The organism is Acetobacter orleanensis, from assembly GCF_001581005.1.
Lineage (GTDB): Bacteria > Pseudomonadota > Alphaproteobacteria > Acetobacterales > Acetobacteraceae > Acetobacter > Acetobacter orleanensis.
This window is the reverse complement of sequence record NZ_LHZV01000052.1, coordinates 1-57,671: the sequence shown is the minus strand read 5'-3', so window position 1 is coordinate 57,671 and position 57,671 is coordinate 1. Positions and strand designations below refer to the sequence as shown.

Below are 57,671 nucleotides of genomic sequence, written 5' to 3'. Positions count from 1 at the left end.
TTGCGGCAGAACGCCCGTCAGCAACAGCACGACCGACCCGATGGAAGCCACCACCAGAATGGCCGGATAAATCAGCGCGGATTGAATGGAGGTGGTCAGCTTTCGTTCCCGCTCCATCAGTGTGGCCAGACGGTCCAGCGCGTCACCCAGTGCTCCTCCGGCCTCCCCGGCCTTGACCAGATTGATATAAAGCGGCGTGAAACAATCGGCCCGTGTAGAGAGGGCTGAGGCGAACGACCCACCATTCCGCATGGCGTCCCGCAGTTCAGTAAGCACCTTACGAGCGCGACGGCCCGCACTCCCGTTTTCCGGCAGGGTCTCAATCAGAAAACGCAGAGCACGGTCCAGATCCAGCCCTGCGCCCAGCATGAGCGCCAGTTCTCGCGTAATGTCCGTAACCTGTCCTCGCGTCAGCCCGGCTCTCCGCAAAGAGAATGACACCTGCAAGCCACCTACCCTACCGCCTTCGGACTGCGGCACAACCCGCACAGGCGTCAGTCCATTACGCCGCAAATCCGCGACGACACGCGCTTCATCCGCTCCTTGAGCCTGCCCGCGCTGCATCTGCCCATCTGCGGTCAGAGCGGTATAGCGCCATGTTGTGCTCACCCGACTGAGGCTCCAGAGGTCAGCGCTGGCACGGGAGGCGTTTCAGTCTCGGCGCGGATAATCCGCATGACTTCCTCAACCGTTGTCTCTCCGTCACACGCCGCGTCTATTCCAGCCTGAAAAAGAGTTTTCATCCCCTCCTCCGCAGCTTGACGCTCGATAGCTGTATGGTCCGCCCGTGCGAGGATCAGCCTGACAATGGCAGGGGATGGCACCAGATATTCCGCAATGGCGACGCGCCCCCGGTAGCCGGTATGGCGACAGTCCGGACACCCGACCGCCTGCCAGAGAGAGCCTGCCTTATCGGACGGAATACCCAGACGCTGCGCCACGGCCGCATCCAGTTGGAGCGGTGCCCGACACGCCGTGCAGAGCCGCCTTACAAGCCGCTGAGCCAGAACCCCACGCAGCACGGCGGTTTGCAGATAGTCCTCCAATCCCATGTCCCGCAGGCGGGTAATGGCAGCCGCGGCAGAGTTGGTGTGGAGCGTGGACAGCACAAGGTGCCCCGTCAGCGCCGCCTGTGCCGCGATTTGCGCTGTTTCCAGATCACGGATTTCCCCCACCATGATCACATCCGGGTCCTGCCGCAAAATGGCCCGCAGCAGGGTTGCAAATGTCAGGCCAATTTGCGGACGAATTTGAATCTGATTGATACCAGCAAGCTGATATTCAATCGGGTCTTCAATAGTAACCACTTTGCGCTCGGTTACATTCAACTGCGCCAGACCGGTATAAAGCGTGGTGGTTTTACCGCTGCCTGTGGGCCCGGTGACCAGCACAATACCGTTCGGTTCTTCCAGTGCTGCGCGTAATTGCGCCGTTACTGCGGGCGAGAGGCCCAGAAGCCCATATTCGAATTTTACGGACCCTCGATCCAACACACGCATCACCACAGATTCGCCGTGCAACGCGGGAATGGTGGACACACGAAAATCCACCGACCGACCGCGCACAGCCAGCTTGATGCGACCATCCTGCGGTAGACGGCGCTCGGCAATATCCAGCCGCGCCATGATCTTGATGCGGGAAATAACAGCCGCAATCAACCGCGCGGGCTGGCTCTCCATTTCGTGCAGCACCCCGTCATACCGGAACCGCACACCCAACCGGTTTTCAAAAGGCTCAAAATGAATATCAGAGGCATGGGTCTCGACGGCGCGGAAAATAATCTGATTAACCAGCCGAATAACCGGGGCCTCGCTCGCCAGATCCTTCAGTCGGTCCGCATCCTCCTCAAGCGGATCACCCTCCGCGCTCTCCCCCTCCCCTTCCGCCGCATCCCCCTCTCTCGTTTCAGGGTAAAGGCGGTTTAAGGCGGCTTCCAAATCCACAGGGAGCGCTGCCAGTGGGCGCACGGGAAGAGAAACAGCCAGTGAGACCGCCTGTGTAATAAACGCATCCAGCGGGTCCGCCATAGCCAACAGCAACACCCCGCCTTCTAGATGGAGCGGGACAGCAGATACCTGCCGCAGGAACGGTGCCGGAAGACGGTCTGGCAGAACCGGCTCTTCCAAGGCGGCAAGCGTTGCGGCAGACACAACTGGGCCGTCGGTCAGGCTGGCATAGGCCGCGGCCAACGCGACCTCACTCACCAGACCAAGCTGAAGAAGGATGGCGGGTAGCGCCTGCCGGTTTTCCTGCGCGACCCGACGGGCGCGGTCCAGCACAGCGGCATCACACGTCCCAGCCCGCATCAGAGCCTCCGCCAGCCGGGCTTCCCCCAGTGCACGCGCACCCGGGGCCGGAAGAATGGAAAAGCTCACGCAACGCTACCTTTTGCTGATACGCAGCGGATGCCGCACGTCTGGACAGGTTATAAAAGAACCGCTTTCACGCGACCAGATCACCGCTGGGGCCATTCAGAACGTTTCATCAAACTGTCACAACTTCCCCCTCGCCACAGGGAAGAGGGGAATGGTAATGCCCACACACATCCTCTGATGGTCTGACAGACCTGCGGCTCTGCCGACTACACGGTTTTCCCGCTGCTGCGCGCAAGGCATGAGCACGCCATGACGTTCCTGTTCCTCCACCACTCTGACCCGACAGACATAACCCTGTCCGGCAGGCTGACCGCGTGACAGAGGCACGTCTCTCCACGGGCACACGTCTCCCAACGGGCCTGAGTGGGCAGGTTCTTGCCTGTAGTCTGACTTTTGCTGGTCTCGCCGGGATTAGTCTAACCGGGCTTTCCCTGCTTTCGTTCTATAACAACCGCGCAGCAGACCTTGAAGACAAGCGTTTAGTGCTAAGCCACACGGAGCAGCTTGTCAGCCAGATCCCCGAACTCAAGCGGCGCTATCAGGAGCGACGCGCCTCAGCATCCAGCACGCACAGCCTCCTGTCAGGGCAGAGTGATTCTGAAGCCGCCGCCAATCTTGTCCAAACCGTTCAGGCACTGGCCACGCAGCACCAGATTGAAATCTCCAGTCAGGAAACGCTCCCTCCGCACGCCGTGGGACATTTCCGCGCCATTAGCATCCGCATTGCGCTGACAGGAAACTGGCCTGCCTTTGTGGCGCTGCTTGGCGATATTGACCATGCGGAACCACGCCTACTGGTTGAAGATCTGGAAATTCAACGCGCCCGCGCCGTAACCGAGACCACACGCGGACACGGCAGCGCCGTGGATGCAACGCTTTCTATTACGGGCTTCAGAGCCGATCTCGGCACACCCGCCCACACCGCTCCGACACATTGAGGATCATGCCGCATTTTCTCCGTCGCGTCAGCGCCGCCTCCCTCCTGATCTCCGTAGCGGGCTGCGCCCAGAAACAGCCAGAACTGCCGCCCCTTCCTGTGCCAGAGCATGATATCCGCGCAACGGTGCGGGAAGATGGTGCCGTCGCCCCCCTTCCTTCTAACGGGCAGACGTTCGTGCGCATGGGTCGTGGTACGCAAAGTGGTCTGACTGGCAGCCCGGTAAGCGGTGGTGGCGATATTTCCCTCAATTTTGCCAATACCGATATTCGCGCCGTAACAGAGCAAATCCTCGGCGGCATTTTGCATGTCAATTACGTGGTTGACCCCACCGTGCAGGGCACAGCAACCCTCCACACCGCCCAACCCTTGCGGCGTGACCAGCTTATTCCTACGCTGCGTGTGCTGCTGGCGGGTGCTAACGCAACATTGGTGACGCAAAGTGGGCTATATCGCGTTGTGCCTCTCACCGTGGGCAGCGGCGGTCCGGGGTCTGGTGCCGGGTCCGCCAACAGCACCATCGCCATTCCGCTGCGCTATACAAACGCTGCCAGCATTGCAAAGCTCATTCAGCCGGTAGTCCAAGGCGGCAGCCATGTCACAGCAGACCCGGAGAGCAATACCATCATCCTCTCGGGTGATGCCGCGACGCGGGAGAGCCTGACAGAACTGGTCCGCACGTTTGATACCGATGCTCTGGCCGGACAGTCCTACCTGCTCCTGCCCGCCACAACCGGGACAGTCAGCGAACTCAGTCAGGCTCTGAAAACCGCTCTGGGCGTTCGCCGCACCGGCGGCGACGGCACTGGCAATGACGCCATTCGCCTGTTTCCCATGCCGGGGATTGATTCCATTCTGGTTACGGCCCGCCAGCCTCGCCTGATTGAAGATGCCCGGCGGGCTTTTTCCGTCATTGAGGCCGGACGCAAGCAGACCGTACGCAATTGGAGCGCCTTCTACCTTCAAAATGGCCGGGCGAATGACGTCGCCTATGTACTCCAGCAGGCCTTTACGCCAGACCATGTGACAGCCACGCCCACACCTGCACCCAAACAACAGACAGGAATGAGCCTGAACAACGGCAACAGTTCCTCCGGTTTTGGCAACATGTCCAATTCCTCCGGCATGGGCGGCGGACAGTCTGGGTCTTTCACATCAGGCAACAACTCCTCTGATTCCAGCTCCGGCGCTTTTGGCGCAGGCCAGAATAACGGCGGCGGACAGAACCAGAGCAGCAATCAGCAAGACGGTATCAGCAACAATCCCCTTCTGGGCGGATTGGGGAACATGGGCGAAAACAGTGAGAATAGCTCTCACATTCGTATCATCCCTGACTTACAGAACAACTCCGTTCTGGTGTACGGTACGCGCGCGGAAACTGAAACCATCACTGCCATGCTGCATAAAATTGATATTATGCCGCTTCAGGTCATGGTGGATGCCACCGTAGCCGAGGTCACTCTGAATGACTCCCTGCAATACGGCACACAGTTTTTCTTCAAATCCGGCGGGATTAACGGCATTCTGAGTAACGCCACGCAGCCTCTGGGTGCGGCTAATCTGGTCTCTTCCCAACTGTCCTCCGGCTTTCCGGGTTTTGTGTTGGGTGGCCATGGGCAGGGCGGCGCGCCATTTGTGATTAACGCGCTGCAAACTGTAACCAAAGTGCGGGTTCTGTCCTCCCCGCAGATTATGGTGGTGGATAACCAACCAGCCTCGCTCATGGTCGGTAATCTTGTGCCCTATCTTACCGGAGCAACAACAAGCGTTGTCACCTCCAATTCCACCATCACCAATTCCATCAACTACCAGCCGACCGGCGTTATTCTTCAGGTTACGCCCCACGTTAGCAATACGGGCTTGGTAACACTTGATATTTCGCAACAGGTCAGTTCCGTTTCCTCCACCTCAACAGGTACCGGCTCTTCCAGCATTAACAGCCCGACTTTTTCACAGCGGCAGGTTACCTCACGCGTGGCGATTGAAGATGGCCAGACAGTCGGGCTTGCGGGGCTGATTACGGATAACGCATCTCGCGGTAATCAGGGTTTGCCGTGGCTGAAAGATATTCCTGTTCTGGGCATGCTCGCCAGCCAGCAGACCAACCAGCGGGAGCGTACGGAACTCCTCGTCATGATCACACCGCATGTCATTCGCAGCCAGAGCGATGCCCGCGCCATGACGGAAGACCTGCGCAGAAACCTCGCCCAGTCCGCCGCGCTGACACCAGAACTGGCCCACACACCGCAAACTGGCTCCCCAGACCCGCAGCAACGCATTCTGAAAGCTGTTGGCCTGCATGACTAAGTGCGCCTGAAAACGTGCGCCATGCGAAGCGCCCCAAAGCGCGGCACACGGAATGAGCGAGGCTTTGCCCTGCTGCTTGTGCTGTGGACTCTTGTGGTCATCAGCCTGATAGGCACCGCACTTCTGGCGGGAAGCCGCGCCACCACACGGCAGGAAACTACCGAAACCGTGCTGACAACCTTGCGGGCCGAAGCCGATGCGGCCATTCAGACCGCCTTATATCACCTGCTGGCGGAAGGCCATGCGCATTGGCTCCCGGATGGAGCCATACACAGACTCACCGAGCCAGACCTAACGGCTGATGTCACCATTCAGCTTGAAACGGGAAAAATTAATCCCAACATTGCCCCGCCCGGTTTGCTGACAAGTGTTTTCCAGACAGCCGGACTTCAGGCCGCCGCTGCACAGACGCTTGCACGAATGGTCGTGCTCTGGCGTACACCGCCCTCTCTCACCCAGCAGGCAAACAGGCAGGCCACCACAAATCTAATTGCAAATCTCGGGGCCTGTAAGCCCGCAGGCCGCCCCTTGCGGACGTTTGATGATCTGGCCGCTATTCCGGGTATGACACCGTCCCTGCTGCGCACATTGGCGCCCCATCTTTCCTTCACACAAAACGATGTGCCATCCCCCCGCACGCAAGACCCGTTTATCCGTGCTATTTTTGACCACATGCAACCTCAACTCATGGGTTCGGCATCACCGATGCAGGGCACCTCACTTCAGCCGGGTCAGGATACGTCCCTGTCCGACTGGACAGACCGGACGCTGATTGTCTCGGCCCGTGTCAGAAGAGCAGGCGGATATGTCATGGTTCGTCGCGCCGTTGTGGCACCCCAACTGGGCCACACCATGCCTTTTGCCTATCTCTCACTTGAGACGATAGGTGAGAGGCAGACGGAAACACGCTGACCGGGCATCTGTGGGGAGAAAAAAGACAGTTTCATGAAGTCTGTCCCATCCAGCCAGCACCCAGTTGAACGCGCTTGAAGCGTCCATTAGAGCAACGCTGGATACGTCACTCTTTAGGCGGGAACATTGATGCCGCCGTACTGAGCACCTTCTGCCGGTAGGCTGCATTTAATGAAGGCGTGTGGGAATGATAATAGCCGATAGCCTGCATGATATCGCCATGCGCCTCGTTAATATACGTCCGCAAAATCAGCGCAGAAGCCGCCACATTAAAACAGGAATCAGAAACCAGCCGCGCCGCGGTCTGCACCGCAGGCAGATGGCTAATTTCAGCCAGAGGCTGCACCCAGCGTGTGTTGATCTGCATCAGGCCGAGATCGGAACTGCCATCCGTGTTCCGATGCACCATACCCGTAATGCCGCCTTCCACTTTCTGGATAACAGGCAGAACACGGACCGGAATATCATAACGGATTGCACTGGCAACCATACAGGCAAGAAGTGGGATGGGCATAAGGGTCCTGATCGCAACGGGCTTGGTACTGCGCATCCCCTCAATTTTTTTTCCGGGCGGCGCGCCATATTGCGCCCGTCCTTCGCGCAAGTCCTGTGAGGATTTTATGACAAACTCTCGCCGTCCCCAGCCCACTCTCTCTGACGAGACTAATCCTCAATCCGGCTTTACCCTGCTGGAAATTCTGGTCGTTCTGGCCATTCTCGCGCTTCTGATTGGCCTTGTCGCCCCCGCGGCCCTGCGCCAGCTTGGCGGTGCGCGTGTTTCCGTCGCCAAACAATCCATCTCACGGCTGGGCTCGGTGCTGGACCTCTATAAGCTGGATGTCGGCAGTTACCCCACGACGGAAGAAGGGCTGGCCGCACTCATCCGCAAACCGTCCGACGCACAGAACTGGAACGGCCCATATCTGAAAGACTCAGCCGAACCGAAAGATGCGTGGAACCACCCATACAGCTATCAGGCCCCCTCCTCGCGCGAAGGGCATGAATATGACCTGTGCTCCGCCGGCGCACATGGCAATGGTAGCGCGAGCCCCGGCCAGCCCGGAGCGATCTGCAATCCATAAACCAACCGCGCCCGATACCATAAGGTTCGGGCGCTCAGGTTTCAGTGTTTGGTCTGGGTAGCCTGCACGCCATCAGCCTGTGCGGTCTCTCCCGTCCATCCGTCGGTCAGCGTTTTCAGGAAGGCAATAATGGCGTTGCGCTCTGCTTTGGTCAAAGCCGGAGCCTGCCCCGGCTTACGGTCAAACGGCGCATCGGTCTTATCAACATTTCCCTGATAGGCCGCCGGAATATCATTATAAGCCTGCACCTTGCCGTCTGGCCCACGCGGATAGAAGCGTTCAGGCTCAAGATCACGCAAAACATAAAAATCCATTACGTCATCCAATGAATGGAATACGCCGTTATGGAAAAACGTGTTGCGTGTTGCTGTATTGCGCAAGGTAGGCGTTGCAAACATTCCGCAATAAGGCGCGAGGTCTTTCCGACCTCCCGGTTTCTGGTCACACACGCCCAGATCATAATAACCGGCATCATGCGTATGCTGGAGTGCCGGGTTCCGGGGGGCTGCAAGTGCCTCATACTGGTGGTCCGTAAAGAGCGGCGGCAAGCCATCCGCCCGCACCGTATCAACATGACAGGCCGCGCAATTTCCCTTTTTTGGGTCATTGAACAGCATATAGCCTTCGCGCTCTATAGGCGTGAAGCGCGCGTTACCCTGTAGCCATGCATCGAATTTGCTGGAGTACGGATGAAAGGCCTGATTCTCAATCTGGTAGCGCGCCAAAGCAAACAGCCCTTCCGAAAGCAGGAAATCGGAAGATTTCTGGCCACGAATACCCGCCAAAGCTCGCAGGGGGGCGGCATAGTCAGCCGTCTTCAGTCTGGCGCTTACTTTTTCGGGTGATCCAGCCATTTCGTCCGGGTCAAACATCGGGCCGCTGGCCTGCTGATGCAGCGTGTCCGCCCGCCCATCCAGAAATAGCCCCCCCTGCGGCACCAGATTAGTTGCGGAACTTGCCGTGTTGATCGCACTTTTGGCGGCATGTGCGCCCCCCGTTACCGGCACAGCAATTGTTGGCGCAACATCATCCGCCACGGCATCATCCGGACCAATGCTAAACGGCGGCTGACGTTCCAGATATGTCAGGCTGGGGATCTCGCGCCGCCCTTCCCGATCTCCCGCTGCCCCACCCATAAAAACCGCCGTCTTGCCCGCGGGGCCGTAATGCAGCGCAGGCACATGGCAGGAGGCACATGAGAACTTTCCCGAACCCGATAAGGAAGGATCAAAAAACATGGCCTGACCGACGGTTGCCATTGTGGAGAGCGGTTGCTGCGCGTGAATGTGCAATTTACGCGGGCATGGATTACTTCCATCAGTAGCGGGGCTACAGGACGGCCCAGCAGCAGGTTGGGCACTCCCCTGCCCGACCAGCGAGAGAGAGAGCACGGCTGCGCATCCGGTAACGAGAAAAGTTGAGTGAAACAGCTTAAAAGCGCGCACGACTAAACACCTTCTCCTGCCACGTCTGAACCGGGCCTTACGATAGTGGGAGGCTGATTACCATTCCCATCTTCTCCTTAGTATGATCTTTTCATGAAAATCAGTCGCAGCCCGCAAATGAGAAAAGCGTCGCAAAACTGTCACAAGCAGGGCTCTGCCTTAGGCCAAAAGCGAGTGCTAGACTAAGTGGGGAGGTCTCTGCTCAATGGCCAGAGAAACTCAAACAGATTGAGACTTCATTTTTCGTGAGATATTTTTGATTTCATTCTCCCGCAGCACCTTTGCCACATGGTGGGTCGAGCAGAACGCAATCGTGTTGCGCAAAGCCGCCGCCCGCTGGCTCCCCGCCCGCCTGAAAACTGTCTTTAATGGTATCCAGAGCCGGTATGCCACCCCAACTGTGGTCATACACCCTGGCACGCAAAGTCTGACACTTCTCCCGCAGTCTCCTGATACCCCACCCCACGTCGTCCCTGCCACTCCAGACGGCATGGCTCAGCTTGCCACGCTATGCGCAAGCCGCAAGCCCTTGCAGCGCCTCCCGCTCGGGCGGAAACGGTCTCCTCTTGGGGTGCGGGTTATCGTTCCCGGCCTGATTATTTTACAGCGCGTTGTGCGGTTACCAACGTCTGCCGCTGCGGACGCTGACTCTTTTGTCAGATATCAGATGGACCGGATTGTGCCGTTCGCACCGGAAGAAATCCTGTGGGGTCTTTCCCCTCTCTCAACCGATGCCCCGACAGACACCGAATTTTTGCTCGGCATAACGCCGCTGCTCCCCCTCGCCCCATGGCTGGACGCCTTTAAAGCCGCACATCTCAAGCCTGTTGCTCTTGCAAGCCAGACAGACGGCTCCACGCCCTCTCTGCCCCTTTCCGACCACGAGCACAGCACTCGGCCGTCTCGCACACTTGTAACGGTGGCCGCACTTGCGTTGGGGCTCACTCTGGGTGTGCCATTTATCTGGCAGGCAGTCGCGGACTATCGGCTCACAACGCAGCTTGAAAACCTTCAACCTCAGCGCCTCGTGGCAGAAACACTGCGCAGCCGTACGGAGGCTCTGACGAATAGCAATACCCTACTCAACCATGAAGCCCAGCGTGTCGGCTCCCCTCTCACGCTGCTCGCAAAACTGACAAACGCTCTGCCGGATACAACCTTTTTGGACTCTCTTTCTCTCAAGCAGGGGCAGATTACGCTAGAAGGCCAGTCAAAAGAAGCCGCCCGTCTGATCGGCCTGCTTGAAAAAGAGAACGCTATGCGTGACCCCAGATTTGTCGGCCCACTCCTCCGCCTTCCAGAAGGACGCGGCGAAAGCTTTACACTCCACGGCTCCGTTCAAAATTAGGGTCGGCCCCTGAACCGCAATGGGTCAGCACACAGTTTCGTATTCACATCAGGCCGGGCCAAGAGACCCGGCCTTTTGCATCTTCAGCCGTGCGTTGGCATGACAAACTCCGCGCCGGAACGAATGCCCGCAGGCCAACGCTGCGTAACCGCCTTCATCCGTGTGAAGAAGCGCACACCTTCCGGCCCATGCATATGGTGGTCGCCAAAGAGTGAGTCTTTCCATCCACCAAAAGAATGGAAAGCCATCGGCACAGGGATCGGCACGTTTACCCCAACCATTCCGGCTTTTACCGCATGGGCAAAGGTTCTGGCCGCATCGCCATCCCGCGTGAAAATCGCTGTGCCATTCCCAAAGGGGCTATTGTTGATCAGTTCCAATGCTGTGTTAAAATCCGGTGCCCGCATAACGCACAGAACAGGGCCGAAAATCTCTTCCCGGTAGATGTCCATGTCCTTTGTCACGTTGTCAAACAAGGAACCTCCAATGAAAAATCCTTTTTCATGGCCTTTCACTTTTGTGGCACGACCATCCACAACCAGCGTTGCACCCTGACTAACGCCCGTATCAACCAACCCTTTCACGCGGGCCAGATGCTGTGCGGTTACGAGAGGCCCCATCTCGCTGGCGGCGTGTGTGCCATCACCAATCGTAATGGCTTTTACCTTTTTCTCCAGTTCCGCTACCAGCTTATCCGCAACAGGGCCGACCGCTACCGCGACGGAAATGGCCATGCACCGCTCCCCAGCGGAGCCATAGGCCGCGCCGATCAGCGCATCCACGGTTTTATCCAGATCACAATCCGGCATAACAAGCGCGTGGTTTTTTGCCCCACCCAGCGCCTGCACTCTTTTACCGTGCGCGGTGCCTGTTGCATAAACATGCTGGGCAATAGGTGTGGAACCAACAAAGCTGACAGCCGCAATCTCCGGATGTTCCAGAATGGCGTTCACCATATCCTTGTCCCCGTGCACTACCTGAAACACCCCGTCTGGCAGCCCGGCATCTTTAAGAATTTCCGCCAGCATAACAGCCGCGGATGGATCGCGTTCTGACGGTTTCAGAATGAAGCAGTTCCCCGTTGCCAGCGCCATAGGCGCCATCCACAAAGGCACCATAACCGGAAAGTTGAACGGCGTGATTCCGGCGGCAATCCCTACGGGCTGGCGCATGGTCCATGCATCAATCCCGCGCCCAACCTGCTCCGTATAGTCGCCTTTCAGCAGTTCCGGCACACCCGTCGCAAATTCCACAACTTCCAGCCCGCGGGTAACTTCCCCTTTGGCATCGGACAGGATTTTTCCATGTTCGGATGTGATAATGGCCGCCAGTGCATCCACCCGCTGCTCAATCAGATCACGCGCACGGAACAACACCCGTGCCCTTGCGAGAGGTGGCGTTTCAGCCCAGCCCGGAAAAGCGGCTTTTGCGGCCGCAACGGCGGCATTCAGATCATCCTGCGTGCCAAGAATAACCTGCTTGGTCACCTCTCCTGTTGCCGGGTTAAACACATCGCTCGTGCGTGTGCTCACCCCTTTTACAGACTTCCCGCCGATGATGTGATGAACTGTATGCATTGATCTTATCCTTTGACTAAGAGTTCAGCCTTCGCTGACGGCTTCATGTGAGAGGGAGACAATCTGCGTGCGCTCGCCTTTGCGCACGTTCAGGGTTTCAGGAACCCAGAACAGGGTGATAAAAAAGCCAATCAGGCACAGCCCCATCGGGTAGAGCAGTCCGGCGTAGGGGTTGCCCGTTTCCGTCACCAGCCACAGGCTGATGAGTGGCAGGAACCCACCAAAAATGCCGTTTCCAATATGGTAAGGAACAGAAATGGACGTGTACCGTACGTTGGCCGGAAAGCTTTCAACAATGAAGGCCCCATACGGGCCATAAACAGCGGCCGCAATCACAACCAGAGCAAACACGCAGGCGGAAATGGTCAGATAGCTGGTGTTTTCAGGCGTAATGGCATGGCGGATGATGGAGAAAATTGGAATATAAAACACCACGGCCGCAGCCATACCGGCCAGCGAGAGGCGTTTGCGCCCGATTTTATCCGACAAAGCCCCAAACATGACAAAGAAGGGAACACCCAGAAAAGCCCCGACAGCAACAGAAAGTGTTGCGGGCAGGAAAGGCACTTTCATAAATGTCTGGATATAATACAGCGCGTAGAACTGTGCGGTGTAAAAGGTAACAGCCTGCGCACAGGCAACGCCAAACAGAAACATCAGAATACGCCGGGCATTGCCGGGAATACGGAATGTATCCCGCACCGGAGATTTGGACAGCGCGCCCTGTTTGTGCATTTCCACAAATATAGGCGATTCAGAAAGACGCATACGAATACGAAGAGAAACAAGAACCAGAACAAAAGAGACCAGAAACGGCGCGCGCCAACCCCAGACGCCAAAAGCCTCTTCCCCCAGCGACAGGCGGAGCGTGAGCACAATGCCTAATGACAGGACAAACCCGGCGGACGCCATTGCCTGAATATAGCTGGCCCACTTGCCGCGCTCCTGCGGCGGAGAATGTTCGGCCACATAGGTAGCCGCCCCGCCATACTCGCCCCCCAGCGCCAGCCCCTGCACAATCCGCAGCAGGATAAGCAGAACCGGGGCGGCATAACCTGCGGTCGCGAATGTAGGCAGCAGGCCAATGGCAGCGGTGGAGCAGCCCATGATGAGCAGCGTGGTCAGAAAGGTTTTTTTCCGCCCGACGCTATCCCCCATATACCCAAAGAGCAGACTGCCCAGAGGCCGCACGGCAAATCCGGTCGCAAAAGTCGCAACGCTGATAAGGGTTGCGGCCACCTCATCTCCCGGCGGATAAAACAGGCGGGCAAAGAAAATGGCCAGACTGCCGTAAAGAAAGAAGTCATACCATTCAATAACGGTGCCAACGCTGGACGCCAGCACCAGAGAACGCATGGAGCGCTCTCCTTCCGGGTTGGATGTCATTTTTCCATTCTCCTGACAGGAGTTTTTTATTATTTTAGAGGCAAGACCTCACGCCCAGACTTTGCGATACAACGCCACAATTTCCGCATGGGCAGGCACGCGCGGGTTATTGGCGGGGGAGCCAGACGCCAGAGCTTGTTCTGCCATAAGGGGAAGCAGGTCATTCCAGCGGCCTTCCTCCAAGCCGTAGGACTGTGGAGTGGGCACATCCAGTTCCCGGTTGCGTAGACGCAGGGCGATTACAAGAGCCTCACAGGCCGTATGATCATCCGTCTTCTCAGACACAATCCCCATCACACGAGCGCAGGTCGCATATCGAGCCTCTGCGCCCGTCACGGACCACGCTGTGATTTCCGGCAACAACATGGCGTTGGACAACCCATGGGCAACATGGAAATGTGCGCCGATCGGGCGGCTCATCCCATGTACCAGCGCGACGGATGCGTTGGAAAACGCCATTCCGGCTTCAAACGCACCCTGCATGACCTGCGCACGGGCCTCACGGTTTGATGGCTCGGCGCAGACAACGGGCAGTGCGTGCCAGATGCGCCTCATGGCAGCCAGAGCCAGCGCATCCGTAAAGGGAGAGGCCAGTCTAGACACATAGGCTTCCAGCGCGTGGGTCAGCGCGTCCAGTCCGGTATCCGCAGTCAGGCGGCGCGGCATGGTCAGAGTCAATTCGTAATCGACAATTGCGATATGCGGCAGATAGGCATAGCCCGCACACAGCATTTTTTCGTCGGTTTTTTCATCCGTAATGACTGTAACCCGCGTGGCTTCCGAACCTGTACCTGCCGTGGTGGGAATGGCGATAATCGGCAACCCGGCATCATCCTGCACATGCGGCACCTTCAACTGTGAGGGCGTCCCGCCATGCTTGGCCAGCACAGCCACCATTTTGGCCGTATCAATCGGGCTGCCACCGCCCAGACCAATCACGCAGTCATACTCACCCTGTTTCAGGGCTGCCAGTGCCGCCTCTACGGATGCCACCGTGGGGTCCGGCACAGCATTTGGAAACGCACCGGACCGAAAGCCCGCGCCCGCCAGCAGGGCTTTGACACGGTCCAGCAAGCCGGACTGAGCCATGAAGGCATCAGTAATAATAAACGGAGCGGAAAGTCCGGCCTGTTTTAACGCGGCAGGAAGCTCGTTGAGAGCCCCTCCCCCGATACGGACCAGAGAGGGCAGATAAAGTGCTGTCATGGCCTTATCTCCAGAGTAAGGGGTGCGGTGAATGCCATCCCTTTCTCGCTGTTGTTCTTGTCCGGAGACTGAACGCGCAAAATCTTCACAAGAAAATCAGGAGATTTCGCCCACTTGATGTGCAAATCTGCACAACCATCCAAAAGAGGATTTTTTCGCTCGATGAAACGCAGTCTGGACTGGAGAAATCTGCAGTTTTTTCTGGCTGTCGCGCGCTCTGGTTCTCTATCAGAAGCCGGACGTTTACTGGGTGTTGATCACGCAACTGTGGGCCGACACATCGTTGCGCTAGAAACATCGGTCGGCAAAACACTCTTTGAGCGGCATCTGCGCGGTTATGCACTGACGCGCTACGGGCAGGATCTGCTGACCACAGCAGAAGCCATGGACCGCGAAGCAACACAGGTTGCGCAGGCCAGCAATCCTGTACACGGTCTAACCGGAACCGTGCGCATTAACGCTCTGGAAGGGTTTGCCAATTTTTTCCTGGCGGCCCGCATCGGCCCGTTGCTCGTGGATAATCCCGCACTGACGATCGAGATTCTGACCATTCAGCAGATAGTCGCCCTTTCCCGCAGGCAGGCCGACATTGCGATTACGGTAACACCCTCCGAGGATGATCGGTTTGTCTGTGAAAAACTGACACCTTATTTTTTGTGTGCCTATGCCACACAAGCCTATCTTGAGCGAGAAAAACCCATCAAAAAACCGGAAGATTTTTCATCTCATCTGTTTTCCGGCTATGTGGATGAAATGATTTTTATGCGAGAGCTGGATTATCTGGGCAGTCTCGGTGTCTCACGTCAAATGGTGCGTATCCAGAATTCCAGCGTGCAAGCCCAAATGGAGGCCGCCTGCTCCGGCCTCTGCATGGCCATTTTACCCACTTTTGTCGCCGCGACCCGCCCTGAACTGGTGCCTGTCTTACCCGAGCAGGTCAGGCTGAAACGCCACTACTGGCTGATAACGCGTGAGGAAGAGCAGAAAACCTTACGCATTGATCAGCTCTGTACTTTCATCCGGCAGGAAGTAAAGAGCAGCGCACAACACTTTGCCTTATAAGCCATAAGCGTGACCCGTCCATTTTCACGGACAGATCAACACTTAATGTGACCAGAAGCATTACAGGCTAACGCCCTAAGCACGGACGGCACACTTAACGAAATTTTAGAAAGTTTTATATTTTCTCAAAACCTTCTAAATTTTCCATCCCGTTCCCATCGCCATATCTGTCTTGCTCGGCCGTGTCGTTTCAACCCGGCCAGCAAATTGGAACAGGAACTCAGCTTCACTCCGGGCTGAAAGTGCAATGTCATACCACATGGCAGTTTGAGCCAGATCAAACGAAAGAACGCGGGTTTGCCCCGGAGAAAGCCGAACGGTCTTGCTCACCTGCCCATCTTTAAACGTGTAGACTAGGTCAGCCACGTCTGTTCCATGATTGGTCAGAGACACCACAAGGTCATTCTTCCTTCCCACGAGATACTGGCAGGCCGCCTCTATCCGCAAACCGTTCTGCCGCCCCTTGTAACGGCGATAAAAACCATTAGGCGCATGCACAGCCACATCATATTGGCCGCTGGCAAACGTCTTCATCTCACATGGCACATCCAGACGATCGCCAGCCGCAACAGCATAGGTGCCCGCCTGCATGGCCTGCTCTGCCGGATTGGTGTAGCGATAGACGTTAAACGGCAGACCGGCTGCGCGCTTACCATATAATCCTGTTCCAGCTTTCAGGCGCAGGCTGATATGCCGCCCGTCCCTGCTCACACCACCATCACAATAGGGTTCGTAAGGCAGTGCACAGGCGGAGCGATACCCCGGCTCCTGCCGCATAGCCTGATGGAGTTTCTCCGGGCTTTCACGCAGTTCGGCAACGGCACCCGCATCAAGAGTTTGAAAGCCACTCGGCATCGGGCGATCTTTCGCGTCCTCAACCCTCTGCAGATAATTATCCCGCTGCAGAAACGGTAAGGAAGGTACGGCTCCGTCATAATCACGAAAGCAGGATGTCAGATCACCGCTGATTGCCCGCCTCCATGGTGAAATATTCGTTTCAGTAATTTTTTTACCGAATTTTTCTTGAACAAACGCTTCCAGAAAACGCAACGTGGAGGTGTGTTCAAAGAGCTGAGAATTTACCCACCCTCCCCGGCTCCAAGGAGACGCCACGATCATTGGCACGCGAAAGCCCAGACCAATCGGACCACTGCGCGCCTGATGCTTGGGCACACCACGCGCAATTTCATCCTCAGCTGTTGTGTATTCCAAGCCATCCAGACCGATACTGCTGGACGAATGGCCGGTTTCCGGGTGATGAGGATCAGGGGCCGCATAAGAGCAGCAATGATCGAAATACCCGTCATTTTCATCATACGTTATAATGAAAATTGTCTTTTTCCAGACTTCCGGGTTTTCCGTCAGAATATCCATCACTTCCGACACGTACCATGCCCCATACCAAGGAGATGTCGGGTGATCAGAAAAATGCTCGGGCGCAGACAACCATGAAACAGAAGGAAGCTTGCCGCCTTTCACGTCCTGACGAAACTGGTACAAAACATCCCCTTTAGGGGCATTCATGGTGATGGTTTTTCCCCCATCATGGAAGGTCAGCTTCTCCAATTTACGGTAATTTTCATCTGCCTTGTTAATTACAAATGCTTTTTCAAATAATGAACGTTCTTCAGGTGTCAGCTTATCCGGCGTTTTAGCGGACTGTTTGCGCCGCATGAGGACATCCATCAGCATCTGTGCCTCAACGCGCTTTTCAGCTAGCGTGTCAGACACAAGCATTTCGCGGCTGTTCAGCCTGTCCAGATGCTCACGGCAATCACTAAGGCGCGCATCCAGCCATTCCTGAAAACCCGGATTGGCAGAGACAGCATATTGGTCAAAACATTCCAGAACGTTGGTGCTAAAATTGCTCAGCCAACTCCGCTCTGCCTCACTCATCCCCCCCGTCTGGGTCAGTTCATTCTGATAATATTTCCATGAAACACCAGCTTGCTCCAATCGCTCCGGGAAGGTGCCCCACGTCATCCCCCCTTCTAGGATCTCACCGTTCCGCATGTAAACGCGGGAAGATGTGTCCTGACGGTCCCGCACTGTCCCGGTCATGAACAAGAGCCTGTTAGGCGTTGTGCTGGTCATGGCGCCGCAATAATTTTGGTCACAGACCGTAAACGCATCCGCAAGCGCATAGTAAAACGGTAAATCCTCGCGCGTATAATACCCCATGGTCAAAGGATAACGATCATATCCTTTATGGTGCGATTTTTTGGCGTCAATCCACCCGTTATGCGCGCCACCATTCCACGCATCCACCTGACTGTCACGTGAATGCGGAATTGAGCCCATCCATGTCACCCGTGTATCTTGGATATTCAGCCTCCATGGCAGATAGGTCTCGCCAGACTGGCTCGACTGCATGAAAACCGGGTTTCCGTTTGGCTGTGCCATTCCCCGAGGATCATTAAACCCACGCACACCCTGCAATGAGCCAAAAACATGATCGAAAGACCTGTTTTCCTGCATCAAGATAACGACATGCTCCGCGTCTTTCCATGTGGAACCGACCTCTGGAGCAATGGCAAAAGCGCGGCGAATGGAGGAAGGCAGTGCGCTAGCGGACCCAGCGGCTACTCCAGACAGAAGCGCGTATTTCAGAAAGTCTCTACGTGTTGCCATGGTGAGCGTCTTATCCAGTGTGTCAGATGTCATTTAAAACGGGCTGGCGACGAAGCGCGCAGTTCAGCCATGTCAGGGTGTTGAGTGTCTTGAGTGAAGAGATAAATGAACAGATGAAGCAAGCGTCGGTCGACCGCTTTTCAAAGCGGCCAGCCATCCTCCGTGGCTTCCAGCCCACTGGCTGATGCTTTTTTTTTCGAGTTCGTGCAAAAACAAGAGTGATTTATTATATACACTATAAATATTATTGTAATGCACTATAATTTTCCTAATAATTATCCCAAAAAATACTCTAAACACAATTGTAAATTCTATAAGCTTAACAATCCTCATTCGGTTATAAGATTTGTTCTTAAAGCACCTATTAGTCGTAGTGCCGTGTAATTCTCGCAGATCAAAACTGACAAAATTGCCAAGTCCAGAATTCTGCCACGGATTAGCAACAAGATCAGTCAAATATCCAAGCGCATAAGAGATTATTCGGACCATCACGATTGGACATTTCCACGCATAAGATCACTACCCATACGAACGAAAATCGTAACCTGTGATACTTCTACTCTACGTTCGCAATCACCCGCGCCCCGCCGCCAGAAGTCCTCTCGACACTCAGCGTCTTGGCAATACCTCGCCATCCGTTGCACTGCGGACAATGCCTTATAGTCCGCAGTGATCCAAACACTGAAAATGCACGCAGAACACGAAACGAGAGAGACAGAAGCGCGAACAGCCGGGAAACGACATTTATAACCTCATGTGATAGATGCACCTGCCTCCCTTGAGTCCGTGGCTCAATTTTTCCGCCATCTTTTATTATTACATTTATAAGACATCTATCTTACTCCAGATATATTATTGACCTTGCGGCTTGAATGCCCTCAGGTTGAAGTGACATCTGTCCACAGGTGAGACACAAGAATGTCAGGCACGCTTGGCCGAGACTATTAACAGCCTCTACAAAGCCAAATTCATTTATCGGTAGAAGCCGTGGCAAAAGAGGAACTCTCTTGAATTGACCACATTCACATAGGAGGGCAATTACAATAAATAGAGGCATTGCTTAGAAATATTTCTGTCTGCTAAAAAATTTACAGAGAATACAAACACGGCCCAAGGATTCTGACATGGCATCGGCCTCATTTTTACCGGTTAACGAGGCTCTCTGCGGCGGGTCCATCGCCATGATGTCGCAAACAGTGGCCATTCTTGCGCGTGCTACGTTAAGAAAGGCGACGGTCTTCGGCGTTGCTCTCATGATCTGCGGCGTCGCGAAAGTCGTTCTGGGCAGTCGGCTCATCGGGCCGTCTGCTTTTGATATGGTACTGGATTTTATGGCGAGCATGGGCATCCCGGCGTTCTGGCTCTTCTCGCGCGCATGGTTCGATGACTCGTTCTCTCCCATTTTTTTCGAGAAAGTTCTCATTGCAGCCTATATCGCCCTGACGGCGGCTCAATCCTTCTGGAGCGGCCAGTTTATTGCCTCTGTCGCCAAACCGATCGACTTCGCCGTTTACGTCGCCGGCAGTCTCTTTGCTGTTCATGCGCTTGTACAAGTCTGGCGTGGAAGAGATAGTGATCTCGTTGAGCCTCGAAGGCGTGCGCGCGCCATCTTTATCGTGAGTGTTGCCGTCTTGATTCTCTGGACATTATGGAGCGAAGCTGGCGGTGAAATCTGGGGTGGGCGGCAGGATCTGCGTATCATCGATAATCTTCTGATTTTTCTGGTCACGTTCATTCCGGCTGCAACGCTCTTCGATCTGCGGTATCCTGACATCCTTCCCTGCCCGGCTGCCGTCGCAGGCCAGCCCTGCGCCCCGAAAATGCAGGATGAGCCACGGAAACGCGATGACATCCTTTTGGAGAAGCTGGAGCGGCTAGCCTGTGAAGAGCGGTTTTATCGTGATCCAGCGATCACAATCGGCATTCTGGCCGTCAGGCTGAATGTCCCGGATCATCGCCTGCGTCGCGCCATCAATTCCGATCTGGGTTATCGGAATTTCAACGAATATCTGAACGCCCGAAGACTTGACGAAATTTCAACCGCGTTAACCGACCCATTGCAGAGCGAGACGCCGATCCTCACAATCGCATTGGATGCAGGCTTTGGAAGCCTCTCCGCGTTTAACCGAGCTTTCAAAGCTCTTCATGGGAAAACGCCTAGCGAATTCAGGCGGGAAGCCAGTCTGCCCGACTGAACGATTTTTAGAAAAGACCAGTCACTTCCCTGATCCGGGAGGGCAGAGAGGGAAACGCCCTCGTATCACGGCATGAAACTGCTTACGGTTCATGTCCGCCATGCTCTCTCCTCGTCGTCTCTTTTGTCCTCGTTGCTTCGTTGCGATTTCGTCGTTCTGTTTGCCATTTCTGCTTGGCGCCTGCCAGAAGAAGGTGCCATCGGCGACTTCATACGTTCGGGTCGAAGTTATTCACAGCCAAAGGACTGTAACGCGGGGCACAGCCTATTGGGGGCAGTTTATCCCGCATCATGTCATCACGCTTTCCTTCAGGCATTCCGGGCGTGTAGAGGCTCTTTTCGTGAAAACGGGTGATAAGGTAGCGCGGGGCCAACCCCTCGCTCAATTGAACCAGACGGATGTTATCGCGTCCGCTGGCGAGGCAAATGGCGACCTGCTCGTGGCAAAAACCGCCTTGAAAGGCGCTTATGATACGCGTGCTCGGACATCCGGGCTCGACCGGGACGGCGCTCTTTCTCCTTTTGAAGTGGAACAGAAGCGGAATGCTGTGGACACAGCGCAAGGCCGGATGCTTACCGCGTCAGCAAGAGCGCAGCAGTTCGAGGCCGATATCCGGGACGGTATCCTGCGCGCCAGCGAGAACGGCACCATCACACAGATCGTGGCCTATCCCGGTACAGTCGTGACATCTGGCGCGCCCATTATGCACATGGACAGCGCGCAAGCGGAAATCCGCCTGAAAATACCGGAGACGGCTCAGGTTTCGGAAGACGTGACACTTCTTCCCACGGCGGACACCGCCCCGCCCATCAAGGCCAGACTGAGCCGCGTCGCTCCCGATGTGGATGTCGCCACACATTTGCATGACGTGTTCTATACGCCGGACACCCCTCCTGATCTTCCGCTAAACGCGGGAGTAACCATCCTGACGCATGCCCTCTCCCAACAGGTCCGCATTCCCCGGACATCTCTTGTCATGGGAGAAGGAGCGCAGGCTGCCTTGTGGCTCATGACGCCAGATGGCGGGCATGTGACGCGGCGGACGGTAACGGTCGTCAGTCTGGAGGGCGCAGATGCAATCGTATCGGACGTCTCTCCCAACACGCCGATCGTTTCCGTTGGCGCGACACGCCTGCATGAGGGCGAAGCCGTCCAGCCAAACTATGTGCGGTATCGCTAGGTCCATGAGTGCATTCAACCTCTCTCGTTGGGCAGTACGTCACACAGCCTTCATGATCTTTCTGCTGGTGCTCGTGTTTCTGGCGGGAAGCGACGCCTTCCTTCATCTGGGTCGTGCTGAAGATCCAAGCTTCACCCTGAAAGAAATGCTGGTGGCCTCCCAATGGAACGGCGCCACACCTGACCAGATGCGGCTACAGGTGGCTAAACCGCTGGCTGTTGTCCTCAGGACGATTGATCATCTGGATTATCTGGAAACATATTGCCTGCCCGGTGCCTGCCTCACGCGCGTGGTCTTAATGGACGATACCCCTCGCAAGGAGGTTGCGGCAATCTGGAGTCAGGTGCGGCACAGGCTGGACGACACCCGCCCCACCCTGCCGGAAGGCGCCTCGGTGGCTGCCAATGACGATTTCGCGGATGTTTATGGCTACGTCTTCATGCTGACCGGCGCTGAAAACACGGCCCTCGTCCGGACGGCCGAACGGCTCCGCGATATCCTGCAAAGGCTGCCCGGTGTGCGCAAAGTGGATATTGGCGGTGAAGAACAGTCCCGTATTGCAGTCAGTGTCGACCCCGGAAAGCTGGCCGCGATCGGGATCGGCCTCTCCGACCTGCGCGAAAACCTGTCTGCTGCCCTGAAGATGACGCCAATGGCCTCAATGGAGCAGACAGTATCATTGCCGGTCATAATCAGCGGGCTGCCGGACGGCGTAGCTACTGTCGCGGACACGCAGCTTCCGCTTGCGGATGGGCCTGTACGGATCGGCGATATCGCCCGCGTGACGCGCGACTACGTATGGCCTCCCTTCGCGTTGACCCGTTTCGAGAGCAAGCCGGCCGTCACACTGTCCGTCTCCATGTCCAGAGGAGCGGACGGCCTTACCCTCGGTAAGGCGATAAGCCAGACCGTCAGCTCCTTTCGCGCGGATCTCCCGGTGGGCTTCGATATCACCCAGATTGAGGACCAGAGCGTCTATATCCGTGAAGCGGTCGATACGTTTTTACTCAAATTCTGCGTGGCACTCGTCGTCGTGCTCGGAGTTGCCGTGCTGTCGATGGGCGTGCGTCCGGGGATCGTGGTGGCCCTGTCCGTCCCCGCGACGCTGGCCATGGTGGCGCTGGTCATGAACATATTTGGCATCAATCTGGACCGTATCTCCCTCGGGGCGCTTATTCTGGCGCTCGGACTGCTCGTTGACGATGCAATCATCAGTGTGGAGGCAATGGTCGTCAGGCTGGAAGCGGGCGCGAGCCGAGAAGAGGCCGCGGCCTATGCGTGGGATCATACGGCATTTCCCATGCTGTCGGGTACCCTGCTCACAGTCGCGGGCTTCCTTCCCGTCGGACTGGCCCAGACCACAACGAGCGAATATGCGGGGAATGTGTTTTGGGTGACTGGAACTGCCCTCATATGTAGTTGGTTTGTGGCTGTTCTGTTCATTCCCTGCCTTGGCGTGAAACTGCTTCCTGCGGATTTCGCGCAGGGGCGGCGCGAACCGCCGTATCAAAGCCGAAGCTACCGTTTTCTACGGAAAATCATTACCTGGGCGACCATGCGGTCCTGGCTGGTCGCGGTGTCTACGCTGGGGGTGCTGGGCCTGTCCGTTGCGGGCTTTGTCCTTGTCCGTCAGCAGTTCTTCCCCCTGTCCGACCGTCCTGAATTTCTGGTCGATATCATGCTGCCACCTGCCTCGACCATAGAAAGAACATCCGTCATCACCGCCCGGATCGAAAAAAGGCTGGCGGGAGATCCTGATGCCGCCTCCTACCAGAGCTTCATAGGTCAGGGCCCGCCACGTTTTTACCTTCCTTACGGCCCGACACTTCCTGATCCCACGCGGGCGACCATTCTCGTCGTCGGGACGTCGCTCGACGCTCGGGAGCGGCTGATCGCCAGAATGGAAGCGCTACGCGTCATGCCCGAAGCGGAAATAGATGTTCGTCGCCTCTCTCTCGGGCCTTCCGCCGCTTTTCCCGTTCTTTACCGAGTTCTCGGTCCCGATCCTGCCGTACTATCGTCGATATCCGAAAAACTTGAAGACACACTCGAAAAAATTCCGGTTTCCCGCTCTGTCGGTGTGGATTGGGGCCTGAGGGCTCCAGCAATATCGTTCCAGTCTGACAGGTTGAAAACGGCGAGGCTTGGGCTGAACCACCATGCTCTGGGACAACAGGTGTCCACGCTTTTGTCCGGCGCCGTAGCAGGCGAGGTTCTAGATAATGATAAACGTGTTCAAGTTATGGTCCAGGCTGACATGGCTACCAGAACTGACCCCTCACGTCTGAATACCATGCCTATTCAGACAAGAGCGGGCTTTGTGCCTCTCAATGCGCTGGGACGCGTACAGGTCGCGTCCACCTATCCAGTTGAATGGCTCCGTAATGATGAGGCGTGCATGACGGTTCATGCGTCACCGATCGACGGCGCGTCCCCCTCGGACGTGACCACAGCAATGAACGCGTCAATGAAGACCCTGCGTCAGACTCTACCTGAAGGCTACAGGATCGAGAGCGACGGGGATGACAAGATGTCTCAGACAGCAAATGAAGCAATCTACGGCTTACTGCCTCTAAGTCTGGTCCTGATGCTGATCCTGCTCATGGGGATGTTGCAGGACATCCGGCGTGTGGCCTTCGTGCTCGTAACCGCACCGATGGGATTGATCGGTACGGTCATCGCCCTTTTGATCACGCGCGCGCCTTTCGGCTTCGTCGCTCTTCTCGGAATGATTGCTCTGGCCGGTATGATCATGCGCAACGCCATTATCCTCGTTGATCAGATTCGTCGGAACGAGATCGCTGGGATGGATTATCGACATGCCGTCGTCGAAGCGACGGTTACAAGGGTGCGCCCCGTTCTCCTGACAGCGCTGGCCGCGGTGTTTGCATTCATTCCCCTCTCTTTCAACGTCTTTTGGGGGCCTATGGCAATCGTCATGATCGGCGGTCTTGCGGGTGCCACAGTACTGACTCTCTTCTCTCTGCCCGCATTTTGCATGGTGGGAAGGGCACGGCAGAAATCCCTATCTTCTGGAGAACATCATGCGGCGTGAACGCCTTGTAGTGGGACGCATGCCTGCTCTGATCAGTTGCATTATGCTCGCGGCCTGTACACTTGGTCCAGACTATCATCAGCCAGCAACAGATTTGCCAAAGACCCTTCAGAATATTTCGGAAACCGCTCAGAAAGACTGGTGGACAAACGCCAGTGTCAGGCCTCTCGCACAATTGCAAGCGCAAGCGCTCACTGGAAATCTGGATTTACAGATCGCCAGATCACGTGTCGCAGCGGCGGCGGCGATCAGGCAGGCTACGGCAGCGGCAAGCTTCCCAATGGTCATGACGGATACCTCCTATTCTCGGGCTGCTCTCAGCACGGCGGGCAGTGGGCAGACTATCAACCGCCTTCTCGGAATTCCTGATCAGGCTTCCAACCCGTCGTCCCCTGTGGGCTTCAATCTGTTCAGTGCTGGCGCTGCCGCATCATGGGAGGCGAATTTATGGGGGAAACAGACACGAGAGCGCGAGATTGCTACGGCGGGAGAACAGGCAACGCAGGCACGCCAGATGATCGTGTCCCTCGGAGTGAAGGCGGAAGTCGCACGCACCTATATTGAGTGGCTGGAGAAGACGGATGAAATCGCCTTATTACAATCCTCCTTGCATCTTGCTTCTGAAAAACAGATTCTGACTTCCGAACTTGCCCGCAAAGGCATGATCAGAAACGATCTGATTTTGCTTCAGCAGAACAGAGTTCGCCAGAAGCAAGGCCGCATGTCTGCGGCGATGACGGACAGGACACTCCTGCAACGCGCGCTAAGCGTACTATGTACAGGCCGCCCAGATTCCGATCTGCGGCCTTTGCATGAGCAAAGCAGGTGGCCTATCCCGATAGAGTTACCATATTCCATAACAACGGATCTTTTAAAAAATCGTCCAGATATCGTCGCAGCAGATGCGAAGCTGCATGCAGCAACGGCAGCAATCGGCATTGCCAAAGCCAGCTTTTATCCAACACTTACACTAAGTGGTGTTTTTAGTGTCGATGCGATGTCATTAAGTAGTTTCGGATGGGCCGCCCACAATTTCGCTTTGGGCCCCGCGTTGAGAGTGCCGGTTTTTACCGGTGGCAGGCTATCTGCAGAGCTTGCCCTGAAGAAAGTAAACCAGAAAGAAGCAGCCATTTCATATCAGCAGGTCGTGAATAATGCTTGGCATGAAGTCGATGATACGCTCGACCGTCTGCATCAAGTAGATGCGGATTTAAAATGGATAACCGAGAATAATATTGCCCGTGAAAAAATTGAACGCATGGCAAAAGAACAGGCTGTAAGAGGTTGGATTTCACGAAAAGACCTATTATCCATTCGAGAGGACAGTATCGAAACGGAGATCATAAAAACCCAACAACGCAGTCTTTTGTTGTTGGAATATGTCGCTTTCAGAAGATCTATCGGGTTATAATATAGAAACTGTATTTAAGCGGTGAAGCTTTGCCGTGACCAGCCGAAGGGATAGTCTGAAACAAAAAACGCCGCGACAGCCCCAGAACCAGCCATAGAGCGTTCGGCAATGCCCGAAATAGATCGGCAACATCCGCCATTCGCCCCCTCTGCTCCGGCGCCCCTATCCAGACCTTGAAGCACACTTTAGAGAATTTCTACGCAGGCTCTAACAGGCCCTAGTTGTCGATGACGGACCTGCTGGTCGATAGAATACGACCTGCCAGTGCCTCCGCCGTCTTCTTTCGGCTCTATGAGGACAAAGGGACAATGTTGATCCTCAAGAAAAGATGCAGCGGGCCAGTTAGGCACGGCTTGCCGATCTGCTCAATGCCGTGGTGCTAAATAGACAAATGCTTACCGTATATAATTCTCGGGCAGTTCTTTAACATACGTTAATATTTGCAAATTATTTTTTCTTTGAATCCAAAAACATCAAGGCACCTTCAAACGACAGGCTGCTTTTATAACGGCTGGCACTACAGTATGTTGCACGTCTTTTAAAGACATTCGCGTTGCATGCATCCCTACATTCAAGGCGGCAATGACATCCCCCGCAGAATTACGAACGGGAGCTGCAACAGATCTTAGCCCCAGTTCCAATTCCTGATCCAGAAGACAATATCCTTGCTCCCTAATGTTTATAAGAATGTCCTGCAGGGCAACTTTGTCAGTAACAGTTCGCGCGGTCCGGGCTGTCAACTGTTCTGGAATATGTTGGTTGCGGGCTTCTTCGGGTAACGCAGCAAGCAGCACCCTTCCCATCGACGTACACCATGCGGGAAGACGAGACCCCACAGACAAATCCACTGCAAGAATACGGTGCGTCTCAGCTCTGGCAATATAAAGAATATCCTTGCCATCAAGCGTGGCAAGAGAAGCACTTTCATCCAAAGTGCGGCTTAATTCTGTCAGCACTGGCTGTGCTAGCCGGGGCAAGGGCAAATCTGCCACGCGGGCAGATAGGTTCAATACCTTGGGAGTTGGGATAAAGATCCTGCCCACCTGAGAAAGATAACCCGTTGCCGTTAATGTTAAGAGAGACCGCCTGACTGCCGCACGTGGCAGCCCCACAGCCTGAGCGGCTTCGGATAGCGTCATACCCTCAGGCCGTGCCGCACAGACACGCAGCACTTCAAGCCCCCTCGCCAAAGCCGTAACAAACTCCCGACTTTCAGAAATATTTTCAACTTCTTCAGCAGACATAGTCTTCAAAGCCTCTCTCTCCACACTTTAATGCACCGTCGTATAGGCCTGTCTGCCAACTCTGTATTCGTCTTCACATCACGGCGAGGATGCGTTTCCACCTTGCCATCTAACGCAGGAAGATGCTCCATAAAATTCGCTGTGCGGTTTTTTGTTCGTATAGCGAACAATACGGAGAAACACAATGATCAATAAGCAGGTTCGCAACGTAGCAGAAGCGCTAGACGGAATACGTGACGGCTCTGTGGTGATGGTTGGTGGCTTCGGTTCTGTCGGACAGCCAGACGCAATTATCGAAGGCCTGATAGAACAAGGGGCACGGGATCTCACCATTATCGCCAACAATGCAGGCGCCGGACGTGCTGGTCTGGCTCGGCTTTTAGATGCTGGACGCGTGAGACGCATTATCTGCTCCTACCCTCGTTCGGCAGGATCAGTCGTATTTGAATCCCTTTTTCAGGCTGGCAAGCTAGAATTGGAAATTGTACCGCAAGGCACTCTTGCAGAACGTATCCGGGCAGCGGGCGCCGGAATCCCCGCTTTTTATACGCCCACAACAGTTGGAACGGTTTTAGCAAACGGGAAAGAGCAGCGCGAATTTAATGGACGCGTCCATGTTCTTGAAGAAGCTCTTCCCGCGGATGTCGCGTTGGTACAGGCCTGGAGTGCAGACCGTTTTGGCAACTGCATCTATCGTGAAAGTGGCCGTAATTTCAATGCCATCATGGCAACAGCCGCTCGGCTGACGGTGGTGCAGGCTTGTCATATAGCGGAAGCTGGAACGTTAGACCCGGAAGCCATTGTTACACCCGGACTTTTTGTCCAACGCATTGTCCATGTGCCCGACACATCTTTCTCAGAAAACACCGAGACATCTGCCGATAAAGGAAAACAAGCAGCATGAGCAGCGAAGCTTTTACTCCGCTTTCCCGCCGAGAAATGGCTGCACGCATAGCCGAAGATATTCACGACGGATGGTACGTTAATCTTGGAATAGGCATTCCCACTCTGGTTGCAGATGTACTGCCTGACAGCAAAGATATTTTCCTGCACAGTGAAAATGGTATTCTCGGTTTTGGCCCAGCGCCAGACCCAGAGCATATTGACCCATGGCTTATCAATGCCGGGAAGCAGCATGTCACTTTACGACCCGGCGCGAGCTTTTTTCACCATGCTGATAGTTTTGCCATGATCCGTGGCGGCCATTTGGATCTCTGCATTCTTGGCGCGTTTGAAGTCTCCTCTGCGGGTGATATTGCGAATTGGTCCACCTCCGCTCATGACGCTGCACCAGCGGTTGGCGGCGCCATGGATCTTGCAGTCGGTTCCAAGCGCGTGTGGGTGGCAACCGAACATACTACTCGCGAAGGCACTCCCAAACTGGTTGAGCATTGTACATATCCGCTCACGGCCCCCGGTGTCGTCAGTCGGATTTACACCAATCTTGCCGTAATTGATGTCGAAGACAGCCGCTTTATCGTGCGCACTATGGTACCCGGCCTTACACGGGAAAAATTGCAAAACCTAACCGGTGCAAAACTATATTTCATGGAGAGCGCCAATGCGTAATGCTTATATCTGTGATTATACGCGTACACCCATTGGACGTTATGCAGGTGCCCTCAGCACAGTCCGTGCGGATGATCTGGCAGCCCTCCCTTTAAAAACTCTAAAAGAGCGTAATCCACAGGTGGATTGGGATCAGGTTGATGATTGCATTATGGGATGCGCTAATCAGGCTGGTGAAGACAATCGCAATGTAGCGAGAATGGCGACTCTTTTAGCCGATTTCCCAATCTCTGTTCCCGGAACCACTCTCAACCGGCTTTGTGGGTCCGGTCTGGACGCTGTGGGGCAAGCCGCACGCGCTATCCGTTGCGGAGACGCTGACCTTATGCTGGCAGGCGGCATTGAAAGCATGAGCCGCGCTCCGTTTGTTCTCGGAAAAACGACAGAACCCTTCTCCCGAGAAGCCGCGTTACAGGACACAACAATAGGATGGCGCTTTATCAACCCCCTCATGCGTGAGTCTACCGGAGTAGAGTCCATGCCAGAAACAGGGGAGAATGTTGCAGAACGGTTTAATATTTCCCGGCAAGATCAGGATCTGTTTGCCTATCGTTCACAACAGAAAACCGCCAGAGCAAAAGATGCAGGATATTTCACGCGTGAAATCACACCTGTTTCTGTCAAAACACGAAAAATGACCATGACAGTGACCGAGGACGAACACCCCCGCCCGGAAACCACGCTGGAGGCACTCGCTAAACTCAAAACGCCCTTCCGTTCTGGAGGCACCGTTACCGCAGGAAACGCATCCGGCGTAAACGATGGTGCTGCCGCGCTGCTTATGGCGAGTGAAGAAGGAGCCAAACGGCATGGCCTTACGCCTATAGGACGTGTACTCGCCATGGCCAGTGCAGGCGTTGAACCCGGCATTATGGGCATTGGCCCAGTCCCGGCAGTACAAAAACTCCTCGCGCGCACCGGCTTCACCCTAGACGATATGGACCTGATTGAGCTGAATGAGGCCTTTGCCAGTCAATCCCTCGCGGTTCTGCGTCAGCTTGGACTGGAAGATGATTGCGAACGGGTAAACCCGCATGGCGGAGCTATTGCGCTGGGACATCCGCTTGGAATGTCCGGAGCACGATTGGCGTTGACCGCCCTGAATGGTCTAGAAACTCGGGGAGGAAGACGCGCTCTTGTGACTATGTGCATTGGTGTTGGGCAAGGCATTGCTGCAATAATAGAACGTTTATGATCTGTAGTTTGTTTTCGCCTTTATAAATTGTCTTGCTGCCATAGCCCTCCTGCTTCTTTAAACAGAAACGCTAACTAACAGGCATAAAAGAAGGGAAAATCCCCATGCGTCCTGCCATTATTACCGTCGCTATAACAGGCTCTCTCCCAAGAAAATCTGATAATCCTGCTGTGCCCATTACCCCATCAGAGCAAATTGAATCGACACATGAAGCATTTGAAGCGGGTGCTTCATTGGTACATATCCATGTCAGGAATCCAGATGAAACATCCTCATCTAATCCTGATCTTTTTCAGGCGGTTCAAGAAGGCGTAGTACGGCACTGTCCGGGCATGATTATTCAGTTTTCAACAGGTGGACGTGGAAGAGATGCAACAGCGCGAGGAAGTTCGCTATTCCTGAAGCCTGATATGGCCTCACTTTCAACAGGTTCCGTCAATTTCCCTAGTATCGTGTATGAAAATGACGCATCTCTCGTTACTACGCTCGCATCTTCCATGCGCAATTATGGCATTGCGCCAGAAATCGAGATTTTCGATCTTTCCCATCTTCATGGAGCACGACGTCTGATTGATGAGGGCTTAATGAAGGATCATCCTCATATTCAGTTTGTCCTCGGTATAAAAAATGCAATGCCAGCAGAAGAACATTTGCTGGATATTCTCCTTGCCGAAAAAGAACGTATTTTACCGCATGCAACATGGAATGCCGCCGGGATAGGTCGGTTCCAGTTGCCCGTCATGAACTGGGCGCTGAGCCGCGGGGCAGATGGGGTGCGGACAGGTATGGAAGACAATATTCGCATAACACAGCATCAACTGGCATCCAGCAATGCCGAACTCGTGCGCATGGCACGAGAGGCTCTGGCAAATCACGGTCGTTACCCTGCCTCACCTAGTGAAGCACGCAAAATCTTGCATTTACAGCAAACGGTTTGATCACCTCACATCCATCCTTTGTGCCATCGGCTTATCTCAGGCCCTTGTTTCTCGAGTGAACGACCATGCAAAAAAAAGTAGACGATAATATCGGTCAAAATGCCATTCAACGTGCACTGGTTAAATGGTGTGTGATTTTTTTTGACCGCTATATGCCAGATCCTTTTGTTATCGCGTTATTGCTGACTTTTGTAACAGCCGCTCTCGCCATGGGGCTGGCACCACACGGCACCCCAGCCGATATTCTAAATGCATGGTATAGCGGCGCGTTCAAGATTGTGGCTTTTGCATTCCAGATGATGCTTATCCTCGTCACGGGGCACGCCGTAGCCAGCTCCCGACCTGTCCGGAGAGCATTGAGTCACCTTGTAACGTGGGTCACGACACCGCGCCAAGCGGTTATGCTGATGTATGCTCTTGTTGTTCCCGCAACATGGTTGAATTGGGGACTGGGGCTAGTTGTCGGGGCGTTTGTTGCGAGAGAAATCGCCCGACAGATCAAGGTTGATTATGGCTGGCTGGTTGCTTGTGGTTATACCGCGTGGTGGCTGTGCAACTCCGGTCTCTCCAGTTCTATTGCTCTGTCTCAGGCGACCCACGGAAATCCAATGAATATTGTTGAGCAGTTGACAGGCCAAATAGTGCCCCTCAAAGACTCTCTTTTTTCCGGTTTTACTGTCATCCCAACGGTTCTTACGGTTCTCTGTTCAGCATTAATTTTTCCATATTTTTGCCCTCCGGCCTCTCAATCTGTTTATCTGGACACGGACGCTTTTATCATAGACGCAGAGAAGACTTCTTCCCCTGTCACATGGTCTCCACGCACTGCTGTTGAATATTCATCCGTTCTTTCATTTGCTATCGCCTTTTTTGCTTTTGGAGCACTTGGTCTGCACTGGCACGAACATGGATTTGGTTTTGATATCGATAGTTTAATTTTGAGTTTTCTGATCGTCGGTCTTCTGCTTCAGAAACGCCCCGTCTCTTATGTAAACGCCGTCAAGGAAGCCATAGCCCAAACAGGGCCCATTCTGCTTCAGTTTCCATTTTACGGCGGAATCATGGGTATCATGACGGCAACGGGGCTAGCAGGGATTATTTCAGTCTTTTTCGTACATATTGCATCCGCGCAGACGCTTCCTTTCTGGAGCTTTATCAGTTCTCTCATTATTACTTTTCTGGTTCCCAGCGCAGGCGGTCACTGGGCTGTGCAGGGCCCCTTCGTCGTGCCCGCAGCACTCAGTCTGCATGCGTCAATCCCTCACGTCATTATGGGCGTGGCGATAGCAGAAAACGTTGCCAATATGCTCCAGCCATTCTGGGCCGTTCCCATTGTCGCTATTGCCGGGATAGGTATTCAACGTGTCATGGCTTTTACTTCCATCACATTCATCATCTCACTTCTTGTCTGTTCGATTTCAGTGCTGCTGCTCGGATAAAACTGTCCAACCATGAATGAGACAAAAAAAGCGTGGCCGAGGAGGCCACGCACTATTAGAAATCTAAAGAAGTCTCTTCTTTAGATGGCCAGTTTAGATGGCCAGAAATGTTTCCTGCAAATACTGCCACAATAACGCCTGCTGGGCGGATCCTGTTCGGAACATCACAACAGACCAGCGCTCATTGCGGTTTCCATTCTGTGTCTGAATTTCTTTGTACGTTACCAAATGCCCGTCTTTAAAAGACGCGATGACGGCCACATCCTCGATTTCCATTACGAGCCCCGGCCGGGAGCCGAACAGCTTGGGAAGTGCCCCCGCAAACGCCTCTCGAGAGATTGGACGACCCGCCGCTCCAACCATCTGATAGTCAGGGGTGAAATGGTCAAGAATAGCCTGTGGCTCGACCACGCCTTCTCCACAAAACCAGTTCTGTAGCAGAACATGCAGGTCTATAATTTCTTTGCGCGCAGCAGCTATTATATCCATGAGCGATTTCCTTATCATACTATCCAGTTATTGCGTTATTTTTTCATAAGCACGGAGTAAGTCGGCATACTTTCAACCCACCCTGCCGCCAAAGGCGCCACAAACACATTTTCTGTGCGTGTTCTGGAAATTTTCCACACCCCGTCAACCTTACGGAACAGGTTGTTCAGACGACTGGAGCGCAGGAGCGATGTACCGTCCGAGAAAACCCACGGCTGACAATGAATCCACTGCCCATCTGCTTCGTCTCCATGCACATGAATCTGCTCAGACGTCAGATAATGTGCATTTAACAACAGGGCCGGGTCACGCTCTTTACACCAAAACCCCTGAAAATGCTTGCGTATAGCGGCTTTACCAACACAACGACCAAACTGGTTGTCGTAATATTCGCCAACGCCTTCCCATATGGCATCCTCAGTATAGAGGTCCATAATCAGATCAATGCGCGCCGCATCATCTTTAACGCCAGCTTCCGGGCATGGCGTATCACACAAAAACATGTAGCGTGCCTGAATACGCCTAATATCTGCTTCTGCTTCCAGCACCTGTATGCGCTGTTCCAGAGCGACCAGTTTTTTGGCGAGTTCTGCTTCATTCACAGTCATCGTATTTCCTCCCTACACGCTGCATACAGGCCCGGTTTGGGCAGACGAGGTAAGAGTGTTTCCGCCCAACCGGAATAGTTCAGAAGTTCTGCGTCCTCCCCTAAACCGGCGAGCAACTGGACACCAACCGGCAGACCCTTCACTCCGGTCAGGCCGGGTAATGTGACTGTTGGCAAACGCAGCAACGTCCATAGTCTGCTAAAAATGGGGCTTCCCGTGCCCTCTGTCATCAAAGGGGCTTCCCCCGGTGCCGCGGGTGCTAGCAACACAGTGCCGGGCGTTATAAGGGCGGACAGAGCCTCTCGGAGCGCATGCGCCTGCTCCAGCGCGGCACGATACGCTGCATAAGAAATTTTCTGTCCGGCATCCAACAGGCCCGTAATCTGCTGGCTAAGCTGGTCTCGTTTATGCGTATATTCCCAGCCCAGCGCTTGCGAGGCTTCATAACTCATAATTGTAACGTGCAGTGTTGCCGCGTCTTTAAAAGCACGCATGTCAAGCTCTGCGACGGGCACTTTCTCACCGAGAAGAGTTGCGGCCTTTTCCACGGCATTCCGCGTGCACTCCTCAGCCTCATTCCAGTGAGGAGTAAGGCAAAGTAAAATGCGTTCCGGCTTTTCTGGCGTGAATGCAACTGGCGCGGCAACAGGGCCTTTCAAAACGGCATCAGCAAGGGCGGCCGTAGCAACATCGCGCGTAATCGTGCCAAGCGTATCAAAAGACGGCGCGAGGCTTTTCACGCCGGCCGCAGCGTACCGCCCATAACTGGGTTTGAAACCCACAACACCACAGTAGGAAGCCGGTCGTGTGAGCGATGCTGCTGTCTGAGACGCAAGCCCGATATCAATAACCCCGGCCGCCACAGCCGCGGCGGAACCGGAGGACGAGCCACCGGGCGTGCGGGCAGTCGCATGAGGGTTAACCGTTGGGCCGGGGCGGAAAAATGCAAACTCGGTTGTGACTGTTTTGCCAGCACAGAGAGCCCCTGCATTCCGAAGTTGCGTGACACAAGCAGCATCGGTGCGGGTGTAGTTTCCATCATAAATAGGCGATCCGTGCCCGGTTACATACCCACCCAGATCGATAATATCCTTTACACCTACGCTTAGCCCACTGAGCGGCCCGCTACCCGCACTGTCAGCATCTGCACGAATACGCACAGGGTCATACGCCGTAAACGCTTTAAGGCTCGGCTCGCATGTTTCAAGACGCCGGATAAGAGCGGCTGCATGATCCTGCTGTGTTATCTGTGGCTGGGTCATGATCTGTCTTTCTCAAGATAGGATAAAAAATTACGCAGCCAGGTCGAACGCTCCGCGGAAATACACCAGCGGTTGGCTACTCTGATCAGGGTGGAAATCTATGCTTAATGGTTGCGCAAGAAAGATTTCATGCGTGCCACCGCGCAGCGTTTCGACAACATTCACGCCAATATGCACGAGAGCATCTTTAACAAAAAAATTCCCGCTCTCATGTTTTACGCAATATTCTCCGAAAGATTTTCCGTCAGATTTACCAGCAAAATACATGGCCATATCTTTCTGGTTGCTACGGAGAATACTAATCCCAAATGTGCCACTTTCCTCAATAGCACGGCACGTCGCACTTTTATGGTGCAAGCAGATCAGTAATGTCAGAGGGTCAAGAGAAACCGAACTGAATGCACTGATTGTCGCGCCGCATTCGCCCTCCGCACCACGCGCCGTCACAACAGCAACTCCGGTGGCAAAATGCGCCATAGCATTACGGAATGCGTCAGATGTGACCATTGTCATAGGTTTATTCCTTTGCTGATAACGCCGTTTCTGGACGTTCGATCAGATTTCAGAGATCAACAACAAGAAGAGGAGAGAAGGACCGCGAACAGCACAGGGCAATCTGGTCACTCCGCTCATCGTCCGTCAGATACTCATCCCGATGATCTGGCTCACCTTCCAGAACACTCACGACGCAGCTTCCGCAAATCCCCTGCTCACAACTCACTTTTACCTTCACCCCGGCGCGTCTGAATGCGGCAACAATAGTTTCATCGGGTTTGACCTCAACCCGAACGCCTGATTTTGCCGCTAGAACCTCAAACCCATTCCCGCCGACAACTGGCTCGGCAGAAAAGGCTTCACGATGCAGATGAGATTTAGCGTAGCCTAGTGTTTCACCCGCAGTAAAAACCGCATCCATCAGGCCTGCCGGACCACAGGTATAAACATGCGTATCACTTTTATTCGACACGCTCCCCAGCGCAGTGCCGGCCGGAAACAAGGCTGTCTCAGGCTTGCTGCAATCATGCACCACAACAGACGCTGCAAACGGCAACGTGGACAGCAATGGCGCAAAAACAGTGCTACGCGCAGCATAATGCAGCGTAAAAGATGTGCCGCGATCATGCAGTTCATACGCCATGGCAATCAAAGGCGTAATACCAATACCCCCGCCAACCAGCACGGCGTAAGTACCATCCTTCATAAGCGGAAAGAGATTGCGCGGCGGACCTATCGTCAAGGTCTCGCCAAGGCGCACCGTCTCATGGACAGCTTTTGAACCACCGCGTGAAGCAGGCTCTAGCAGAACCGCCATTTTATAACATGACCGATCAGCCGGGTTACCACATAGAGAGTATTGGCGAATCAGATCGTCACCCAAAAAGAGGTCCACATGCGCTCCCGCTTCCCACTCTGGCATTGGAGAGGAATCAGGCATGCTTACGGAAAACGACAGTACGTCACCAAGTTGTTCAACACTGCTCACTTTAACCGCAAAAGGCTGCGGAACCTGTCTGTCTGTCATCGCATGTAAAGTCCGCTATTAATATCAACGATAGAGCCAGTCATGGCGCCTGCATCCGGACGGGCCATTTCAACAACCATACGGGCCACTGTTTCCGGGCGTCCGGGTTCACCCGTGGGTAAACTGGCAAATGCCCGCTTCGCATTTTCCACACCGATGGTTTCTGCAACTGAAGGCAGATCAAGCGGACCCGGAGCTATGGCGTTAACCGTAATGCCGTGAGGTGCCAGATCCCTTGCAAAGACCTTGGTGAGCGTATGCACAGCCCCTTTGGACGCAGCATAATGTGCGCCTGTTGCGGTGCCGCCATTCTGCCCCGCCAGAGAGCCGATATTGACAATTCGCCCCTTTTTGTCCGCTGCACGCAGCCGCCGGGCAAATCGCTGACTGAGCAGAAAGGTGCCGCGCAAGTTCACTGCCATGATGCTGTCAAACGTGCCCATGCTGATTTCGAGCACTTTCTCCGCTTTCATGATGGCGGCATTATTGACCAGAAGCCAAGGCAAACCCCACTGCTGCTCGACCGTATCAAGAGCCTTTTCAACAGCGTCTTCGGAGGACACATCAAGGGTGATGCTCATAGCATCCTCCCCAATGAGTTGTGCTGTTTTTTTGGCCTGAACACCGTCAATATCAGCAATAACGACCTTATAGCCTTCAGAAGCCAAATGCTGCGCGATGCAAGCACCCAGCCCCTTCCCGCTACCGGTAATGAGCGCTACCGGCTTCACAGAATGTAACTCACAGTCGTCAGAGCCTCAGTCGACGTGAGAAGACAGATGATTTTACGGTCAATTTTTAGACCATCATCCGTTTTTACCAGATGGAACGTCACATTTGCCGAGTAATAGCGCTCACGCCCCTGCCGCATTTCCGTCAGCATCTGGGCACATCGTACAATACATTTCGTCTCATCGGTTTCCAGCATCCGGTAACGCCCGAGCAAGCGCACGGTATGAGCCGGTGGCATTGCGGAAATCGCTCGGCCACTCAGCAGCCGCGTCACGCGGTTCTGGCGCATTTCCGCGTTATCATACGCGTAATTAAGCTTCTTCTGATAATCGTCCGCATCAGGATCAATCGGAACGATGTAGAGACCATCAGGGGTGTAAAGAGACAGCCACTCCTTAAACTGGCCGTAATCAAGCATATCAGCTTCAAGCGTGATGAACTCAATGGCATCGGCGAGAGTAATGCTCATTGTGCTGCCTCCTCAATAGCAGTTTCGCAAGTCATGTCAGTCAGCCACTGCCTGTATGCAGCCCGCATACCCGTCTCGGCCGTTACATCGCTAAAAAGCAGCCCGCTTTCACGTTTGGCTTCATGCTCCAGACCACGGTTGAGGAGAATGTCGATGTTATACCCGGCCAACGCACCACGCTGCACGCGGTCCCATGCTTCAGAATCGTCCGGCGTCCCAAAACCCAATGGCCCCTGAAAATGCTCATGCAACCGAAGACGCACTTCATTCGCTATTTCCGGCCCGCCATCCATACCAATGGCAATATGACGAATTTCCGTTTCATCAACAGCAAGCGGACGCAGCACGCGGAAAAAGGCCATTGAGCAGGCCACATTGGGATAGAGGTTAAGGTTGAAACCCGAGCCGCCAACAGCGCGCACAATCTGCCTTACTTTTTCAGGCGGATAGTCTTTTGAGAGTGCCTCTGCAAGTTTCTGGAATCTTTCAGGAATAGGGGCATCAAGGTTTTCTTCCAGATCCACCAACTCCGGGATCATGACCATAACGGAGTGGCCATTTCCAAGATCCTCGACAAACCCGTCGCCTTCAACAAAGTCAAAAATATTCTGGGTTTGATTGTCCACAGAATCCAGAAAAGATTTATGAACAATTGGGAAATGGTAAGCGTCTGTTGTGTTTTCTAGCTGAATTTTCCAGTTTCCGGGGAACGTGAATTTATGTTCTCCCATGGTTTTAATGGGCCAGCCAGCACCCTGCTTCATGAACAGGTCAATCCAGATTTTTGCAGGGCCGAGCCATTCATCAAGCGGCATGATATCTGCATTGAACGTCGCAAAAATCATGCCGTTATAGTCTTCTACACGCAGGGAAACGAGCGGAAGTTTGCTCTTATCCAAGCTATCCCCATAGCCTTTAGGCTGCGGCACTGCGCGCAAAGCCCCATCCTGCCCGTATGCCCAACCATGATAGGGGCACACAAAGCTGGCGGCTTTCCCACTTTTATGTTCACACACCGTTGCTCCGCGATGGCGGCAACGGTTCAGGAGCACATGCACCTCACCCTTGCGGTCACGCGAGACGATAACGGGATGCTGGCCAACAAACGTGGTGATGAAGCTTCCCGGATCAGGCAGATCGCTCCGATGCGCAACCCATATCCAGTTCCGCTTAAAAATGCGGTCCATTTCCATGTCATACAGCAAAGCATTATTGTAAATGGAACCGTCTGCGCGGTCCTCATTCACCAAGGAGGCGGGGTCTGGAAGAAGCGTCATTGTTTTCATCCTCATTCTGTACAATCCGGGGTTTTGGACGTATTAAGTCTTATGCTCTGTCAGGGGTAACCGGGGCGACCGCCACGGCCGAGCCCGACCTTTCCGGCCGCCTCATAATTCCCCGGAGCCATAAACGCGTGCTGTGCCACAACAGCGCAGTCTTGCAGGCAACGCCCAAGAATATGATCGACCTGTACTGCGGCGATCCCGCCAATGGAAAAACACTTCTGCGCAACCGAAAAAGACGCCTGAGCAGCATGCGTTGCGGCAAGACGCACGGCATTGGCATCCGCTTCCGTCGGAGTTTCACCCGCACACAGGAGTGCCCAGACTTTTCGTGTCACGTCATAGAAAAATGCACGGGCGGCGTTCAGTTCGGCTTCAGCCTCCCCCACCAGCATCTGCACATAAGGACGGTCCCCCAGCGCAGGAGCCCCGGTTATGGAACGACGTTCCCCCATAACGCGCACCTCATTCAGCGCACGCCGGGCGCATCCCAAACCAACCACGCTCAAAACCTGTGCCGCAAAACCTAGAGACGGATACTCGTAAAGAGGATTCTCGATGGTCGGTTTGCCACCGCGGGTGAACGTCCAATCTTCAGAAACAAAGACATTTTCGACGACCACATCATGGCTGCCCGTGGCACTCAGCCCCAGTGTATTCCATGTTTCATCAATGGTGACAGCCGAAGCCGGCATAACAGCAGTCCGTGGTAGGCCGCCGCCCTCACCATCAACCGCAATCCCCACACCAATCACCGATGCGCCTGTGCACCCGCTTGCGTAGGGCCAGCGGCCACTGACAACAAACCCACCATCACCCTGCTGCACCTTCTGCGGCGGGAAAATGGCGCCGGCAAACACAACATCCGGTCCATCACCGTACAGCTTACGCAGCGTGTCCAAAGGCAATGCGGCCAGATATGTGGCCGAGACACCAAAGCTTGCCACCCAACCACACGAGGCATCCGCCTCAGCTATCGCTTCTATCAGTTCCAGAAACTCAGCAGGACTGACCTCAAGTCCACCGAATTGCTTGAGCACCAGAGCACGATAAACACCAAGCCTTCGAAACCTATCAACTATATCCTGAGGGATCCGACGCATGACGCGATATTCAAGGGCATTTTTCCGAATGATCGCCAGTGCCTCTTCAAGCACACCGCCTTCCAGAAACACTTCTGCCACCCGGGGAGAATCATTAAGCATCTGTATAGTCTCGATCAGTCACGGGAACAGGTATTCTGCCCCTTAAGTTCATCCATACAATCCGGCACAATGTGCTCCGTGCCCTCATTTTTCGTAAGTCATATTACTATCTTTTTCAAGTAAATATTCGCCACATTCAGGGTGCATTCTTAACCGCAGAACCAGTCTCTCTAAAACACGGAAATCACTAATTTTTTTCAGTTTCTACCCAATAATACTATTGTTTTAATAGCAAATTTTTGTTCACGTTTTCGTTTTCCAAAATATAGAAAATATTTTTTAGACTTCCCCCACACGAAAAAATGAAGTCATTATCACCTAAATATTCGCTTGAAATATCGACTTATAACGCTTAATATCGTTATAAATACGATACAAATATAGGTGCGACAGCTTCAAACTTTATCATCACCCCTTACAGAAAGGTTGCGTCATGCCTGAAATTTCCATTCTGCCCGCCGTGCAGGCGTTTATTGAGCAGGCTCATCACCTTTATATTGATGGCCGCTACACCCCATCACATGGCACAAACAGATTGGCAGTTTATAATCCTGCCACAGGCCAGAAAATCAGCTCCGTACCCGATGCGACGGAGAGTGATGTTGACCGCGCCGTAACCTCCGCCCATCAGGCGTTTACTTCTGGTTCGTGGCGCAAACTCTCCCCTTGTGAGCGCGAGGCCACTCTTCTCAAACTCGCCACTCTGGTTGAACGAGATTCGGAAATCCTGTCTCAACTTGAAACGCTCGAACAAGGGCAGTCTATCGTTCTCTCCCGTATTCTTGAAGCAGGCGGAGCCTGTAATTGGATTCGGTATGTCGCGGGTCTTTCCACAAAAATAACTGGTCAGACTCTTGATGTTTCGATTCCCATTCCTCCCGGAGCCCGCTACACCGCCATGACTCGTAAAGAGCCGGTGGGTGTGGTGGCTGGTATTGTACCGTGGAACTTTCCCCTGATCATAGCAGTCTGGAAGGTTTTGCCAGCGCTGGCCGCAGGTTGTTCCGTTGTTGCCAAACCCGCTGATACAACGCCTCTCTCCTTGCTCTACCTCGCTCATCTGGCAACAGAGGCCGGTGTGCCGGACGGAGTTTTCAATGTTGTGACAGGTGCTGGCACAACGACGGGAGAAGCACTGGTACGTCACCCAAAAATTGCTAAAATCAGCTTCACCGGCTCTACCCCGGTTGGCAAACATATTGCGACCGTCACAGCAGATCGGCTCACACGCCTGTCTCTCGAACTCGGCGGGAAAAACCCTGCTCTGGTTCTGGCTGATGCTGACCCTGACCTTGTCATTTCAGGCCTTGCAATCGCAGGGTTTATGAATCAGGGGCAGGTCTGCGCGGCCTGCTCTCGTGTTTATATTGAAGGTCCGCTGTTCGATACCATCGCAGCAGGGCTGCATACTGCTCTTTCAAGCATGAAAATTGGACCGGGGCTGGATGAGACGACCCAGATTAATCCTCTGGCTTCTCGCGCTCATCAGGCAAAAGTTCAGAACTATCTGCAAGATGCCATGGCAGCCGGTGCTGATATTCTGTGGGGGCAGGAACCGCCGGATACGAGTGGCTTCTACGTCCGTCCAGCCATTATTCTCAACCCTAAGCCATCCCTCAAACTCGTGCGTGAAGAAGTATTCGGGCCTGTCATGACGCTCACCCGCGTTGAAAGCGCCGAAGAGGGACTCGCACTGGCCAATGATTGTGAGTTTGGTCTGGCTGCCAGCGTCTGGACCCGCAGCCTGTCGCAGGCCATGGACCTGCCCCCACGCATGGAAGCAGGGACTGTATGGGTCAACAGCCACGTTATGATTGACCCGAACATGCCGTTTGGCGGTGTGAAAAATTCGGGAGTGGGCAAGGATTTCGGCACAAACTGGCTGGATGCTTTCACCGAAACAAAAGCAGTCTGCATCCGTCACTAATCAATAAGGGTCAATCCCATCATGCGTCGCCCTCTTTCATTTTCTGCGTGGCGTCGTCTTTCAGGTCTGGGCACAACTCTTGCTCTGTGTGCTGGCACCTCAGTTGCGGTTGCACAGCCCACAGCGCCCAGTAGTGACTGGCCCCTGCATGGCCTGACAACGTCTGAGCAACGCTTCAGCACACTGGACCAGATCAACACGCAAACTGTCTCGCGCCTTGGTCTGGCATGGTATCAGAACCTTGATGCACTCCGTGGTCAGGAGGGGACACCTCTGGTTATTGGTGGAATCATGTATGCCACCACAAGCTGGAGTAGGGTTGAGGCACTTAAAGCCGATACAGGAGAGGTCTTATGGCAATATGACCCACGGGTTCCCGGCAATGCTGCTGTCCGTGGGTGTTGCGATACAGCCAACAGGGGTGCTGCCTATTCTGACGGTCGCATCTTTATCGGCACTTATGACGGACGCCTTCAGGCTCTGGATGCAAAAACAGGGCATTTGCTCTGGAGCGTTAACACCATTCCAGAAAATGCAACGCTAGGTGGAATCCGCTCCTATACCATTACCGGCGCGCCCCGCATTGCCAAGGGCATTGTCATTATCGGAAATGGTGGTTCAGAATTTGGTGCCCGTGGATTTGTCTCCGGCTTTGATGAAAAAACTGGTGCGTTGAAGTGGCGCTTTTACACAGTCCCTGCTCCGGGCAATAAACCCGACAATGCCGCATCTGACAAAGTGCTGCATGAGAAGGTTTACAAGACATGGAGCCCGAATGGGGGCTGGGTTCAGTCAGGCGGTGGCGGTACCGTATGGGATTCCATCGTCTATGACCCTGAAACGGACCTTGTCTATCTGGGTGTAGGCAATGGTTCTCCATGGAGTTACAGCATCCGCTCAAACGGCATTGGCGATAATCTCTTCCTCGGCAGCATTGTCGCCATTCGCCCAGAAACAGGTGAATATGTTTGGCATTTTCAGGAAACACCTATGGATCAGTGGGACTTTACAGCCTCACAACCCATGATGATTCTTGATCTGACCATTCATGGACAAAAGAGACACCTGCTCGCGCAAGCTCCCAAAAATGGCTTTTTTTATCTTTTGGATGCCGCCACTGGAGAGTTTATTTCCGCCACACCCTACACATTTCTCAACTGGGCTGACGGTGTAGACCCCAAAACGGGACGCCCCAATATTGTGCCGGATGCTCTGTGGTCCCTTACTGGCAAAACTTGGATGGGGATTCCCGGCTCTCTGGGTGGACACAACTGGGCACCCATGGCCTATAGCCCTAAGACTGGGTACATTTATATTCCAGCCCAGCAAATGCCGCAACCGTTCCATTCCGGAAAGAATTTCAAACTCAACAAAATGGGCGTTAATCTCGGCATAGACATGACAGGCCTGCCGGATGACCAAAAGGTTGTTGATGCGGTCAACAGCGGCCTGAAAGGTTGGCTAGAAGCGTGGGATCCAGTAGCAGGCAAAGTCGCGTTTACAGTACCCCATGCGACGCCATGGAATGGTGGCGTGTTGGCCACGGCAGGAAACCTTATTTTCCAAGGGCTTGCAACGGGTGGTTTCGAAGCCTACGACGCAAGCAACGGCAAACGCCTCTATCATTTTGATGCTCATAGCGGAATTATCGCCCCGCCTATCACCTATAGTGTCAATGGCCGCCAATATGTTGCCGTTGAGGTGGGCTGGGGTGGTATCTTCCCCCTCATGGGCGGCGCAATGGCACGTTACCACAACGCAGGTATTAACCATTCCCGTTTACTCGTGTTTGCGTTGGACGGCGAGCAACGCCTTCCTTTAGAAACGCGCACTGGTCAAATACCAATCCCCACCACCCAAACCTTTAACCCGAAGCAGGCACAGCAGGGCTATACCTATTACCAGAATTTCTGCATGGCCTGCCACGGCGATAATGCCATTGCAGGCGGTGTTCTGCCTGATCTGCGCTCTTCCGGCGCGCTCAGCAGCCGTGGCGGATTTCAGGCCGTGGTGAGTCGCGGAGTGCTTGAAAATTTTGGCATGGTCGGGTTTTCAAAAGTTCTTACACCTCAGGAAATCGAGGATATCCGTCAGTTTTTAATCCGGCAGTCTTCGCTTCAGAAGAGATACTAATACTCAAGGACAGTCTTCCATCCAACAAACAGGAAGGCTGTCCGCGCACGCATTAAGTCACCGACATGCAAATCGCGCGCCGGACCTCATCCAGAAGACAACTTCACACCTCAACCTAAAGACGCTAGGGAGAGGTGGATTTTGAAGTGGGGAGGTCCGTAGTGATCAGGAAAAAGACCAGTAAAGTATGGCGTGCTGCGGACCCCAAAGACCCTCTGTTTTCGGCTAATTCCTCCCCTTTCTTTCATCTTGCTCGCCTTGTGGGCCTCTATCAGTTGCGTATGGACACGCACCTCAAACGCATTGGCATGGATATGCCTCGCTGGCGTGTGTTGGCCATTCTGCACGAAGAAGATTGCGCACCCATGAGCCGAATTGCGGAGCGCGCCGTTTTCCGCATTTCCACCACAACCAAGCTGATCTACCGCATGGAAAGTGAAGGCCTGACCAGCACATCCGTCTCCGAGCATGACGGCCGTGTGACAGAAGTCCGACTGACAGATAAAGGACGCGATACCTTTGAAGGCATCCGGTCTGTTGCCTCTCTTGTTTTCGAACGCGCCTTCCACAACTGTGACGACGACGAAATCAAGATGCTCCTGAAGACATCCCGTAAACTGTACGACAACCTGTATTGAAAAGATCAACTCTTACCGTGTGAATGAAGCTGCCACCTCTGACGCAGCAGCTTCTCATCTACCTAGACCTATCCGCGTGTCAGTTCAGGCTGCTTGCTCTTCCATATCACTGTGCCTCACGGCCGTATCGTGCGCTAGAATCTGGTGCAGCTGCGCAGCATAGACGCTGCGATAAGACGCCATACTCAACAGCAACAGCACTCCTCCAAGGACGCTGGCTGTACCGGCCACAATGGCCATGGATGTGCCAATTGCGAGCGGTGATTGAAATACTTTGTCATTCAACATGCCAATCAAAATAGAGCCCCCGGACAAACCGCCAATGGCATTACAGAACAGCATGGTGGCGGAAAAGCGAGCCCGCATGGGGACCGGCACAACAATCTGGAGCACCGTTGCTGAAGGCGGCATTGGAAAGGAGGCAAAAAAGAAAGCCAGAGCAAACAGGGGCACAGCAAGATGGCGGTCACTCGTCATGACACTGAAAACCAATGGACCGGACGCCAAAAAAGCTCCGGTTGCGGCTACAATCTGTGACGCGCATATCACGCCTCGGCGGGTTAGATAGTCGATACAAAACCCACTGGCGAACACGCCTGCCGCCCCACAGATAATGACAATGCTCCCGAGTACAAGACCAAGCTCAACGTGCGTCATGTGATGGATGCGCATCATCTGTGCGGGCATCCAACTAAACAGCGAAAACAGGGTTATAGCCAGCAATGTGTAGCTCAACATATGCAGGCAGAAGAACGTTTTATGATGCCGGAAAAATGCAATTGCCTGACGAACTGGTACATGCGGTCCCGTAACACGACGCTTGGCTGGCTCATGCACAGTTATGGCAATAATAACGCCCAGAATGAGGCCCGGAAACCCAACAACAAGGAAGCACACCTGCCAAGCGTGGAAGGCCGTAGTGTTATAATGTTCTGCGATACTCAGCAGACTGCCACCAAACAGAAAGGCACATCCTGAGCCGAGGAAAGACCCGAGAAAAAAAACAGCAAGCGTGCCAGCCAGTTTTTCCTTGGGAACAATATCTCCCAGAAACGAGTAGACGGCAGGCGCAAGAGCCGCCTCCCCAAGTCCGACCAGCACACGACAGATAAAGAGTGACCAGAAACCATTACACAAGCCGCAAGCCATTGTTGCGAGGCTCCAGAGGATAACACCCGCGACAATAATAGGAGGCCTAGGATTACGATCACTCATACTGGCTAACGGAAAACCTAGCACAGCATATAAAAGCGAGAATGCCAGACCATTGAGATAGGCAAACTGCGTGTCACCCAGATGCAAATCCATCTGGATGGGGTCAATCAATAAAGAGAGAATCTGCCTGTCTACATAAGAAAGGAGGTAAGCCAGCATAAATAATATGATGGCATTCATCTGCAACAAACGGCTCATCTGGGGCTCTCCGGCTTATCGGATCAGAATTCAGGTAAGGCTAGTCTTTTCCGGGTGTGGTGCGCGTTAACCTGCGAGGCATAAGGAGTCTTACAATTTGCCTACCAGCAGATAAGAACGCGTAAAAACCCGGCACGAGTGAAAGTTGATACTGCACATAAATATGACTGGGAAAACATACCCGGAATCGTCATTTATCTGCACTTACCTCACTTTCATTTTGATACAAAAATGAGAACAGACGATCTGTGCCGTTGTCAACATGCCATGCATCACATCACAGCGAATCAACAAGAGCACTTAAATATAACACTCTGTTTTATATATTTATTTTCATTTTTATAATTTTTCCATAGTTATGCGCTCCTGTCGTTCATCTCCATCTTTTTATGAAATTTTGTTCCCGAAATGAGATGAGAAAGACTTCCTCACAAAAAAGAGATCATTCAATTTATATTTTTTAATTTGAATTTTCACGAGAATCGTCTTCTATAAATTCAATCATTCTGATTTATGTGAGTCATTCAGCCCTGTCATAACTCAATAAGAAAAATCACTGACCGGGTCGAATTTTTCTCAGTTTTCTTTCACTTGTATCCCTGATGGAGTCTTCAAAAATGACACTCCTCCCATACCCCGAAGAACGCGCACAATTTTGGTTTCGTTTTCATAACGTTTAAGCCGGATTTTCTTGGCAAAACTTTGATGGAGTTTTTCTAAAATGCAGCGCATCATTAAGATACTCTGTGTTTGGTGTTTCGTTTCAGGAGCTTGGGACTTACTCCCAGTGAGAGCCAACGCGAACCCTCCGATTACGTCTGATTATGTGCCTCCCTCCCCCGAGAAAGGTCCAGTGCCGGCAGCTCCCGGTGCTAATGGCACGGGTCGGATGGACCAGAAGCCTCCTTTTTTCCACCCCGAAAGTGGCACCGATCTAGGGTCTCACATCAATATGGACGGGAATTTTTTAACTGCCCCGAACACTGCCAGCAGCAAGATCCTTCCCTCCTTGCCACTGGCAACCATAGAACCAGCCCCGCGACATACTGAATTTTTTGATGCGTTATTGGCACGGTTCAAAAGAAATGGTTTTACTTTCCGTGCTTTTCTAATCGACAACTTCGTGAGCAACGTCAGTGGCGGTGTCAAACCAGGAACACGCCTGCAAAACGGTTTGGGAATAGTTGAGTCTGACATCGACCTCGAAAAACTCATGGGCTGGACTGGCGCCCAGATTCATTTTGGTGAAGATTTCTTTTTTCTACGTAATAACGACAAACATTGGTCGCCTCAGGTTGGGGATAACACTCTAGGATATCAGCCACCTCACCTATTTCGTGGAAATTATTTGAGCAAGTTAACGCTTGAACAAAAACTCTTTCATGACAAACTCGATGTAGAGGCAGGCCGGGCCAATCTTTCCCGCTATTTTCTTATTCCAAACTGTAACCAGATTCTCACATGCTTTAAGGATATCTGGTCTCAGGATGCTGGCATCAGTACGTTTGTCTATGCGACATGGTCTGGCCGGATTGCCTATCACATGAGCAAATCCTGGTACGTGCAAGCCGCTGCCACAGAGGTTAACAATACCATTTTTTTCCAGAATGGCTGGAACTGGAATACAAACACAGCATCCGGCGCCGCCGGAATTGGAGAAATTGCTTATCAACGTGGATTCGATCAAACGGCCTATCCCTCCACTTATGAATTTTTGGGATACTATAACTCCTCAGCAAAAACCACGTCTGAACGCGTAACCACGTCTTCAGGATCATCCTGGAAAGCGGCGCAGCATACGGGCGGCATGTCGGGCATTTTCTTTAGTGGTCAGCAATATATCTGGCGTAAAGATCATGGTACCACTCGCAATCCACACAGCATGGCCCTTGGTATTTATGGCGGTGCTGGAACAGATTTTCAAAGTTATGCCCCCATCAAAGCAGAAGCTTATCTTGGAGCGTTTGTGCAGGCGCCCTTCAAATCTCATCCGTTAGATACCTACGGCATCCAGTTACACTGGACGAAACTGGGGCCACTCCAGACACGGTTTCTTGCCGACGCTAATAAGGCCAGCGGTGGTGATGGTAGACCGCCCAGCGCGGCACATCTGGTCGCTGATATCCACGCGCGTGTCTCACTCTTGCCCAATGTCGCACTTGAACCCAGCGTGCAGTATGCCATTAATCCCAACACCTACTACGCACCGATGACAGCAAAACACCCCCATGACATTGTTGAAGTCGGGGCAACACTCTTTATCTATCTCGATAAAATCATGGGTTTCCCGCCGTGAAAACCGCACAGACACATAGTCCGCCTCGTGTCTGCATCGCGGGAATGGGCGGAATTGGTGGGCTTCTGGCAGCCCACCTCTCTCCGCTTGACGTCACTCTATCTGTCGTGGCGCGCGGAGAAACTCTCCATGCGCTACAGCACAACGGGTTGCGTTGCTCACATGGAACAACAACGGCCTCTTATGCCGTACAGGCCGACAGGCGATCACCAGATACCATACAGGATCTGATTATTCTGTGCGGCAAGTACCATCAACTCCCTGGCCTGATAGAGACTGTAAGCCATTCTATCGGGCAACAAACCAAAATTATGCCGGTTGTAAACGGCTATCCGTGGTGGATGACCCAGCCAGACACGCAGGCATCCCTGCAACCCATTCTAGACCCCACAGGCACATTAACTTCACTGAACCGCACAAATGTGTGTGGATGTGTTGCATACGCATTAGTGGAGGTGGAAAGTCCCGGCCAGATAAGATACGCGGGATCACCTCGTTTTTTTATTGGAGATGCAGAACCCAACAGCGGGTGTGCGCAGACTGTCTTGACTCTCTTAGGTCAGGAAAATCATATTTTTTACCTCAGTCAATCAATACAAAAAGATCTGTGGGCTAAATTATGCCTTAACGTTTCCACCAATCTTCTTTCTGTCCTGCTCGAAATGAGTCTGCAAGAACTCGTTATCGAACCAGACGGTGCATGTCTGACATCTCAGATCCTCACTGAAATGCACGCTCTGGCCAAAGCTTCAGGTTTGTCAGACCCTCTCCCGATTGATGCTCTGATGAACAAAATTGCACAGGGAGGAACGCATTCAACCTCCATGCTGCAAGATTACAGACATGGTCGCCCTTTGGAACTATCCGCCTTGGGAGACGCAATTCTGGCATTAGCGCGGCACTACCATGTGCCTATACCCGTTACGAATACGGTGCTTATCCTGACTCGAAACAAAGCCGCGATGAGAGATGCTCTTTCAAAATCATAAAACCGAATAAGGAAATGTAATATGGAACATCAAACTGAAGAAAAACTACGCATTCAGCTCGCCGAATGTTACCACCTTATCAATTACTTCGGCTGGACAGAAATGATCTTCAACCACATTTCGGTCAGACTTCCCGGAGAACCCCGCAGGTATCTGGTCAATACATTTGGCCTGAATTATGATGAGGTTACGCCAGAAAACCTACTCATGGTTGATGCAGATGGAACTGTTATCACGAATGGTCCTACCAAACCGAACCCGGCAGGTTTTGCCCTGCACGGTGCCATTCACGCCGCACGGGACGATGTGCATTGTATCATTCACACGCACACAAATGCTGTGTGCGCTGTTGCCATGAAAGAAGAAGGCTTCAGCCACGATAATTTTTATGGAGCCCAACTTTTTGAACGCGTTGGTTATCATACGTTTGAAGGGATAACACTCTATGATGATGAGCGCCCCCGTATGCTTGAAAGCCTGGGCAACAAAAATGTTCTAGTCCTGCGCAATCATGGTTTAGCTGTAGGAGGCATAGATATTCCCCGTGCTTTCTTTCTGCTCTGGGTTGCACAGCGGGCCGCAGAAATTCAGTGTCATACTGGTATGATACCGGGCCAAAACGTCACCCTGAGTGATGAAATACGCCGTCGATGCGCGCAAGACGCTGAAAGCGTTATAGCGAACTCCAGTGCAGCACAGAAAATGTTTGATGCAGCCGTCAGAAAAGTCCGGAAAGAGCGCGGTCCTCTCTGGGTAGGTGATACCCCTTCCCCATAAGCAGCTTGTGCTTTTGCACGCTATCTTTGCAAGCGTCAGCTTTATTCCACTCTACCCCACGCGAGTAGAGTGGAATAACTGCCAAAAATATAAATAAATCTATCAAATATTATTGAAAATAATCTAAAAGAACTTTTGTGAAATTATTGGCCTGCTCGATGTTTGCGAGATGCGCGGCTTCCAACATAACGCACTGTGCTCCAGCAATCCCATCACGTAAAGCATACGTATGCTCGGGCGGAGTAGCGGGATCGTATTTTCCGCCAACAATTAACGTTGGAACCTGAATTAATTTCAAAACAGGTCTCATATCCATGTCACGAATGGCCGCACAGCAGCCAGCGTATCCGACAGGGTCTGTTTTGATAAAAATATTTCTTATCTCTTCTATGTTTTTGATCTCAGCAATAAAATTCTGTGTAAACCAACGCGAGAGCGTACCATCCACGATGGCGTCCATCCCATCAGCAAGAACCAGCTTGATTCTCGCATCCCAAGCTGAAGGCGGTCCCATAAAGGGGGAACTATTTGCAATAACAAGCTGACTGACGCGTTCAGGCGCTCTTACGCCTAACCATTGCCCGATCATACCGCCCAATGACAAACCACAAAAGGCAAAGCGTTCGATTTCCAGATCACTCGCCAATTCCAGAACGTCCCTTCCAAGCCGATCCAGCCCATAAGCGCCCGCAGGTACGTCTGATCTTCCATGTCCGCGGGTATCATAACGAATGATGCGAAACCGCTTGGATAGAGCATCCATTTGTGGTTTCCACATATCCATTGCCGTACCGAGAGAATTGGAAAGTATAAGGGCAGGCCCTTCAACACCCGTTTGTTCCCATGCGATGGAACAACCATCCCCCATCGTCGTAAATCCCTCAATCACACTCAATACTCCTCTTCAACAGGTTAAAACTATAAAGATAATATTTTTCTAAAGCAGGTCGTGGCAAAAGCATAAAATAGCTCGATCATTAGATGGCAGGCTTTCTTGCTCGCTTATCTTAAGATCAAGAGCCTTCATAAAAATACTTATGAATTCACCGATTCAAAAACATGATAACATTTATACATTTAAACTAAATTATAAAGAATTTCTAAAAACTTACCATCAAAACATGACTATAAGGGAAGCATGGATCATGCATCCCTTATAAAATCATCTCAATATTCATTGTTCGCCGGGGAAATGCACTCTCTTCTTTTTCAATTTTTCACTTTTTTCGGTGCTCGTGGGCGGGTTGAGAGATGCTCTTCAGTTGGGTTTGAGGTACTGTTAAGAACAAAATCGAAATTGATCTCAGCATACGGCTTGTTAAAGCCGACGCTGGAGATTTCTTCCAGATCCTCATGATACTGGACATGTGGCACCAGTTCATCACGCGTAGCATAGGCAAAATCGTCGTTAATATAAGGGTCACCTTCAATATTGATCTGAGTGGTTAATTGGCGATAATCCGGTGCCTCCACAAAGAAGTGAATATGCGCAGGGCGAATGCAATGCCGACCGATAGCTGTCAGCAGCCGCTCTGTGGTGCCATTTGGAGGGCAGGCATAGCCAGATGGCATGATACTGGTAAATTTGTAGCCACCGTCCTGATCAACCTTGATGCGCCTACGCATGTTGAAATCACTCTGAGTTTTATCAAAAAAGGAATAATTTCCTTTTGTGTTGGCATGCCAGACATGGACAATGGCATTGGGAATTGGCTTGCCATTTACGTCACGGACGTGCCCCCATACTATGATCTGTTCGCCCTCGTCACTTCCATCATCCAGTCTTGCGCCGCTCTCTACAATAGGAGCACCGGCCACGTACAGAGGACCTTCAATGGTTCGCGGTGTACCGCCCACAATACCGGCAGCACGGTCCTTGGCGTCTGCCCGCAAATCCAGAAAATGCTCAATACCAAGCCCTGCCGCCCAGAGTCCAAGTTCCGGCCCCGCTTCTGCCAGAAAATTCAAGGCATGCCAGAATTCATCATCACTTACATCGAAGCGATCAATGGTATCGAATAGATCGGCCACCATCTTACGAACTATTTTTTTAAGACGCAGATTACCCTTGTCTTCTGTACTGTCAATGCCTGACAATTTATCCAAAAAGCGGTCCATTGCAGCCGTGTCTGTAAACTTTGTCATGATTTATTCCTTTTATTTTTTATCAAGACTTCTGCATTTCAAATGCAGATTTAACGATCGTCTTCATAAATCGATGAGGGATGACGGCAGAGCGGTGCGACAGTAACCGTCATAAAGGGATAGAGAGGTAATGTGACAAGCAGGTCATGCAGTTCAGCATTACTCTCTACATCGAAAATACTGACGTTCGCGTATTGACCTACAACTCGCCAGATATGACGCCATTTTCCTGAACGCTGGAGCTCTTGGAAGCGGTTTTTCTCTACGAACTTAAGCTGAGTTGCTTTCTCAGCATCAAATTCAGCGGGAATATTGACATCCATTTTAACCATGAAGAGCATTTGACAAGTAACTCCTGAAACTAAGCCGCAAAGCACTGGTGAAGTTATACGCGCCGAAAGCGGTCAAGTTGCCGCTCGTCAAGCGAAACTCCTAAACCCGGACCATTTGGCACAATGAGTTCGAAATCACGATAAACAAGGGGCTCTTCAAGGATTTCTTCAGATAAGAGAAGTGGTCCGAACAATTCTGTCCCCCATGCAAGTGAAGGAAGAGTCGCAAAAAGTTGGGCAGACGCCGCCGTCCCGACACCAGCCTCCAGCATCGTCCCGCCATACAGACCGATGCCGGCTGCCATGGCCACACCTGCCACGTCTCGCCCGGCACGCAGGCCGCCTGACTGGGCAATTTTCAACGCGAACACGCGAGCGCCCGCTGTTGCAGCAACAGCAAAGGCTGAGGCAGGGCCGTGCAGCGCCTCATCCGCCATCAGTGGGATCCGATGACGCGCAGACAGCCGGCTCATTACAGCATGATCATGACCAGCAACAGGCTGCTCCACCAGATCCACTCCCGCATCCGCCAACATGGCCATACCCTGGTCAGCAGTGGTTTCATCCCAAGCCTGATTTACATCCACGCGCACACTGGCCTGCGCACCAAGAGCTTTCTTGATACTAGCGACATGCGCAATATCCTCACGAAAATCACGCTTGCCAATTTTAAGCTTGAAAATTCGATGGCGCCGCGCCTCCAGCATTGCTTCAGCCTCGGCAATATCGAGCTTCGTATCACCACTGGCCAACGTCCACGCAACAGGGAGTGTCGATCTAACCCGGCCGCCCGAGATCAAATCTGATACAGGCAGCCCTATGCGCTTACCTGCTGCGTCCAGAAGAGCTGTTTCCACGGCACATTTGGCAATAGTGTTTCCAACAACATGCTTCTCGATCAGTAGCATTGTCTCGGCCACACGGCTCAGATCACAAAGGCGCAAAAGCGGGACGATATAGGTCTCAATCGCTAGGCGGATACTTTCAGGGCTTTCTGGCCCGTAGCTCATGCCGCCAATTGTCGTGCCTTCCCCAATGCCCTCCACTCCGTCATCGCTTCTTAGACGAAACAGAACAATGGACTGCTGATACATGGTGGCCATGGACAACACATGCGGCCTGATTGTGGGCAGATCCAGCAAGACCGTTTCAGAAGAATGAAAGTTGATTTTCACTAATTCTACGCCTGACAAGATAATATATAGACAGACAGACGTTAGACTGTGATAGACGACAGACCAAAGACTATTACAGTCAGAATACTATACCCAGAAGGTATGAGGCGTTTATGGACCTTCGTGTTTTGCGTTCCTTTGTTGCTGTTGCCGAAGAGCGGAGCTTCACGCACGCGGCTGAACGCCTGCACATTGCCCAACCCCCACTTAGCCGCCAGATTCAGCAGCTTGAAAGGGAGATCGGCGCGCAACTTATAGATCGCAGCGCACGCCCACTCCAACTTACCACCGTTGGACAGCTTGTTTATGAACAGGCCAGACAAATTCTGGGTCGTGTCAATGACATGCGCGAGATGGTTGCTCGCGTTGTTCATACAGAGAAACGCCGCATCACTATGGCTTATGTCTCAACCGTTCTACATGCCAGATTGCCCGATATTATCCGGGATTTCCGGATTCGTGCCCCAAATGTTGATCTAAGTCTGGTTGAGCTTGTAACAATTGATCAGATCACGGCTCTCAAAGAAGGGCGAATTGATCTGGGGTGGGGGCGCCTACGCCTCCAAGATGACGCGATACAGCGTATTGTTCTACGGGAAGAAAAGCTAATTGCCGCAGTTCCAGAAAAATACACGTATCAAGAAGAGCGCGATTTCATAAGCCTCAGTGAACTCACAGCCTATCCCTTGATCGTTTTCCCACGATACCCGCGCCCTAGCTATGCGGATCAAGTTTTGACCCTGTTTCACGACCATGGGCTAGACCCACATATCGGCCATGAAGCCTCAGAACTCCAAAGCGCGATCAGTCTTGTTGCAGCAGAAGAAGGTATTAGTATTGTTCCCGAATCCGTCAGGAGATGGCCGATGGACGGTGTGCGCTACCTTGAACTGGCAGAGGACGCATCCTCCCCTATTATTCTGAGTTACCGCAAAGGTGACAACTCGCCAGAACTGGTTGCTATAGCAGAAGCAATAGCAAGCATGTATAGCATATGGGACTATGAAATTCCGGAAGCAATCCTCACTCTAGCGCGTCGATAAACGGCTAGACCGCATTCGGCAGAATACGTTAGAAAAAGCCAGAACCTTTTATAAAGGGTTTTATATCTTTCAAGAAAGCACGTACACTGGCCTGAGTATATTTTTTATTGGGTAAGACTGCGTAAAGATCAATTTTTTCCCCCTGTAGATCTGGAAAAATACGTACCAGCCTACCCTGCTCCAAATCCTGATAAACATCGCTTAATAATTTATACGCGATCCCCTGTCCGGAAAGCGCCCAGTCATGAATAATCTCCGCATGTGTGCTCGAGAGACGAGGTTCTACTGTAATGATTTCCGTCTTTATAGTATTGCCGATTAACCATCTGTTCATCAGCTCCATCGTTTTGTTCCGCCTCAGGCAGAGGCAGTCGTGTTTGAGCAAGTCACCGGGACTAATGGGCGGAAGCCGTTTGGCAAGATACTCCGGTGATGCACACAATACACGCACGGTAGATGCCAATCGCGTGACAATAGCATCAGGAGAGTCAGGAACCCCAAGCCGCAGGACAACATCCAGAGAATCACTGGTATCGTAAAACCCCTCTGAAGCCAGAGCCAGATTCACAAGAAGATCAGGATTTTCCGCACTGAAACCCTCAAGAAACGGCGCAATTACGCGACGTCCGAGTTCTACAGGAGCGCCGATACCGATCACTCCACGAGCGATATGCATGTTTGAGGAAATTTCTTCTTCTAGACCATCAATGGCTGCAAGAATTTCCAATGCGCGCTCATAATAAATGCGCCCATTTTCACTAAGACCAAAATGGCGCGTATTACGTAAGATCAGTTGGGTTCCAATGCGACTCTCCAAACGGCTCAGATGCCGTGAGATTGTAGCGGGAGATGTCTGAAGCTTCCGAGCGCAAGCAGTCAGGCTGCCGGACGTGACCAGAGAGGTAAAGAACCGCATGCCGCCAGCTTCATCGTAGATCACCTTGATAATCTCCATAAAAAACAATCAACAATGCATTTTTTCATCTGGCGTAACATTCTCTTGCCGATGATAGACCTACTAAAAGATAGGATGAGCATATTATAGCTGTATCTTACATGCGGCGGAATAATCGGAGAATAAGAATGACAATACCTTCGGTAACTGTGCAAACCCCTCACGATAGTGCTCAAGATGAAGCTCTCCGCCAACAGCTTATCGGAACTTGGGATCTCGTTTCCTATGAGGTGGAGGAAAAGGAAACAGGTGCATTTTTTAATGCAATGGGACCTTCTCCGCGCGGACGCGTCATTTTTACAGAGGACGGATGGGTAGCGTTCAATCTGGAAGGCAGCCATCGCTATGCTGCCACGGGAAAATCTGATTATGCAGACCTAATGAAGACACTGGTTGCCTATATCGGACGCTACCGGGTTGAAGGAAATCAGTGGATTACAGAAGTGCATACCGCATGGGCCCCTGAGTGGGTCGGCACTGAGCAACGGCGCACTGTAATTGTACGGGATAATTGCGCTGAGGTCACGACGCCCTGGAGAAAAATGCCAAATTGGCTTCAGGGTAAGCTTTCACGAAGCATTATCCGTTTTCAACGTGCAAGTTAGCAACTGTGTTTAAGCGACGAAGCCAGTGCGCCATGGCTGACCTATTTTGAGGACTGAATTGCCCCGGGTTTTGCGGAGACAGAAAGACCCGTGAGGTAAGAAGAATTCATGAGCAATAAATCGAAGCGTTTTCCACCTGAATTTCGTGACCGTGCAGCTCGCATGGTTCTGGAAGAAGAGAAGAACCATCCGTCACGCTGGTCCGCAGTGATGATGATAGCGCCAAAGCTAGATATTCACCCTGACATGCTGTCAAAATGGACCCGTCTGCATGAGCGGGCCAATGCGTCTGCGGTGAGTGATCTGCCTGACCGGGAGAAGATCAGGCAGTTGGAGCGAGAGAACCGCGAACTGCGGCAGACCAATGAAATCCTGCATAAAGCATCGACATATTTTGCGGAAGGAGAACTCGACCGCCACGCCAGTTCAGGCCATAACGCGCTTCATTGAGGAACACCGACAGAGACATATCGTGTCGGGTCATCTGCAAAGTTCTGCCAATTGAGCCATCTGTCTATTACGCTTCTGTAGCCACGCAGAAAAATCCCTGTGTGCGCAGCCAGAAAGACGAAGAGCTATGTCATGAAATCCGCAGGGTATGGAACGATAACTTCCGTGTCTACAGAGTGCGCAAGGTCTGGCATCAGCTCAGACGCGAAGGCAGGACTATCGCCCGCTGCACGGTAGAGAGGCTGATGCGTCAGATGGGACTGAAAGGCGTCATTGGTGGTAAAGGGTCAGAACCACCCGGCCTGATCCGCAACGTCCCTGCCCACAGGACATGGTGCGGCGTCAGTTCCATGCACCAGTCCTTAACAGGCTCTGGGTTTCGGATTTCACTTATGTTTCCACATGGCATGGCTTTGTGTATGTGGCCTTCATCACTGATGCATTTGCCGCGTGATTGTGGCTGGCGTGTCTCATCAACGGCCCATAGCGACGTCGTGTTGGATGCCCTTGAGCAGGCTCTGTGCCAGAGGCGACCTTAGGGAAAAGCGACCCACCGTTCGGACCGTGGCAATCAGGGCGGATTCAACCGACCGTAGCAACATGGAGGGTTCGAAGAACCGTGAATTGCAGACTTCTTTGCCTGATTTTAGGGACAGAAAGCGCCAGTAGGCGACGCGACTGACCCTGACCTTGCCCCCTGAAATACCCTCGAATTGAAGTTAAGGTCTG

49 protein-coding genes (1 of these 49 running past the window's edge) are annotated in these 57,671 nt (G+C 53.1%); 25 read left to right on the top strand and 24 right to left on the bottom strand.

Annotated features, from left to right (window positions below; genetic code table 11):
• Positions 1-609, bottom strand: partial view of a type II secretion system F family protein gene (locus AD949_RS04105; protein ID WP_048834505.1) — the 5' portion only. Its footprint begins 633 nt before the window's first position; only the first 609 of its 1,242 coding nucleotides appear in the window; it begins with the start codon at positions 607-609; its stop codon lies off the left edge, out of view.
• On the bottom strand, positions 606-2,375 hold the full coding sequence (locus AD949_RS04100; RefSeq protein WP_244463255.1) for a GspE/PulE family protein: 1,770 nt from the start codon (positions 2,373-2,375) through the stop codon (positions 606-608). The genes AD949_RS04105 and AD949_RS04100 overlap by 4 nt, the downstream gene beginning before the upstream one ends.
• A gap of 314 nt (positions 2,376-2,689) precedes the next feature.
• Here AD949_RS04100 and gspM point away from each other — a divergent pair, with 314 nt between their 5' ends.
• Genes gspM through AD949_RS04085 form a run of 3 tightly spaced genes read left to right on the top strand, consistent with a single transcriptional unit; the run spans position 2,690 to position 6,531 of the window.
• Positions 2,690-3,313 (top strand): type II secretion system protein GspM, encoded by a 624-nt coding sequence (gspM, locus tag AD949_RS04095; protein ID WP_048834506.1) that lies wholly within the window; start codon positions 2,690-2,692, stop codon positions 3,311-3,313.
• 5 nt (positions 3,314-3,318) lie between these two features.
• Positions 3,319-5,619: a type II secretion system secretin GspD gene (gene gspD, locus AD949_RS04090; RefSeq protein WP_048834507.1), complete on the top strand. Its 2,301-nt coding sequence runs from the start codon at positions 3,319-3,321 to the stop codon at positions 5,617-5,619.
• 21 nt (positions 5,620-5,640) lie between these two features.
• The gene (locus AD949_RS04085) at positions 5,641-6,531 is read left to right on the top strand and encodes a type II secretion system protein GspK (RefSeq protein WP_141325431.1); all 891 of its coding nucleotides are present in this window, start codon (positions 5,641-5,643) and stop codon (positions 6,529-6,531) included.
• A 106-nt stretch (positions 6,532-6,637) separates the two neighbouring features.
• Here the strand turns inward: AD949_RS04085 and AD949_RS04080 are convergent, their stop codons facing one another.
• Complete coding sequence (locus AD949_RS04080) at positions 6,638-7,045, bottom strand: lytic transglycosylase domain-containing protein (RefSeq protein WP_048834509.1); 408 nt, start codon at positions 7,043-7,045, stop codon at positions 6,638-6,640.
• Positions 7,046-7,151: 106 nt separating this feature from the next.
• Here AD949_RS04080 and gspG point away from each other — a divergent pair, with 106 nt between their 5' ends.
• Positions 7,152-7,613: a type II secretion system major pseudopilin GspG gene (gene gspG, locus AD949_RS04075; RefSeq protein WP_048834510.1), complete on the top strand. Its 462-nt coding sequence runs from the start codon at positions 7,152-7,154 to the stop codon at positions 7,611-7,613.
• Between the two features lie 41 nt (positions 7,614-7,654).
• Here gspG and AD949_RS04070 read toward each other — a convergent pair whose 3' ends face one another.
• Positions 7,655-9,004 (bottom strand): cytochrome-c peroxidase, encoded by a 1,350-nt coding sequence (locus AD949_RS04070; protein ID WP_244463256.1) that lies wholly within the window; start codon positions 9,002-9,004, stop codon positions 7,655-7,657.
• 310 nt (positions 9,005-9,314) lie between these two features.
• Between AD949_RS04070 and AD949_RS04065 the strand changes: the two genes are divergently transcribed.
• Complete coding sequence (locus AD949_RS04065; RefSeq protein WP_061504635.1) at positions 9,315-10,406, top strand: PilN domain-containing protein; 1,092 nt, start codon at positions 9,315-9,317, stop codon at positions 10,404-10,406.
• Positions 10,407-10,489: 83 nt separating this feature from the next.
• Here the strand turns inward: AD949_RS04065 and AD949_RS04060 are convergent, their stop codons facing one another.
• From AD949_RS04060 to AD949_RS04050, 3 genes are read right to left on the bottom strand one after another with little or no spacing between them, the layout of a single operon-like run.
• Positions 10,490-11,983, bottom strand: a complete 1,494-nt coding sequence (locus AD949_RS04060; protein ID WP_048834513.1) for a CoA-acylating methylmalonate-semialdehyde dehydrogenase — start codon at positions 11,981-11,983, stop codon at positions 10,490-10,492.
• 24 nt (positions 11,984-12,007) lie between these two features.
• Complete coding sequence (locus tag AD949_RS04055) at positions 12,008-13,369, bottom strand: MFS transporter (RefSeq protein ID WP_048834514.1); 1,362 nt, start codon at positions 13,367-13,369, stop codon at positions 12,008-12,010.
• Between the two features lie 48 nt (positions 13,370-13,417).
• Entirely contained in the window at positions 13,418-14,575 is a 1,158-nt protein-coding gene (locus AD949_RS04050; RefSeq protein WP_048834515.1) for an iron-containing alcohol dehydrogenase, read from the bottom strand.
• A 162-nt stretch (positions 14,576-14,737) separates the two neighbouring features.
• Here AD949_RS04050 and AD949_RS04045 point away from each other — a divergent pair, with 162 nt between their 5' ends.
• Positions 14,738-15,637, top strand: coding sequence for a LysR family transcriptional regulator (locus AD949_RS04045; RefSeq protein ID WP_048834516.1), 900 nt, complete (start codon positions 14,738-14,740; stop codon positions 15,635-15,637).
• A 135-nt stretch (positions 15,638-15,772) separates the two neighbouring features.
• Here the strand turns inward: AD949_RS04045 and AD949_RS04040 are convergent, their stop codons facing one another.
• Complete coding sequence (locus tag AD949_RS04040) at positions 15,773-18,268, bottom strand: phosphocholine-specific phospholipase C (protein WP_048834542.1); 2,496 nt, start codon at positions 18,266-18,268, stop codon at positions 15,773-15,775.
• Between the two features lie 1,124 nt (positions 18,269-19,392).
• Between AD949_RS04040 and AD949_RS04035 the strand changes: the two genes are divergently transcribed.
• The 4 genes from AD949_RS04035 (at position 19,393) to AD949_RS04020 (ending at position 26,109) form a co-directional block, all read left to right on the top strand.
• The gene (locus tag AD949_RS04035) at positions 19,393-20,463 is read left to right on the top strand and encodes an AraC family transcriptional regulator (RefSeq protein ID WP_048834517.1); all 1,071 of its coding nucleotides are present in this window, start codon (positions 19,393-19,395) and stop codon (positions 20,461-20,463) included.
• A gap of 91 nt (positions 20,464-20,554) precedes the next feature.
• Entirely contained in the window at positions 20,555-21,643 is a 1,089-nt protein-coding gene (locus tag AD949_RS04030; protein WP_082064546.1) for an efflux RND transporter periplasmic adaptor subunit, read from the top strand.
• 4 nt (positions 21,644-21,647) lie between these two features.
• Positions 21,648-24,698, top strand: coding sequence for an efflux RND transporter permease subunit (locus tag AD949_RS04025; protein WP_048834543.1), 3,051 nt, complete (start codon positions 21,648-21,650; stop codon positions 24,696-24,698).
• Positions 24,688-26,109 (top strand): efflux transporter outer membrane subunit, encoded by a 1,422-nt coding sequence (locus AD949_RS04020; protein ID WP_048834519.1) that lies wholly within the window; start codon positions 24,688-24,690, stop codon positions 26,107-26,109. Before AD949_RS04025 ends, AD949_RS04020 begins: the two co-directional genes overlap by 11 nt.
• A gap of 473 nt (positions 26,110-26,582) precedes the next feature.
• On the opposite strand, the gene AD949_RS04015 is transcribed toward AD949_RS04020, so the two are convergent.
• Entirely contained in the window at positions 26,583-27,353 is a 771-nt protein-coding gene (locus AD949_RS04015; protein ID WP_048834520.1) for an IclR family transcriptional regulator domain-containing protein, read from the bottom strand.
• Positions 27,354-27,537: 184 nt separating this feature from the next.
• On the opposite strand from AD949_RS04015, the gene AD949_RS04010 reads away from it, so the two are divergent.
• The 5 genes from AD949_RS04010 (at position 27,538) to AD949_RS03990 (ending at position 32,494) form a co-directional block, all read left to right on the top strand.
• Positions 27,538-28,257 (top strand): 3-oxoacid CoA-transferase subunit A, encoded by a 720-nt coding sequence (locus AD949_RS04010; RefSeq protein ID WP_048834521.1) that lies wholly within the window; start codon positions 27,538-27,540, stop codon positions 28,255-28,257.
• Positions 28,254-28,922, top strand: coding sequence for a 3-oxoacid CoA-transferase subunit B (locus AD949_RS04005; protein ID WP_048834522.1), 669 nt, complete (start codon positions 28,254-28,256; stop codon positions 28,920-28,922). Before AD949_RS04010 ends, AD949_RS04005 begins: the two co-directional genes overlap by 4 nt.
• Positions 28,915-30,117 carry a 3-oxoadipyl-CoA thiolase gene (gene pcaF, locus AD949_RS04000; protein ID WP_048834523.1) on the top strand — a complete coding sequence of 401 codons (1,203 nt, stop codon included), beginning with the start codon at positions 28,915-28,917 and terminating at the stop codon, positions 30,115-30,117. Before AD949_RS04005 ends, pcaF begins: the two co-directional genes overlap by 8 nt.
• Before the next feature lie 104 nt (positions 30,118-30,221).
• Entirely contained in the window at positions 30,222-31,055 is an 834-nt protein-coding gene (locus tag AD949_RS03995) for a BKACE family enzyme (RefSeq protein ID WP_048834524.1), read from the top strand.
• A 65-nt stretch (positions 31,056-31,120) separates the two neighbouring features.
• A complete protein-coding gene (locus AD949_RS03990; protein WP_048834525.1) occupies positions 31,121-32,494 on the top strand; it encodes a short-chain fatty acid transporter in 1,374 nt (457 codons plus the stop codon).
• A 93-nt stretch (positions 32,495-32,587) separates the two neighbouring features.
• Here the strand turns inward: AD949_RS03990 and AD949_RS03985 are convergent, their stop codons facing one another.
• Genes AD949_RS03985 through AD949_RS03945 form a run of 9 tightly spaced genes read right to left on the bottom strand, consistent with a single transcriptional unit; the run spans position 32,588 to position 40,064 of the window.
• Complete coding sequence (locus tag AD949_RS03985) at positions 32,588-32,983, bottom strand: hypothetical protein (RefSeq protein ID WP_082064547.1); 396 nt, start codon at positions 32,981-32,983, stop codon at positions 32,588-32,590.
• A 35-nt stretch (positions 32,984-33,018) separates the two neighbouring features.
• The gene (locus AD949_RS03980; RefSeq protein ID WP_048834527.1) at positions 33,019-33,591 is read right to left on the bottom strand and encodes a nuclear transport factor 2 family protein; all 573 of its coding nucleotides are present in this window, start codon (positions 33,589-33,591) and stop codon (positions 33,019-33,021) included.
• The gene (locus tag AD949_RS03975; RefSeq protein WP_052944490.1) at positions 33,588-34,853 is read right to left on the bottom strand and encodes an amidase; all 1,266 of its coding nucleotides are present in this window, start codon (positions 34,851-34,853) and stop codon (positions 33,588-33,590) included. The genes AD949_RS03980 and AD949_RS03975 overlap by 4 nt, the downstream gene beginning before the upstream one ends.
• A gap of 30 nt (positions 34,854-34,883) precedes the next feature.
• A complete protein-coding gene (locus AD949_RS03970; protein ID WP_048834528.1) occupies positions 34,884-35,366 on the bottom strand; it encodes a flavin reductase family protein in 483 nt (160 codons plus the stop codon).
• A gap of 49 nt (positions 35,367-35,415) precedes the next feature.
• Positions 35,416-36,375 (bottom strand): PDR/VanB family oxidoreductase, encoded by a 960-nt coding sequence (locus tag AD949_RS03965; protein WP_048834529.1) that lies wholly within the window; start codon positions 36,373-36,375, stop codon positions 35,416-35,418.
• Positions 36,372-37,106 (bottom strand): SDR family NAD(P)-dependent oxidoreductase, encoded by a 735-nt coding sequence (locus AD949_RS03960; RefSeq protein WP_048834530.1) that lies wholly within the window; start codon positions 37,104-37,106, stop codon positions 36,372-36,374. The genes AD949_RS03965 and AD949_RS03960 overlap by 4 nt, the downstream gene beginning before the upstream one ends.
• Entirely contained in the window at positions 37,103-37,576 is a 474-nt protein-coding gene (locus AD949_RS03955) for an aromatic-ring-hydroxylating dioxygenase subunit beta (protein ID WP_048834531.1), read from the bottom strand. The genes AD949_RS03960 and AD949_RS03955 overlap by 4 nt, the downstream gene beginning before the upstream one ends.
• Entirely contained in the window at positions 37,573-38,853 is a 1,281-nt protein-coding gene (locus tag AD949_RS03950) for an aromatic ring-hydroxylating oxygenase subunit alpha (RefSeq protein WP_048834545.1), read from the bottom strand. The genes AD949_RS03955 and AD949_RS03950 overlap by 4 nt, the downstream gene beginning before the upstream one ends.
• Before the next feature lie 59 nt (positions 38,854-38,912).
• A complete protein-coding gene (locus AD949_RS03945; protein WP_052944491.1) occupies positions 38,913-40,064 on the bottom strand; it encodes an acyl-CoA dehydrogenase family protein in 1,152 nt (383 codons plus the stop codon).
• 433 nt (positions 40,065-40,497) lie between these two features.
• Here AD949_RS03945 and AD949_RS03940 point away from each other — a divergent pair, with 433 nt between their 5' ends.
• The 3 genes from AD949_RS03940 (at position 40,498) to AD949_RS03930 (ending at position 44,762) form a co-directional block, all read left to right on the top strand.
• Complete coding sequence (locus tag AD949_RS03940; RefSeq protein ID WP_048834532.1) at positions 40,498-41,991, top strand: aldehyde dehydrogenase family protein; 1,494 nt, start codon at positions 40,498-40,500, stop codon at positions 41,989-41,991.
• A 21-nt stretch (positions 41,992-42,012) separates the two neighbouring features.
• Complete coding sequence (locus tag AD949_RS03935; protein WP_082064548.1) at positions 42,013-44,124, top strand: PQQ-dependent dehydrogenase, methanol/ethanol family; 2,112 nt, start codon at positions 42,013-42,015, stop codon at positions 44,122-44,124.
• A 161-nt stretch (positions 44,125-44,285) separates the two neighbouring features.
• Positions 44,286-44,762 carry a MarR family winged helix-turn-helix transcriptional regulator gene (locus AD949_RS03930; protein WP_244463258.1) on the top strand — a complete coding sequence of 159 codons (477 nt, stop codon included), beginning with the start codon at positions 44,286-44,288 and terminating at the stop codon, positions 44,760-44,762.
• Between the two features lie 84 nt (positions 44,763-44,846).
• Here the strand turns inward: AD949_RS03930 and AD949_RS03925 are convergent, their stop codons facing one another.
• On the bottom strand, positions 44,847-46,175 hold the full coding sequence (locus AD949_RS03925; protein WP_082064549.1) for an MFS transporter: 1,329 nt from the start codon (positions 46,173-46,175) through the stop codon (positions 44,847-44,849).
• Between the two features lie 889 nt (positions 46,176-47,064).
• On the opposite strand from AD949_RS03925, the gene AD949_RS03920 reads away from it, so the two are divergent.
• From AD949_RS03920 to AD949_RS03910, 3 genes are read left to right on the top strand one after another with little or no spacing between them, the layout of a single operon-like run.
• Positions 47,065-48,471: a carbohydrate porin gene (locus AD949_RS03920; RefSeq protein WP_244463259.1), complete on the top strand. Its 1,407-nt coding sequence runs from the start codon at positions 47,065-47,067 to the stop codon at positions 48,469-48,471.
• Entirely contained in the window at positions 48,468-49,460 is a 993-nt protein-coding gene (locus AD949_RS03915) for a ketopantoate reductase family protein (RefSeq protein WP_244463260.1), read from the top strand. The genes AD949_RS03920 and AD949_RS03915 overlap by 4 nt, the downstream gene beginning before the upstream one ends.
• A gap of 21 nt (positions 49,461-49,481) precedes the next feature.
• Complete coding sequence (locus AD949_RS03910; RefSeq protein ID WP_048834534.1) at positions 49,482-50,237, top strand: class II aldolase/adducin family protein; 756 nt, start codon at positions 49,482-49,484, stop codon at positions 50,235-50,237.
• Between the two features lie 109 nt (positions 50,238-50,346).
• On the opposite strand, the gene pcaD is transcribed toward AD949_RS03910, so the two are convergent.
• From pcaD to AD949_RS03890, 4 genes are all read right to left on the bottom strand, one after another.
• Positions 50,347-51,126: a 3-oxoadipate enol-lactonase gene (pcaD, locus tag AD949_RS03905; RefSeq protein WP_209421616.1), complete on the bottom strand. Its 780-nt coding sequence runs from the start codon at positions 51,124-51,126 to the stop codon at positions 50,347-50,349.
• Between the two features lie 320 nt (positions 51,127-51,446).
• On the bottom strand, positions 51,447-52,382 hold the full coding sequence (gene catA, locus AD949_RS03900) for a catechol 1,2-dioxygenase (protein WP_048834535.1): 936 nt from the start codon (positions 52,380-52,382) through the stop codon (positions 51,447-51,449).
• 50 nt (positions 52,383-52,432) lie between these two features.
• The gene (gene catC / locus AD949_RS03895) at positions 52,433-52,723 is read right to left on the bottom strand and encodes a muconolactone Delta-isomerase (protein WP_048834536.1); all 291 of its coding nucleotides are present in this window, start codon (positions 52,721-52,723) and stop codon (positions 52,433-52,435) included.
• A 44-nt stretch (positions 52,724-52,767) separates the two neighbouring features.
• Positions 52,768-53,889, bottom strand: a complete 1,122-nt coding sequence (locus tag AD949_RS03890; RefSeq protein WP_209421618.1) for a muconate/chloromuconate family cycloisomerase — start codon at positions 53,887-53,889, stop codon at positions 52,768-52,770.
• 113 nt (positions 53,890-54,002) lie between these two features.
• Between AD949_RS03890 and AD949_RS03885 the strand changes: the two genes are divergently transcribed.
• Complete coding sequence (locus tag AD949_RS03885; RefSeq protein ID WP_048834537.1) at positions 54,003-54,932, top strand: LysR family transcriptional regulator; 930 nt, start codon at positions 54,003-54,005, stop codon at positions 54,930-54,932.
• Positions 54,933-54,960: 28 nt separating this feature from the next.
• Here AD949_RS03885 and AD949_RS03880 read toward each other — a convergent pair whose 3' ends face one another.
• Positions 54,961-55,872 (bottom strand): LysR family transcriptional regulator, encoded by a 912-nt coding sequence (locus AD949_RS03880; RefSeq protein ID WP_174766789.1) that lies wholly within the window; start codon positions 55,870-55,872, stop codon positions 54,961-54,963.
• A gap of 143 nt (positions 55,873-56,015) precedes the next feature.
• On the opposite strand from AD949_RS03880, the gene AD949_RS03875 reads away from it, so the two are divergent.
• From AD949_RS03875 to AD949_RS03865, 3 genes are all read left to right on the top strand, one after another.
• The gene (locus AD949_RS03875; protein ID WP_048834538.1) at positions 56,016-56,492 is read left to right on the top strand and encodes a lipocalin-like domain-containing protein; all 477 of its coding nucleotides are present in this window, start codon (positions 56,016-56,018) and stop codon (positions 56,490-56,492) included.
• Positions 56,493-56,600: 108 nt separating this feature from the next.
• Positions 56,601-56,942, top strand: a complete 342-nt coding sequence (locus AD949_RS03870; protein ID WP_048834539.1) for a transposase — start codon at positions 56,601-56,603, stop codon at positions 56,940-56,942.
• Between the two features lie 101 nt (positions 56,943-57,043).
• A complete protein-coding gene (locus tag AD949_RS03865) occupies positions 57,044-57,481 on the top strand; it encodes an IS3 family transposase (RefSeq protein WP_158319943.1) in 438 nt (145 codons plus the stop codon).
• Positions 57,482-57,671 lie beyond the last annotated feature (190 nt).

What these genes read in the sequence shown, in the direction of transcription:
- AD949_RS03885 (WP_048834537.1), top strand. Translation starts at nt 54,003, where the DNA reads ATGGACCTTCGTGTTTTGCGTTCCTTTGTTGCTGTTGCCGAAGAGCGG.
- AD949_RS04040 (WP_048834542.1), bottom strand. Translation starts at nt 18,268, where the DNA reads ATGGCAACACGTAGAGACTTTCTGAAATACGCGCTTCTGTCTGGAGTA.
- AD949_RS04025 (WP_048834543.1), top strand. Translation starts at nt 21,648, where the DNA reads ATGAGTGCATTCAACCTCTCTCGTTGGGCAGTACGTCACACAGCCTTC.
- AD949_RS03990 (WP_048834525.1), top strand. Translation starts at nt 31,121, where the DNA reads ATGCAAAAAAAAGTAGACGATAATATCGGTCAAAATGCCATTCAACGT.
- AD949_RS03875 (WP_048834538.1), top strand. Translation starts at nt 56,016, where the DNA reads ATGACAATACCTTCGGTAACTGTGCAAACCCCTCACGATAGTGCTCAA.
- gspD (WP_048834507.1), top strand. Translation starts at nt 3,319, where the DNA reads ATGCCGCATTTTCTCCGTCGCGTCAGCGCCGCCTCCCTCCTGATCTCC.
- AD949_RS03935 (WP_082064548.1), top strand. Translation starts at nt 42,013, where the DNA reads ATGCGTCGCCCTCTTTCATTTTCTGCGTGGCGTCGTCTTTCAGGTCTG.
- AD949_RS03970 (WP_048834528.1), bottom strand. Translation starts at nt 35,366, where the DNA reads ATGACAATGGTCACATCTGACGCATTCCGTAATGCTATGGCGCATTTT.
- AD949_RS03995 (WP_048834524.1), top strand. Translation starts at nt 30,222, where the DNA reads ATGCGTCCTGCCATTATTACCGTCGCTATAACAGGCTCTCTCCCAAGA.
- AD949_RS03965 (WP_048834529.1), bottom strand. Translation starts at nt 36,375, where the DNA reads ATGACAGACAGACAGGTTCCGCAGCCTTTTGCGGTTAAAGTGAGCAGT.
- AD949_RS04010 (WP_048834521.1), top strand. Translation starts at nt 27,538, where the DNA reads ATGATCAATAAGCAGGTTCGCAACGTAGCAGAAGCGCTAGACGGAATA.
- catA (WP_048834535.1), bottom strand. Translation starts at nt 52,382, where the DNA reads ATGACAAAGTTTACAGACACGGCTGCAATGGACCGCTTTTTGGATAAA.
- AD949_RS03950 (WP_048834545.1), bottom strand. Translation starts at nt 38,853, where the DNA reads ATGACGCTTCTTCCAGACCCCGCCTCCTTGGTGAATGAGGACCGCGCA.
- AD949_RS04030 (WP_082064546.1), top strand. Translation starts at nt 20,555, where the DNA reads ATGTCCGCCATGCTCTCTCCTCGTCGTCTCTTTTGTCCTCGTTGCTTC.
- AD949_RS03985 (WP_082064547.1), bottom strand. Translation starts at nt 32,983, where the DNA reads ATGGATATAATAGCTGCTGCGCGCAAAGAAATTATAGACCTGCATGTT.
- AD949_RS03955 (WP_048834531.1), bottom strand. Translation starts at nt 37,576, where the DNA reads ATGAGCATTACTCTCGCCGATGCCATTGAGTTCATCACGCTTGAAGCT.
- AD949_RS04060 (WP_048834513.1), bottom strand. Translation starts at nt 11,983, where the DNA reads ATGCATACAGTTCATCACATCATCGGCGGGAAGTCTGTAAAAGGGGTG.
- AD949_RS03870 (WP_048834539.1), top strand. Translation starts at nt 56,601, where the DNA reads ATGAGCAATAAATCGAAGCGTTTTCCACCTGAATTTCGTGACCGTGCA.
- AD949_RS04035 (WP_048834517.1), top strand. Translation starts at nt 19,393, where the DNA reads ATGGCATCGGCCTCATTTTTACCGGTTAACGAGGCTCTCTGCGGCGGG.
- AD949_RS04020 (WP_048834519.1), top strand. Translation starts at nt 24,688, where the DNA reads ATGCGGCGTGAACGCCTTGTAGTGGGACGCATGCCTGCTCTGATCAGT.
- pcaF (WP_048834523.1), top strand. Translation starts at nt 28,915, where the DNA reads ATGCGTAATGCTTATATCTGTGATTATACGCGTACACCCATTGGACGT.
- AD949_RS04005 (WP_048834522.1), top strand. Translation starts at nt 28,254, where the DNA reads ATGAGCAGCGAAGCTTTTACTCCGCTTTCCCGCCGAGAAATGGCTGCA.
- AD949_RS04015 (WP_048834520.1), bottom strand. Translation starts at nt 27,353, where the DNA reads ATGTCTGCTGAAGAAGTTGAAAATATTTCTGAAAGTCGGGAGTTTGTT.
- gspG (WP_048834510.1), top strand. Translation starts at nt 7,152, where the DNA reads ATGACAAACTCTCGCCGTCCCCAGCCCACTCTCTCTGACGAGACTAAT.
- AD949_RS03925 (WP_082064549.1), bottom strand. Translation starts at nt 46,175, where the DNA reads ATGAGCCGTTTGTTGCAGATGAATGCCATCATATTATTTATGCTGGCT.
- AD949_RS04080 (WP_048834509.1), bottom strand. Translation starts at nt 7,045, where the DNA reads ATGCCCATCCCACTTCTTGCCTGTATGGTTGCCAGTGCAATCCGTTAT.
- AD949_RS03920 (WP_244463259.1), top strand. Translation starts at nt 47,065, where the DNA reads ATGGACCAGAAGCCTCCTTTTTTCCACCCCGAAAGTGGCACCGATCTA.
- AD949_RS04045 (WP_048834516.1), top strand. Translation starts at nt 14,738, where the DNA reads ATGAAACGCAGTCTGGACTGGAGAAATCTGCAGTTTTTTCTGGCTGTC.
- catC (WP_048834536.1), bottom strand. Translation starts at nt 52,723, where the DNA reads ATGCTCTTCATGGTTAAAATGGATGTCAATATTCCCGCTGAATTTGAT.
- AD949_RS04050 (WP_048834515.1), bottom strand. Translation starts at nt 14,575, where the DNA reads ATGACAGCACTTTATCTGCCCTCTCTGGTCCGTATCGGGGGAGGGGCT.
- AD949_RS03945 (WP_052944491.1), bottom strand. Translation starts at nt 40,064, where the DNA reads ATGCTTAATGATTCTCCCCGGGTGGCAGAAGTGTTTCTGGAAGGCGGT.
- AD949_RS04055 (WP_048834514.1), bottom strand. Translation starts at nt 13,369, where the DNA reads ATGACATCCAACCCGGAAGGAGAGCGCTCCATGCGTTCTCTGGTGCTG.
- AD949_RS03980 (WP_048834527.1), bottom strand. Translation starts at nt 33,591, where the DNA reads ATGACTGTGAATGAAGCAGAACTCGCCAAAAAACTGGTCGCTCTGGAA.
- AD949_RS03910 (WP_048834534.1), top strand. Translation starts at nt 49,482, where the DNA reads ATGGAACATCAAACTGAAGAAAAACTACGCATTCAGCTCGCCGAATGT.
- AD949_RS03940 (WP_048834532.1), top strand. Translation starts at nt 40,498, where the DNA reads ATGCCTGAAATTTCCATTCTGCCCGCCGTGCAGGCGTTTATTGAGCAG.
- AD949_RS04085 (WP_141325431.1), top strand. Translation starts at nt 5,641, where the DNA reads ATGCGAAGCGCCCCAAAGCGCGGCACACGGAATGAGCGAGGCTTTGCC.
- AD949_RS03975 (WP_052944490.1), bottom strand. Translation starts at nt 34,853, where the DNA reads ATGACCCAGCCACAGATAACACAGCAGGATCATGCAGCCGCTCTTATC.